Genomic DNA, 55,669 nt, shown 5'->3' with positions numbered 1-55,669 from the left:
TCCTCATCGACCCTGCCCGGCACCACGTGCTCGCCGTAGGTCAGGTGGCCGTCGGCGAGCGTGGAGTCGATCATGACCTCGTACCGCCCGCCGGCCAGGCCCGCAAGGGTGTCGTGGGCCAGGCAGAAGCCCCACGTCTGTGCGTAGTAGCCGGTCCGGTACGGGATCAGCCCCGGCTGCTCGGGCAGCGTGTGCAGGTGGGGCCGGAGCTCGTCCAGGGTCATGGTGGCCGACACCGGGACGCTGTAGCCGACCACGTGCAGGTTCGACGCGGCGAAGTCGACGACCCTGGCACCGGAGGCGTCCTTGACGTAGGCGTCGCGGATGTTCCACTCCCTGGGCACCGTCCAGTCCAGGACCTGGGTCCCCGTCGGCACCTCGTGGACCTGCAGGCTGACGGACTCCGCGACGATCTCCAGGGTGCGGCGCACGCCGTCGCCGGTGATGCTCCGGCAGAGCGGATAGAGCCGCTCCACCAGGGCGTGCATCCCGCGCCCCTCGCCGTCATCGGTCATCGTTCACCGCCCCCGCCACTTGGCGCGGGCGCAGCGCGCCGTCGACGGTGCCCGCCTCGCGCCGGGCGGACAGCCAGGCCAGCCTGGTGAAGCGGCGCTGGAAGTCGTCCGCCGTCAGGCCGAGCCACCGGTACGCCTCGACCAGCTGGAGCGCGCCCGCCTTGATCGTCCACAGCGCCTGGTAGCCGGGGAGCGCGTCGCGGATGCGGGAGAAGTCGACCCGGTAGGAGCGCGGGTCGGCCCCGGTCTCCCCGGTGATCACGACCCGGGCCTCCGGCACCGCCTCGGCGACCTCGGCGGCGATCTGGGCCACCGTCAGGTTGTTCTCCTCTGAGCCGACGTTGAACGCCCTGGCGTGGACGGCGTCGCGCGGGGCGGCCAGCGCCATGGCGAAGGCGTTCGCGATGTCGGCGGCGTGCACCAGCGGGCGCCACGGGGTGCCGTCGGACAGCACCCTGACCTCCCCGGACAGCAGCGCGTGCCCGGCGAGGTTGTTCAGCACGATGTCCGCGCGCAACCTGGGCGAGAACCCGAAGGCGGTGGCGTTGCGCAGGAACACCGGGCTGAAGTCCCCGTCGGCCAGCTTGAACAGGTCGCTCTCGACCCTGACCTTGGAGTCGGCGTAGGGGGTCACCGGGCGCAGCGGCGCGTCCTCGTCGACCAGGTCATCGCCTGAGGCGCCGTAGACCGAGCAGGTGGAGGCGTACAGGAACCGGCGCACGCCCGCGTCCCGGGCCAGCCTCGCCAGACGCACCGCGGCGCGGTGGTTGATGTCATAGGTCAGCTCGGGCGCCAGCGCGCCCAGCGGGTCGTTGGAGAGCGCGGCGAGGTGCACCACCGCGTCCACCCCCGCCAGGAGCTCGGGGGTGACGTCCCGTAGGTCGACCGCGTGTCCTGGCGGGTCGCCGGGCGCGGGGCCCAGCAGGCATCCGGCGAAGAGCCCGGAGTCGAGCCCGATCACCTCGTGGCCCGCGGCGACGAGCACCGGGGCCATCACACTCCCCAGGTAGCCCTGGTGCCCGGTCAGCAGCACACGCATCCGGTTCAACCTCCAGACAGGTCAAGGGTCAGCTTGTTGACGTGGAACGCCTCGGCGTAGCGGGCGTGGCATTCGATCCCGCGGATGCGGGCCAGCCCGAGGAACGCCTCGCGGTCGTACCAGGGGCGGTGGCGCTGCGAGGGGTAGTGGCGCTGGAGCAGGCTCACCTTCGCCTCGGCCACCTCGGGCGCGAGCGGCTGGTAGACCGAGGGGCGCCCGAGGTCGCCGTCCCATTTGGCGATCTCGTAGCCGAGCACCTGGTGGTCGCGGAAGGCCGTGGGCACCAGCTCGGCCAGCGTCCGGTGGTCCTGGTGGGCGTCGGCGGGGTGCGGCGCGAACAGCAGGCCGGGGTCGGTGCGCGCGCGCAGCTCCTCCACCGCCTCCTTGGCCTCCTCCCAGCGCGCGGGCAGCCGCCCGTCGGGCAGCTTGAGCACGGTGAGCCGCAGGTCCGCGCCCGGACAGAAGGCGGTCAGCGCCGCGTGCTCCTCGTCCTGGCGCTCGGTCCCGCCGCCGGAGAGCACCAGGGCGTCCACCCGGATGCCGGGGCGCGCGGCGCAGAGGGTCAGCAGGCTGCCGCCCGCCCCGATGGCGAGGTCGTCGCAGTGCGCGGCGAGCAGCGCGATCCGGCCCGCCTGGGCCGGTCTGAAGCGGATCACGTGGCCGGCACCGCCAGGTGCTCGCGCTCCCAGAGCGCCCAGGGGCGGTCGCCGCGCGAGTACGCCTCGTCGAGGGCGACCCGCTCCTTGACCGTGTCCGTCGGCCGCCAGTAGCCGCGGTGCGGGTAGGCCAGCAGCCTGCCGCGCTTGGCCAGCTCGGCGCAGCCGTCCGCGACCAGGTCACCGCCTGCCGGGATGTGGTCGAAGATCTCCTGGCGGAGCACGAAGTATCCGCCGTTGACCCAGAGCGGCATCTCGCTGACCGGGGTGATCCCGCCGACCGTGCCGCGCTCGCCCAGCTCGATGCAGTGGAAGGTGTCCGAGGGCGGCACCACCATCATCGACGCGCCCGCGCCCGAGAGGGTGAAGCGGTCGACGATCTCCGGCAGTGGCGCGTCGGTGAGCACGTCCGCGTAGTTGGCCAGGAACATCTCCTCGCCGTCCAGATGGTCGCGGACCCGGCGCAGCCGCTCGCCGATCGGGGAGGCGATCCCGGTCTGCACGAACGAGATCGACCAGTCGGAGATGTCGGTGGACAGCAGTTCGACCCTGCCGCCGCGCAGCACGAAGTCGTTGGAGGTCGTCTCCTGGTAGTTCAGGAAGAAGTCCTTGATGTGGTGCGCACCGTAGCCGAGGCAGAGGATGAACTCGGTGTGCCCGAAGTGCGCGTAGTAGCGCATCACATGCCAGATGAGCGGCCGAGGCCCCACGAGCTGCATGGGCTTGGGCGCGTCACCGGGGGTGCCGGTGCGCATCCTGGTGCCGTATCCGCCGCAGAAGAGGACGACCTTCACGGGTTCACCTCGACGATCTCCAGGTTGGGGATGGGGAAGACCAGCCGGCCTCCCCAGGCGTGTACGAAGGACAGCTGCTCGACGAGTTCCTCGCGGAGGTTCCACGGCAGGACCAGCACGTAATCGGGCCGCTCCTCGGCGAGCCGCTCGGGCGGCAGGATCGGTACGCGGGTGCCGGGGGTGAACCTGCCGTGCTTGTACGGATTGCGGTCGACGGTGAAGGGGAGCAGGTCGGGCCGGATCCCACAGTGGTTGAGCAGGGTGTTGCCCTTGCCGGGCGCCCCGTAGCCGGCGACGGTCCGGCCCTGGCGGGCGGCGTCGAGGAGGAAGGTCAGCAGGTCCCTTCGCACCCGCGCCACCCGCGCGCCGAACTCGGTGTACCCCGACAGCTCGTGCAGGCCCGCGGCCTTCTCCGTGGCGAGCAGCGCGGCCACCCGCTCGCCCGGCTCGCCCGCGATCTCCGCCGGCCGGGCCCACAGGCGGATCGAGCCGCCGTGCGTGGGCAGCGACTCGACGTCCACGAGACGAAGGCCGCCGCTCGCCAGGGCGCTCCGCGCGGAGGCGACCGTGTAGTACTGGAAGTGCTCGTGATAGATCGTGTCGTACTGGTTGTGCTCCATCAGGGTGAGCAGGTGCTGGACCTCGATGGAGACCCAGCCGTCGTCGGCCACCAGGGCGCGCAGTCCCCGGGTGAACCCGATGACGTCCGGGATGTGGGCGTAGACGTTGTTGGCCACCACCAGGTCGGCCGGCCCGTGCTCCGCGCGCACCGAGGCGCCGGTCCGCTCGTCGAGGAAGGCGGTGTGAGTCGGCACCCCGGCGTCCCTGGCCGCCTGGCCGACGTTCTCGGAAGGCTCGACGCCCAGGCAGCGGATGCCCCGCTCGACGACGTGCCGCAGCAGGTACCCGTCGTTGCTGGCCACCTCGACCACGAACGAGTCACCGCCCAGCCCGAGCCGGTCGGCCGCCCCGCTCACGAACTCCCGCGCGTGCTCCACCCACGACGTCGAGTACGAGGAGAAGTAGGCGTACTCGGTGAAGGTCTCCTCGGGCGTGATCATCGGCGGGATCTGCGCCAGCCAGCAGCCGGTGCAGACCCGCAGGTGCAGCGGGTAGGTGACCTCCGGCTCCGCCAGCTGCCGTTCGGTGAGGAATCGTTCGCAGGGCGGTGTCGCCCCGAGGTCGACGACGCTGGCGAGGCTCGTCGAGCCGCACAGCCTGCAGGTTGTCATGAGCTGATCTGCACCTTGCTGTGATCGCCCAGCACGAGGCGGTGGGCTCTGGGGGTGTTGGGGGCGGGGGTGACCTCGACGTCGTGGCCGATGAGGGACGCCTCGATCCGCGAGACTCCGGCGATCGAGGACCTGGGCAGGACGATCGAGTACTCGATCTCGCTGCCGCTGATCGCGCAGCCTGTCGCGATCGAGGTGAAGGGGCCGATGTAACTGTCGCGGACCCGGGCTCCGGAGCCGATGATCGCCGGCCCGACGATGCGGGACCTCTCGATCTCGGCACCGGCCTCGACGACCACCCGGCCGATCAGCTGGCTGGCGCCGTCGACCAGGCCGTCCACCCGGGGCTCCAGGGACTCCAGCACCAGCCGGTTGACCTCCAGCATGTCCGTGACGTTCCCGGTGTCCTTCCAGTAGCCGGAGATGACCGTGGAGGCGACCGGCCGCCCGTCGGCGATCAGCCAGTGGATGGCGTCGGTGATCTCCAGCTCGCCCCGCCAGGAGGGCTTGAGCTCGGCCACCGCCTCGTGGATCGCGGCGCTGAACAGGTAGACGCCGACCAGCGCGAGATCGCTCTTGGGGACCGGCGGCTTCTCCTCAAGCCCGATCACCCGGCCCGCCTCGTCGAGCTCGGCGACCCCGAACTGCCGGGGATCGCCGACCCTGGTGAGCATGATGTGGGCGGCGGGCCGCTCGCGGGCGAAACTCTCGACGACCCCGTTGATGCCGCCGACGATGAAGTTGTCGCCGAGATACATGACGAAGTCGTCGGCACCGAGGTAGTCGCGGGCGACGAGCACCGCGTGGGCCAGGCCCAGCGGCGCCCGCTGGCGGATGTAGGTCACCTCCAGGCCGAACGCGCGGCCGTCGCCGACGGCCGCCTCGATCTCGGCGTGCGTGTCGCCCACCACGATCCCGATCTCACGGATGCCCGCGGCGGCGATGGCCTCAAGACCGTAGAAGAGCACGGGCTTGTTGGCCACCGGTACGAGCTGCTTGGCCGAGGTGTGGGTGATCGGCCGCAACCGGGTGCCCGCCCCTCCGGCGAGCACGAGTGCTTTCACTAGTAGGCCCCTTCTCCGCCGATCACGGCGCTCCAGGTCTTCCAGAGGATCTGCAGGTCCAGGAAGAGCGACCAGTTCTCCACGTAGCGGAGGTCCAGCCGGACCGACTCCTCCCAGGTCAGGTCCGAACGTCCGCTGACCTGCCACAGGCCGGTCATGCCGGGGTGGACGACCAGGCGGCGGCGCACGTCGGCGCCGTACTGCCTGACCTCGTCGGGCAGCGGCGGCCGCGGGCCGACGAGGGACATCTCACCGCGCAGCACGTTGAGCAGCTGTGGCAGCTCGTCGATGGAGTATCGGCGCAGGAAGGCGCCCACCCGGGTGATCCTTGGATCGTTCCTAATCTTGAACAGGACGCCGTCGAACTCGTTGTCACGTTCCAGGTCGATCTTGAGCCGTTCCGCGTCGACGACCATCGTGCGGAACTTCACCACCTGGAACTCCACCCCGCCCTTGCCCACCCTGACCTGACGGAAGAGCGCGGGTCCCGGACTCGTCGCGCGGATCAGCGCGGCGATCACCAGCATGGGCACGCCCAGCACCAGGAGGGCCAGGCCCGCCCCCATCCGGTCGAACAGGCTCTTCGCCAGCCGCCTGGCACCGCGGAAGTCGGGGTGTTCGACGTGCAGGAGCGGCATGCCCGCGACCGGGCTGATGCTGATGCGCGGGCCGGCCACGTCCATCAGCGCGGGTGCCACGAACAGGTCGGTACGGGCGTCCTCCAGGCCCCAGGCGAGCCTGCGCAGCGCAGCGCCGTCCAACTCCGGGCAGGCCAGCACGGCGACGGCGTCGGCGTTGACCTTGGCCACCACCGCGGCGACGTCGGAGAAGCCCCCGAGGACCGGGATCCCGTCGACATCGACCATGTCGGGGCCGGCGGGCAGGCACACGGCGACGACGAGCATGCCGTGGTGCGGCTGCCCGCGCAGCTGTATCACCAGGTCGAGCACCGACTCCCGGTGGCCGACGGCGACCACCTGGCGCATGTGGTCACCGCGGATGCGCCTGCGGTGGAGCCGCTTGCGCATCCGGTGGCGGAAGACGGCGTTGAGGATGAAGGCCAGCGGGAACATCGCCATGACGAAGCTGCGGGCAATGGGTGTCTGCGTGACGTAGGCCCCGATCGCGACGGTGGCCGTCAGGCCCGCGGCGCCGTTGAAGACCGTCCGGAACTCATCCGTTCCCTCACCGTAGGTGCGCTTGCGATAGGCGCCCCCCGCGGCCAGGGCCAGTGGCCACACCAGGGCGAGCCCCAGTCCGAGCAGCGCCTCCGTCTCGGGAATGAAAGCACCGAACCAGATTCGAATTCCGAGAACGACTCCGCAGGCGACCACCGAACACGCGACATCTCCGACCAGGAGAATACGCACATAAGGGCGTGTCCAAATACTCGGAGAAGTGCGCACTGGACTCTTAAGGAGCCCGATGACGAGCTCCTCAGTTCCCACTCTCATACCACCCCACCCAAGATGCCCCGACTCGTCCGGATAAGGTGCCACGCATCTCATTTCAATAGTTGACAGTATTCCCTAATGCATCAGGAGCGTGGATACCCATGGAAATCCTAGTGATCACCATTGGGCAGGGGAATACCGGCCACTGTCCACTATTGGCCGAAGTGCAACGGAGATGACATCTTGACGGAGCGGTTCAAACGTGTACGTTTGACCGCTTATTATTTGTCAATAATGTGAAATTAGTCGTATTCAAAATCCGGAAGAGCGGAAGGTGGTTCTGGACTGCGCCATACGACGACGTAGTCGTCGCGCGCGGCCTCCACCGCCGCACCGAGCCGATCGAGATCGAAATCCGGGAGATACCGGAGACGGGCGAGGAAGGTCGCGTCGGTCGCCGAGCTGGGCACCACGCACCCCTGGCCCCCTCGATCAAGAAGGATGTACAGGATGTCCGAGTCCGTATCGCCCACTACCCGCACCTCGACGACGTCCTCCCACGCGAGGGCGTCAACGCTGCCGTCCTCGTAGTGACGGGTCACGCCTTCTTCGGTGACATACACGTAGGAGTCCGGCACTGAGTTGCCGTGCATGGGCGCGATTGTGACCACTCCGGGGCTCCGCGTGCAATAGAACCGTGCAAGTCAGTGCCTAATGATCGCCCCAGCCGTGATCGAGATGCGCGGCGACCGCCTCCCTGGCGGCCTCCGCGGGGCCGCTGCCGATCGCGTCGAGCAGGTTCCGGTGCTCGGCGACCAGCACGTGCCGGTCGGAGTAGACGGCGCGCAGCCTCACCAGGCCGAGCCTGGTCTCCACGGCCAGCATGCCGTAGAGCCGCTCCAGCCGGGGACTGCCCACCGCGACGACCAGCGCCTGGTGCAGCGCCATGTGCTCGGCCACCATGTCCGACCAGGGGGCGTCCGCGGGCAGCGCGGCCATCCGCGCCAGTGCCGCGTCCGCCTCCCCGACCCGCCGGCCGGCCAGCGCGGTGGCCGTCAGTTCCTCAAGCGGGCGCCGGACGAACATCAGGTCGTCCAGGTCGGCCACGGTCACCTCGGCCACCTGGGCGCTACGGTGCCGCTCGCGCCTGAGCAGCCCCTCGTGCACGAGCACGGCGAGCGCCTCGCGGACCGTCGGGCGAGCCACCCCGTACAGGGCCGAGAGCTCCTGTTCCGGCAGCGTGGTGCCCGGGTCGATCTCGCCGGACAGCACCCGCCGGCGCAGGGCGTCGGCGAGCGCGCCGACGGCGGAGACGGGATGGAGCGGGAGGGTCACGCCGACGACCCTATTGCCCTTCTGTCCCGGCCAGGAGGAGAGACGCGCTCGGGCAGGGAGACCGCGACCAGACTGGCGCCGAGCAGCAGCAGGCCGGTGACCGAGACGGGCCCGAGCCGCTCGCCGAGCACGACGACACCGAGCAGCGTCGCCACCGCGGGCTCGGCCAGCGCGAGGGTGGCGGCGGTCGCGACCGGGGTGGTGCGCAGGCCCCTTCCGTACAGCAGGTAGGCCAGCGCGGTGGTGGCACAGCCCAGGTAGAGGGCGGTGAGCAGGCCGCGCGGCTCGGCGAGCCAGCCGGTGCCGGTCCACAGCAGGACGGGCACCATGACGACCGCCGCCCCGCCGAACATCAGCCCCATCACCGCGTCGGAGGGCGCCCCCGCGCTGATCGTCCGCGCGGCGGTGACCGCGTAGAAGGCGTACAGCAGGCCGCCGAACAGCGCGAACAGGACCCCGTCGGCCCGCACCTCGCCTCCCCCTCCGGTGAGTACGGCACAGCCGGCGATCGCCACCGCGGTCGCCGTCGCCCAGCGGCGGCTGGGCCGCACGCGGTCGAGCAGCCAGGACAGCAGCCCGGTGAAAACCGGACCGCTGCCGATGGCGACCACCGTGCCGACGGCCACTCCGGTCCTGCTGACCGCGGCGAAGAAGCACAACTGGTACGCCGCCACCGCCACCGCGGCCGCCGCGAGCGGGCCGAGGCGCGCCGGAAGGCGGCGCCCACGCGCCGGGAGCGGGCCGCGGGGGAGACGCAGGAGCCGCGCGGGGCCGGTGACGGCGGCGAGGACCAGGCCACCGATCACCAGGCGTGCGGCGGCCATGGAGACGGGATCGACCCCGGTGACGAGCAGGCCCGCGGTTCCCGCGGTCCCCCAGAGCACGGCGGCTCCGATCACGGCGAGTTTCATGGGGCGATTGTAGGCATATTGTCTGACAATCAGACAATGTCATTCCAGCGGGCGGCGGGAAGACACGCCGCCGTCCCGTTTTCCAGCGGGCGCGCGCGGGTAGTTCGGCGAGGTGAGATGTCCGAGAAGCAGTGCGAACCAGCAGCTCAGGGCGTGTGGTCGACGGTGAGCCGGGACGACGGCCGCCGCGCGCCCCTCCGCTGCGACGGGCGGGGATGATCGTGTTGTCCAGGGGAACGTTCCGCCAGGGGTCGGCGGAGGAGGTCGAGTCCATGCTCGGCACCGCGACGCCGCACCCGCTGAACGGCGCGAAGATCACCACTTCGGCCGAGGCGATGGACGCGATCGCCGAGGCCCTCGACCTGCCCGATCGTTTCGGGCACACCCTCGACTCGCTTTATGACGTGCTGACCGACCTGTCGTGGCTGCCACCGGGCGAGCACCTGCTGCTCTGGTCGGAGCCGTCGACGCTTCGGAGCGAGGACCGCCAGACCTACGACGCCATCCGGACCGTCCTCACCGAGGCGGTCGCCGATGACACACCCGGAGAGTCCTTCCTGTCCGTTCTCGTGCTGACCGACTGAGCCGTCGCCACGCAGTGCGCACAGAAGGCACCGCCACGACCCTCGGGACAGCTGCAGCGCCAGTCCAGCGTCTCGTCGACGATCCGGAACTCGACGCACGCGGCACCCTCGTCGACCTCGGCCGTCACCAACCGCGGACTGAAACGGACCAACTGCACCGCCAGCGTGCCGCCCTGGGCCCGCGCCGACTGTCCCGCCCGCTCAGCCTCGGCTTTGACCAGCTCCGCAATCGTTTGCATTGAAGGCTCCCCTCCTACCTAAAGAGACGTATCTGAGGTATGGAAGGTTCCAAACCGATACAGCACGATAAATCATCCCAACGTGACTCACATGCACATCTAGCACCAAGTGACCCGCATTGCTATGTTTGGCGACTGTTGACCACGCATCTCAGTAGTGCGAGGTATTATGGCTGGCCGAAAATACTCAATCAGGGTGAAAATTTTTACCTTACTTCTGGTACCAATTATATCCCTTGTAGTCATTTGGGCGTTTGCTGCCAGCCTGACGGTCCAGAGCGGCCAGGAACTCCTCAAGATCCGCGACGGCTACGCGTACGCGGTCCTGCCCGCCAGAACGGTGACCACCGCGCTCCAGCACGAACGGCTGCTGTCGCTGTCCGTCCTGGGAGACATCGACGTCTCGCGTGCGGAACTGGACGCCCAGCGCGTCCGTACGAACGCCGCGCGAGCCGAGCTGGAGCGGCTGATCACCGAGGCCCGTTCCGACCTCGTCCCGGGCACCTGGGAGCGGCTGAACCGGCTCCTTCGCACCATGGACCGGCTCACCGAGATCCGCAGCGGCGTCGACACCCGCACCGACACCCGGCTGCAGACGCTCGACGCCTACACCGGGATCATCGAGGCCGCCTTCGACGTCTACGAGAAGGTGCGGATATCCACCGACATCGAGTTGACCGACCAGGCGCGGGCCGTCGTCATGGTCGGGCGGAGCCGCGAGATCCTCAGCCAGCAGGCCGCCCTGATTTCCGGAGCCGTGGTCGAGGGGGCCATGAGCCCCTCGGAACGTGCCAGGTTCAGCGAGCTGGTCACCGGCCGCAGGCTCCTCTACTCCCTGGGCTTCGACCAGTTCGACGCCGAGTTCCAGGCCCTCTACACCCCCCTGCACGACTCCCCCGACTACTCCTCGTTCGAGGGGATCGAGAACGCCATCGCCACGTCGGCGGTCCCGGCCCCAGCCTGGGCCGAGGTCGCCACCCGTCTCTCCGACGGCTTCGACAGCCGCGCCGGAAAGGTCAGCGAACGCATCAGCGAGCGGTCCACGCCGCTCGCCACCGGCATCCTGACCCAGATCGGCCTCGCCGGCGGGCTGGGCCTGGTCGCGGTCGGGCTGTCCGTCTTCGTCTCGGTACGGTTCGGCCGGCGGCTGGGCGGCGAGCTCGTCGACCTCCAGCAGGCGGCCCTCGACCTGGCCGACAGGCGGCTGCCCGACGTGGTCCGGCGGCTGCGCCGGGGCGAGGACGTCTGCTCGGAGGCACCCGAGATCAACGTCGGCAGCACCACCGAGGTCGCCAGGGTCGGCGAGGCGTTCTCCTCCGTGCAACGGACCGCCGTCGAGGCCGCCGTCGGTCAGGCCGAGATGCGCAAGGGCGTCAACAAGGTCTTCGTGAACCTGGCCAGGCGCAGCCAGTCCCTGCTGCACCGGCAGCTGGCCATGCTGGAGACCATGGAAGGGCGGGCCCGCGACCCGGAGACCCTTGAGGATCTGTTCGGCCTGGACCACCTGACCACCCGGATGCGCCGCCACTCCGAGGGCCTGATCATCCTGTCCGGCGCCGTCCCCGGACGGGGCTGGCGGACACCGGTCACGATCTACGACGTGGTCCGCGCCGCGGTCGAGGAGATCGAGGACTATCCGCGCGTGACGATCAGCGTTCCGCACGGCCCGTCCGTGATCGGCGCGGTCGTCACCGACGTGATCCACCTGGTCGCCGAGCTGGTCGAGAACGCCGCCATGTTCTCTCCCCCGCACACCTCGGTACGCGTGCACGGCGAGACGGTCGCCAAGGGCTACGCCATCGAGGTCGAGGATCGGGGGCTCGGCATCCCCCCCGAGGAGATGGCCCGGCTCAACGCGCGGCTGGCCGACCCGCCGGAGTTCGACCTGGCCGACAGCGACCGGCTCGGCCTGTTCGTCGTCGCGCAGCTCGCCATCCGGCACGGCATCCGCGTCTCCCTGCGCCCCTCCCCCTTCGGCGGTACCACGGCGATCGTGCTGCTCCCGGGCGAGCTGGTGGTCGAACCGCTCGATCCCCGGTTCACCTACTCGGTCGAGGTCGAAAGGCTGCCCTCCGGCAACGGCCTCCCCAAACGGGTGCGCCAGACCGTACCCGCCGAACGGGCCGCCTCCGGCGACCCCGTCGCGGAGACCACCCCGGAGAGCAGGGGAGCCGTCCCGAGCGGCGTGCTCGCGTCGTTCCGCGACGAACGGCGGCGCACCGGGCAGGAGGGTGGGCCCTGATGACCGAGCGCTGGCTCGACCGGGAGGCCGGTCCGATCGTCCGCCCCTACACGATGACCCGCGGCAGGACCAGGGCCGCGGGGGCTCATTTCGACCTGATGGCCATGGTGGTGGCGGTCAGGGCCCCGCGCCGGGACCTGCCGCCCGAGCACATGTCGATCCTGAACGCCTGCCGCGCGCCGATCTCCGTCGCCGAGCTGGCCGGGGAGACCGGCCTGGCCGTCGGAGTGCTCCGGGTGCTCCTCGGCGACCTGCGCGACCACGACCTGATCACCGTACGGCTCCCCGCGGCTCCCTCCGCGATCCCCCGCGAGAACCTGCTCCGCGACCTCCTCGCCGGGCTCAAAGCCCTCTGAGCCCGCGTTACGCCTGTGCGCCGAGCATCACCGCTCAGTCGGTGGCCAGGCGAGCATGCCGCTCCACGTCATAGCGGACGCCCTGGTGACTCAGCTTGGCCCGCTCAACCCCCTCGGACCGGAATCCGGCCCTGATGGCCACCGCACAGGAGGCCGCGTTGCTGACCCGGTGTCCCAGCTCCAGGCGGAACAGCCCCCGTTCCCTGAACGCCCACTCGGCCATCTTCCTGGCGGCGGCCACGGCCACGCCCCGTCCCCTGGCACGCGGGATCGTCCAGTAGGACACCCAGCCGGTCTCGTGCGCGTCGATGTTGCTCACGGCGACGTTCCCCACGACCTCGCCGTTGGACACCACGGCGAACGCCCGCGCGTCATCGCGGAAGCCCCAGACCCCCATCCACTCCAGCGCCGCCTGAGCCGTGTCGATGGGCCGGGCCGCCTGCTCGGCCATGTCCGGGGAGCTGAACGCGTCGAGCACGACCCACATGTCGTCGGGTCGCCATCCACGCAACTCCACTTCAATCATGCCGTGCAGGGTAGCCCGGCGACCGTCCCGCGAAATCCACCGACGCCGGATCCGACACCGGCGGGACGGAGCCCACCCCATCGGAAGATCTTGTGAGAGCGACTATGGGGTGCCGCCCGCCCGCCTCGGCGCCGATGTGAGGGCTCCGGCCGGAGGGATCAGCTTTCGCGGATCTCCCTGGCCAGCGCGGCGCTGCGGTGTTCCAGGTGCCGCAGCCCGAGGCGGCGGTGGATCTCCCGCGCTCGCTCGGCGTGCGCCAGGGCGTCCTCGGCGCGACCGGTCCTGTGGAGCAGCCGGGCGACCACATCGTGGATCGTCCCCCAGGAGATGCATCCCGTTCCCAACGTCACCAGCTGTCCGGCGATGGGTTCCAGCTCCTCCAGCAGCCCGTACGGATCGGGACGGCCGATCCTGGCCGCGACGAGACCCCACTGCCAGGTGACGAACTGCCACGCCCAGTCACGCTCGACGGCGACGCCCCACCGGTCGATCAGACGGTGGGCGAGCGCCTCGTCCCCCGCCTCGATCACCGCCAGTACGGCGGCGGGGCGCAGCAGGCTGTTGGAGTCGTCCTCGGCGGCCTCAAGCAGTTCCGGCAGCAGCACCCCGTGTCGGCCCTGTGCCCAGGACGAGAAGAAGGCGCAGAGGAGATGGATGTACTCCGGGCCCCAGAGGCTGATGCGCCGGTAGCTCTCGGCGCCGGTCGCGGCAAGCCTCTCCACCTCCTCCCAGCGGCCGTCGAGCATCGCCCGCCCGGTCGCGGCGTAGGTCACCTGCGTCTCGATCTCCGGCATCCGCACCTCGCCGGTCAGGCGCAGGCAGCGGGCCAGCTCGGCGTCGTAGTCGGCCAGCCTTCCCTCGCGCAGGAAGGTCGGCATCCGGTGCAGGCGGGCGATGATCTCGGCGGCCCGGGGCAGGTCGGGAAGGGACAGGATCTCCTCCGCCGCCCGGTAGCGCTCCTCCTCGTACTCCGGGGTCCATGAGGCGATGACGAAGTTGTTGAGCGTGCGTGCGAGCAGGCGGTGGTCACCGGCCCGCCGGGCGAGCGCGACCGCCTCGGCCGCGAGACGCGCTCCCTCCCACCGCCGTTCGCTGTAGTAGAGCTCCACCCCGAGGGTTCCCAGCAGCTCGGCTCTGACCGCCTCCCGCCCGGGTGGCAGCCGGTTCAGCTGGTCCTCCAGCACGTCGATCATGCGCGTGTCCACCACGCCGTAGGCGCGCCAGTTCCACAGCGTCACCCCGCCGAAGACCGTCGCCGCCTCGATCACCGCCGCGTCGTCGCCCTTACGGGTGGCGAGGGTCACGGCCTCGTCCAGGGCGGTGTGCGCCGCGATCACGTCGCCGGCCACCCTGCGCGCCCGTCCCAGCTCGATGAGCAGGGCACCGCGGCTGAACGCCGGATCTGCGGACTGCGGATCGAGCGCCGCGAGCGCCTGCTCCCAGAACATGACCGCCTCGTCGTAGGCGAGGCGGGCCGCCGCCTGTACCGCCGCCCTGACGGCGTACGACGTCGCCTTGGCCGAGTGGCCGATCCTGGCCGCCATACCGAAGTGGTGGGCGAGCACGGGCAACCGCGGCTCCAGGTTTCCCGGGTGAAGATTCTCGACCGCCTCGCCCACCCGCCCGTGGATCTGCGCCCGCTGCAGCCGGCTCAGCCCCGTGTAGAGAGCCTCGCGGACGAGCGCGTGCGAGAAGCGATAGTCCCAGCCTCCGGCCACCTCGGTGAGCAGGCCGGTCGCCACCGCGGGTTCGAGCAGCATCATCATCCGGGCGCCGCCGATCCCGGTGGCGGCTTCCAGCACGTCCGCGTCGACGTCCCTGCCGATCACCGCGGCTGCCCGCAGGAGCGTCTGGGAGTCCTCGGGCAGCCGCGAGACCCGCTGGGTGATGACGTCGCGCACCCCCTCGGGGACGGAGAGGGAGGTGACGTCCGCGGCGGCGACCTGGTCCAGGGGCGAGACGCTGTCCAGCAGGCGGAGCACCTCGCCGAGGAAGAAGGGGTTGCCACCGGTACGGTCGTGCAGCGCGCGGGCCAGGGCCGGGTCGGGGCCGATGTCCGCACGGCCGGCCCGGTCCGGATCGTCAGGGCCCGCGTCGTCCAGGTAGTCGGCGACCTGCTCCCGCGTGAACGCGGTGACGTTCATCCGCTCGGTACCGCGCTGTCGGACCAGATCGCCGAGCGCGTCCGTCAGCGCCGGCCGCGCCTCGGCGGCCTCGGGGCGCAGGGTCGCCAGCACGAGCAACGGCACCCGGTGCAGCTCGCCGCCGAGAAAGGTCAGCAGCTTCAGGGATGCGGCGTCCGCCCAGTGGACGTCCTCCATGAGGATGAGCACCGGTGCCGCGCCCGCCCGTCGTGACAGCGCCCTGGCCACCGCGTCGTACAGCAGGAAGCGCGCGGTGTCGGGATCGTCCGCGACCGAGGCCCCGTCCGCGCCCGTCAACCGGCGGATCACGTTCTCGACCCCCGCTGCCTCCCGGGTCACAGTCTCAAGCCCTCCGGCGCCGGCCTCCGCCTCTTCTTCGAGGGCGGTCAGCACCTGGATCCACGGCCAGAACGCGGGCGCGCCACGCCCTTCGACGCACCGGCTCCACACCGGGGTGACGCCCAGTTCCCCGGCGATCTCGGCCGCGGCCTCCGCCAGACGGGTCTTGCCGACGCCGGACTCACCGCTGACCAGCAGCACACCTCCCGCACCACGGGCCGTGTCCCGCACCCGCTCCCGGATCCGGTGCAGGTGGGGCTCCCTGCCCACGAGCCTGCGCCCGCGCGGAGCTGGGGCGCGCCACTCCCTTGCCGCCCGGGGAGCCACGACGTCTTCTCCGCGAGACGATCCGTCCCCGCGCGCGGGCGAGATCTCCTCCCCTCGCGCGATCGACGGCCAGGAGCCTTCGAGAGACTCGTCCTGGTCGAGGATGGCCTGTTCGAGACGGCGCAGCTCAAGGCTGGGATCGAGCCCGAGTTCGTCACCGAGGAGGGTGCGGCAGCGCTGGTAGGCGGCCAGCGCCTCGGCCTGCCTGCGGTCGCGGTACAGGGCACGCATGAGCAGCGCCCAGGACCCCTCCCGGTAGGGATCGAGATCGAGCAGATGCCCGGCCTCGACGGCGGCCTCGCTGAACCTGCCGAGCAGCAGCCACGCCTCGGCCCGCGTGGACAGCGCCGACAGGCGCACCTCGGTGAGGCGGGCCACGGTGGGCCCCACGAAGGAGCGGTCGGAGAAGTCGGCGAGCGGCTCACCTCGCCAGGCGCCGAGTGCCGCGTCCAGAGACCGCTCGGCCTCCCCCGCCCGCCCCTCGGCCAGGGCGGCCTGCGCCTCCTCGACGGCCCGGCTGAAGCGGTTGGCATCCACCTGATCGGGCGAGATGTCCAGCAGGTACCCAGGCTCCCGGGTCCGCAGGACGCGAGCGGGGGACCGAGGGCTGCGCAGCGGTTCGAGGATCCTACGGAGCTGGGAGATGTACGCCTGGAGCGTTCCTGTCGCGCTGGACGGCGGCTCGTCGGCCCAGAGCCGGTCGATCATCTGGTCGAGGGGTGCGACATGGGGCGCGTTGAGCACCAGGAGCGTCAGCACGGCCCGCTGCTTGCGGGATCCGAGGTCGAGGAGCGCACCGGTGCCGTCGGCCACCTCCACCGGTCCGAGGATGCGGAAATCCAGGCATGCCGCAGCCTGGACGGTATCCGGTGCTTCGCCACCGTTCGCGAGCATCACAACTCCCGCACGAGCCACGCGACCGCCAATGCCTCGATCGCGGGTTCATCGTATCGGCAGGCCGCGATGGGGGTTCTGTCCGCGGCGACGAAACCGGAGGAGCCAAGGAGTGAGAACGTTCCCGGATCCGCCGCCGCCACACGGTAGCGCACCCGTTGGACGCCGTCCGCGCGCATCTCCGTCAGCAGGTCACCCAGCAGCCTCCGGCCGAGCCCCCGTCCCCGGTGTGGCAGCGCGACGGCCAGGGCTCGCAGGCGGGCGTCCCGGGCGGGCTGCCCCACCTCGACGAGGGCACCGGCCACCGGTGGATCGTCCACCGGCCGTGCCAGATCGACCAGCACGTACACCCGGCAGCGAGCGACCGACACCTCGGACAGGGCCTCCGCCAGGGCCTCGTCGAGCAGATCGGGACCCGTCGCACCCACGTATGCCAGGACCTCCCGCAACAGCAGGGTGCTGGAGGGCTGGGACTCCAGTGGCGACGACATGCGCGCAGCGTCCCATGGCCGTCTAGGAAACGACTAGGAGACCTCTAGGCCCTCGGCCGGGACCGGCGGCACCACTCCGATCGCCGTGGCCGCCGGGCACCCAGTAACAACCCAGCCGTCTCCAAGTGCCGGCTGCGATAACTGGCGGACCGGGCCGACCGAGGCCCTGCGACCTCGCCCCACGCCGCGAGTCGTCTCACACCATCGGGAGAACCCTCATGAGTACCGCCTTTTCCACAGCCGAGCAGCTCGGCGGAGAGCTGGAAGTCCTGCGAGGCCAGGTCGCCGGCCCTGTCCTGTCTCCTGGTCAGGACGGCTACGACGAGGAGACCGCGGGTTTCAACACCGCGGTCCGGCACCGCCCGGCCGTCGTCGTGGGCGCCACCCGCACCGCGGACGTCATGGCGGCGGTCCGCTTCGCGGTCCACCACTCCCTTCCCGTCGCCGTGCAGGCCACCGGGCACGGCGCCGTCCAGGCCTCCGACGGGGCACTGCTGATCAACACCTCCAGGATGCGCGAGGTCACCGTCGACTCGTCCAGCCGCACCGCGCGGGTCGGCGCGGGCTGCCGCTGGGCGGACGTCATCGCGCAGACGACCCCGTACGGCCTGGCGCCCCTGAGCGGCTCGTCCTCGGGCGTGGGGGCGGTGGGCTACACGCTGGGCGGTGGCATCGGCCCGATCTCACGGACCTTCGGCTTCGCCGCCGACCACGTACGGGAGATCACCGTGGTGACCGCGGACGGCATGGTCCGGGTGACGGACCCGGACACCGAACCCGACCTGTTCTGGGGACTGCGCGGCGGCAAGGGCAGCTTCGGCGTGGTCACCTCCATGGTCATCGACCTGTTCCCGGTGTCGACCCTGTACGGGGGCGGCCTCTACTTCAGCGCCGAGGACACCCCCGCCGTCCTGCACGCCTACCGGACCTGGGCCGGCACGCTGCCGGAGGCCACGACCACCTCGGTGGCGATGCTGCGCCTGCCCCCGGTGCCCGAGCTCCCCCCGCAGCTGCGTGGCCGCTTCGTGACCCACCTGCGCTTCGCCCACCTCGGCGACGCCCACAAGGCGGAGGCCCTCCTCGCCCCGATGCGGGCCGTCGCCGAGCCGATCTTCGGCGAGATCGCGCAGATGCCGTTCAGCGCGATCGACTCCGTGCACCGGGACCCGGTGCACCCCATGCCGAGCTGGGATCGCGGTGCCCTGCTGCGCGAGCTCGGCGCGGAGACCGTGGAAGCGCTCCTGGCGGCGGCCGGCCCGACGGCCGACGTGCCGCTGGCCGTCGTGGAGGTGCGCCAGCTGGGCGGGGCACTGGGCCGCGAGCCGCGCCGGCCGAACGCCGTGGGCGGGCGGGACGCCGCCTTCGGCGTGATGGTGATCGGCGCCCCCGTTCCCGAGCTGCTCGACACGGTCATCCCGGCCGTGGGCGGTGCCGTGCTCGCCGCCCTGGCTCCCTGGCAGACCGGCGGGACGCAGCTCAACTTCCACGGGCCGATGCTCGCCCCCGAGGACCTGGCCCGTGCCTGGCCGGAGCCGACACTGCGCAGGCTCAACGCCCTCAAGGACCACTACGACCCGGCCCGGGTGTTCCGCTTCGGCCACGTCGTGCCCCGCGTCTGAACGCTCCGATTCACCGGTAGGCGAGGGGGCCTGCCGGCGTGACGATCGTGCGCGTGTCCACCTAAACGGTGTTGCGGTACACGTCCCGCTGCCACCCGCTGTGGGAGGAGCAGACCCCCTGGATCCCGCCCGACATGCTCACCATGCCGTCATTGCACATGACCAGATAGCCCGTCCCGTCGCGGAAGTTCTCGATGCACGGGAAAACCGCGCAGGCGTCGTCCGCGGGCTGGTGAACCTTGCTCCCCGTGTCACAGAAGGTGAACCCGTAGGCGTTGGCGGGTGCTCCGCAGAGCGGGCCGGTCGGCAGCGCGGGCAGCGTGGGGGTGGCGGTCACGGTGGCGGTCACGGTCGGGGTGGCGGTCACGGTCGCGGTGGCGGTCACCGTGGCGGTGGCCGTGGCTGTCACGGTGGCGGTGGTGGTCACCGTCGTGCTCACCGTGACCGTGGTGTGCACGGTCGGGGTCACCGAGGGCGTCGCGGTGACCGTCACCCTGGCCGCGGGGGTCGAGCGTGCCACCGGCGGCACCGTCACCGACGTGGAGAACGCACCGCTTCTCCGGTAGGTGCCGGTGCCGAGATACCTCTCCTGCCAGGCCGTCCGGCCTGCCTGCACCGACAGGGTGGTCGTGACCGTCCGGCACGCCCCCTTCCCGCAGACGCGCTGCTTCACGGCGAACCGCCTGGTGCCGCCGTACCCGCTGGTCACCCGCACCCTGAGGTAGGACTTCCCGCCGGCCCTCACCACCGAGGTCCTGACCACCCGCTTGGCCGCCGAGGTCCCGGCCGCCTGCCCGCTCGTCCCCACGGAGGTCCCGGTCGTCTGCCCGTCCACGCCGGCGGCGGAACTCGCGGCGGAGGCGGAGAAGGTGCTCCGGGCGTCGATGGCCCCCAGGCAGCCGATGACGGCGACAAGAACCGCGACAGCCGCGGTGGACAACGCGAAAGCTTTCATAGCACCACAAATATCCCGCATATCAGAATTCCTATAGATAAATAATTAATCCGCACTTATATCATTTAATCTCATTAATTGAGCCAGCATCCTCGGAGTCCGCCGCCGCGGGGTGCTCGGCGGGACACCCTCGACCGGCACCCAGTACGTGATCTTGTAGACCGGCCCGCGGGGATCGGACACGGCGGCGGGATCCGGCGGAGCCCAGGGGACCCGCGGGGACAGCGCACAGACCTCGGCGGCCCAAGGCGTCTCCCACGCGCGGGGACGGAGCCCCGATCCACCCCATCCGTGACGCGCGACCTATTGACCCCATGTTTCCGACGAGTTAAATTAAGTGTAGAAATAAGGCGTTGATTTACGGGTGCCGTAGTCGCGCCTCATCTGCTGTCGGACCTTCCACCCCCCGGATCCACTGTGGAGACAAGCATGAGAGGTCTGTTCCGTCCTGCCGCCTTATGGACTGCCACGGCAGTCGTGGCGGCTCTGCTCGCAGTACCGTCGAGCCCGGCCTTCGCCGACACGTTGTTGTCGCAGGGCAAGACCGCGACGGCCTCCTCGACCGAGAACGGCGGAACCCCGCCGGCCGCCGCGGTCGACGGCGACACCAGCACCCGCTGGTCCAGCGCGGTCGGCGACTCCCAGTGGCTCCAGGTGGACCTGGGCGCCTCGTCCAGCATCAGCAGGGTCGTGCTGAACTGGGAGGCCGCGTACGGCAGCGGATACAAGATCCAGGTGTCCGAGAACGGGACCACGTGGACGGACCTGAAGACCGTCACCGGAGGTGACGGCGGAATCGACACCTGGGACGTCACCGGCAGCGGCCGGTATGTCCGGATGCAGGGCGTCACGAGGGCCACCGGCTACGGATACTCACTGTGGGAGTTCCAGGTCTTCGGTGGCGGCTCGAACCCCGTGGGCCAGTGCGGGACCACCAACGCCGCGTTGAACAAGCCCTCAACCGCGTCGTCCACCGAGAACGGCGGAACCCCCGCGAGCGCCGCCTTCGACGGCAACAACGGGACCCGCTGGTCCAGCGCGGCCAGCGACCCGCAGTGGATCCAGGTGGACCTGGGCTCGCCCCAGACCATCTGCAAGATCGACCTGCGCTGGGAGGCCGCGTACGCGAGCGCGTTCAAGCTCCAGGGGTCGACCAACGGCACCACCTGGACCGACCTGAAGACCGTCACGGGCGCCACCGGCGGCGTTCAGTCGCACGAGGTGAGCGGCTCCGCCCGGTACGTCCGGATGCAGGGCACCACCCGAGCCACCGGCTACGGATACTCACTGTGGGAGTTCGCCGTTTACACCACGTCTGACGGTCCGGTGATCCCCGGCGGCGGCGATCTGGGACCGAACGTTCACGTCTTCGACCCGTCCATGTCCAGCGCCGGCATCCAGAGCCAGCTCGACGCCGTCTTCCAGCAGCAGGAGTCGGCCCAGTTCGGCACCGGGCGCCACGCCTTCCTGTTCAAGCCGGGCACCTACAACGTGAACGCCAAGGTCGGCTTCTACACCTCGATCATGGGTCTGGGGCAGTCCCCCGACGACGTCACCGTCAACGGCGTGACCGTCGACGCGGGCTGGTTCGGCGGCAACGCGACCCAGAACTTCTGGCGCTCGACGGAGAACCTGTCGGTCCAGCCGCCCGGCGGTACCAACCAGTGGGCCGTCTCCCAGGCCGCGCCGTTCCGTCGCATGCACATCAAGGGCGCGCTCAACCTGGCCCCCACCGGCTACGGCTGGGCCAGCGGCGGCTACATCGCCGACAGCAAGATCGACGGCGCCGTCGGCCCGTACTCGCAGCAGCAGTGGTACACCCGGGACAGCTCCGTCGGCGGCTGGGTCAACGGCGTGTGGAACATGGTGTTCTCCGGGGTGCAGGGCGCTCCCGCCACCGCCTTCGCCGACAAGTCCTACACCACGCTGGACAACACCCCGATCAGCCGCGAGAAGCCGTACCTCTACGTCTCCGGCAACGAGTACCGGGTGTTCGTCCCGGCCAAGCGGACCGACGCGCGCGGCGTGAGCTGGGCGAACGGCGCCACCCCCGGAACCTCGATCCCGCTCGGCCAGTTCTACGTCGCCAAGCCCGGTGACACGGCAGCGACCATCAACGCCGCGCTCAGCCAGGGCCTGCACCTGCTGCTCACCCCCGGCATCTACCACGTCAACCAGCCGATCAACGTGACCAGGGCGAACACCGTGGTCCTGGGTCTCGGCCTGGCCACGATCATCCCCGACGGCGGCGTCAGCGCGGTCAAGGTCGCCGACGTGGACGGCGTGCGGCTCGCCGGCTTCCTGGTCGACGCGGGCCCGCAGAAGTCCGACGTGCTCATCGAGGTCGGCCCGCCGGGGTCGAGCGCCGACCACGCCGCCAACCCGACCACGCTGCAGGACGTGTTCGTCCGGATCGGCGGCGCCTTCGCCGGCAACGCCACCACCAGCGTGGTCGTCAACAGCGACGACGTGATCATCGACCACACCTGGCTGTGGCGCGGTGACCACGGCGACGGCATCGGCTGGAACGTCAACACCGCCGAGACCGGCCTGATCGTCAACGGCGACGACGTCCTGGCGACCGGCCTGTTCGTCGAGCACTACCGCAAGTACGACGTCGAGTGGTACGGCGAGCGCGGCCGGACGATCTTCTTCCAGAACGAGAAGGCGTACGACCCGCCGAACCAGGCGGCCTACATGAACGGCAGCACCAAGGGCTGGGCCGCCTACAAGGTCGGCCCCGCGGTCAACACCCATGAGGGCTGGGGTCTCGGCAGCTACGTCTACTTCAACGTCGACCCGACGATCGAGGTGGAGAACGCGTTCGAGACCCCGGTGAAGCCCGGCGTCAAGTTCCACAGCCTGCTCACCGTCTCCCTCGGCGGCAACGGGCGGATCAACCACGTGATCAACGGCACCGGCGGCCCCGCCTTCGGCACGGCCACGATCCCGTCCAAGCTCGTCTCCTACCCCTGAGGCACTCTGAGCCCGCCTGATCAGCGGTGGTCAACGCGCTCTCCTCGCTGATCAGGCGCTTCACCCCCACGCCGTGGGTCTCCGCTGTCGCAGGGAGGCCCACGGCTTCGGCGTGGCGACGGAGCGCCGAACCGTCGGGACCGGGGAGAGTCCCGGGCCACACAACCCAACGGCTCACAATAAGCAAAATGTACGATATAGAAATGATTGTCCTTTTTTCAGGCGGATACTCGGACCCGGATGAGCGACGAGGAAAAGCGCGGCGAACCGGCGGCCCGTTCCCGACGCGAGAGCAGGACAGCCCCCACCCCCGTCTCCATCGAGGCGGCAAGGCCGCACACCTCGAACCCCCACGGAAAATCATCACCACATATCCATAAATGTCCGAATGGCGAGCATTGGTCAATGGAAGCATTGACTCGTGGTTGATTAAAACTGAAACACATGGTTCGAGAGTGACTGTCTGTTCTTAGTCGTAGGCATGGTGCTACGGTATGTGCCTGTTCACGCTCTGCTGTGAAACGGCACCGCATGGCCGTCCTGTCTCGCAGGGGGAACAGCAGGTTCGACGCGGCCTTGTCATGCTCTGCCGCCACCCCCGAGGACGCCGATGTCAGTAGATGTACCCCGCCGGGCGCAGAGAAGGTTTTCACCGGGGGAACTGGCGGTCCTCGCCTCTCTCGGCACCATGATCATTACGGTCTGCGCGTGGTTGTGGGCGATGTCCGCCGCCCCTTACGAGGCCAGAGAGCTGATGGCGCTCGTCGGCGGGGTCTCGGCCGTACTGCTGTCCGGCGCCGCCGCGGCCATCGTCCACTATTCCGGCACCGGTCGCCGGCTGCGTGAGCAGGCCGAGTGGGCCGGCGCGCGGTTCACCTGGCTGGAGCGGGAAGCACTGCGAATGGCCGAGGAGTCGCTGCCCTCGCTGGGGCGTCAGGTGCGGGACGGCGCCTCGGTCGCCGACGCGCTCTCCCAGGTGCCGCAGCCTCCGGACGGCCCGCTGCGGCACCTGCTCAACGCGGCCGGGCACGAGCTCGAACTGCTCGAACGCGAGCGCGCCGTCGCCCAGGTGTCCCGTGAGGCGACCGAGCACGAGATCTCCCGGCTGATCGACGACACGCTGCCGGAGCTGGTCAGGCGGATCCAGACGAACCGGATGTCGGTGAGCGCCGCACTGGCCGAGATACACCAGCCGGGGCACGACCCGCTGCGCGACCTGCTGCGCGAGACGGCGCGGCAGCTCTCCGAGAGCGAGCGCAGGGGCACCGCCGTGATGGCGGCGTGCGCCGGGGCCGCGGCCCGGGTGCAGGCACAGGCCACCAGCCTGCTCGCCCGGCTGCGCGAACTGGAGGAGCAGTACGGCGAGCACGAGGAGATCTTCGCCGACCTGCTGGACCTGGACCACCGCATCTCCCAGATGAGCCGGCTGGCGGACAACGTCGCGCTGCTGAGCGGCGGCCGTTCCGGGCGGCGATGGACCCGGCCGATCGTCATGGAGAGCGTCCTGCGCGGCGCGATGGGCCGCATCGGCGCCTACCGGCGCATCCGGCTGCACTCCACCAGCACCGTCGCCGTCGCGGGGTACGCGGCCGAGGGCGTGATGCACGCGCTGGCCGAGGTGATGGACAACGCCGCCACGTTCTCGGCGCACGGCACCGAGGTCCACGTGTACGTGGACGAGGAGGACGCCGGCGTCGTGATCACGGTCGAGGACAGTGGTCTGGGGATGCGCCCGCGCGAGCGGCAGCACGCCACCAGGCTCGTATCCGAGCCGCTCGACCTGCGGACGCTGTCCGGTACCCGGCTGGGCCTGGCGGTCGTGGGGCGCCTGGTCGACAAGTACGGCCTGACGGTCAGCTTCCGGTCGTCCGCCCGTGGTGGCATGGGGGTCGTGATGCTGATCCCGCGCCTGCTGATCACGCAGCCCCTGTCGGCCACCGTGCCGCCCGTCGTCGAGTCGTCGGTCCGCCGCCCCGTGAAGGCCGCCGTACCGGCACCGGCCCTACCCGCGCAGGAGGGGCCGGCCGACGAGTCCGAGGATCTGCTGCCCAGGCGGCGCCGGGGGCAGACGCTGGCTGAGGCGACCAGGGCGCGGCAGACATCGCCGGCCAAGCCCGCGCGCGAGGGGCGTGACTCGGCGGCGAGGTTCGCCGCGTTCCGCCAAGCCGGCGGCCGTGGGCGTACTTCTTCTTCGGCCCCTTCCCCGGCCCCGGGCGACTCCTGACACGCGTCTGCCGACCACCGGACATCTTTGGATTCACAGATGAGGAGGCAGGGGCCGTCCCTCCCGCGCCCGCGCCGAAGGGGCACCCCGTCGTTTCTATGAGCACAACCGACGCTTCGCACACCACCGATCGTGACTTCGACTGGCTACTGGAGAACCTCAAGGAGAAGACCCCGGGGATCAGGCATGTGCTGGTGCTGACCAGAGACGGCCTGAAGATGTGCTTCACCGCCGGCCTCGGCCGGGACGGGGCCGACCAGCTCTCCGCCCTGGCCGCCGGGATCCAGAGCCTCTCGCTGAGCGCCTCCGCCGAGTTCGGGGACGGCATCGGAGCGGGGCAGGCGATGGTGGAGTTCGCCGGCGGGCTGCTGCTCATCGTGCCGGCCGGGGACGGCGCCCACCTGGCCGTGGTGGCCGAGGAGGACGGCGAGGTGGGGCTTATCGCGCACAACATGAACGAACTGGTGGAGCAGATCGGGGTGTACCTCACCGCGGCACCTCGGCAAACGGAGAACAGCGACGACCGCGGATGACACGGCGAGCCATCGACCGAGAAGACCCGGACCGGCTCTACACGGTCACCGGGGGGCGTACCAACGCCGATGAGAAATCCTTCGACTCCGTCTCCCTCATCGTCAGCGAGTGCGCCCCCACCCCCGGTATGCAGTCCGAGCACATCAAGATCCTGCGGATGGCCCAGCGGCCGACGGCGGTGGTGGAGATCTCGGCGGAGCTGCGACTGCCGGTCAGCGTGGTGAAGATCCTGCTGCGCGACCTGCTGGACACCGGTCGCATCACCGTCCGTCATCCGTCGATCGCCGCACATGCCGAACGACCGGATCCCGAAATCCTGAGGCAGGTGCTCGTTGCACTCCACAACCTCTGACCAGATGGCGGCCGCCGTGCGAACGCCGCTACGCACGACCGCCACGGACGCCCTGAAAATCGTGATCGTCGGCGGGTTCGGGGTGGGCAAGACGACCATGGTCGGCTCGGTGAGCGAGATCCGCCCGCTGAGCACCGAGGAGGTCATGACCCAGGCGAGCGTGGGCATCGACGACGCCAGCCGGGTACGGACCAAGACGACCACCACGGTGGCCTTCGACTTCGGCCGGATCACGCTGAACGCGAGCATGGTGCTTTACCTGTTCGGCGCACCCGGTCAGCAGCGGTTCTGGTTCGTGTGGGACCAGTTGTTCGCCGGCAGCCTGGGCGCGGTCGTGCTGGTGGACGCCCGCCGCCTGGAGGATTCCTGGTACTCCATCGACCGGCTGGAGCACCACCGGACCCCGTTCGTCGTCGCAGTCAACCGCTTCACCGACGGGCCCACCCTGGATTCGGTGCGCGAGGCGCTCGCGCTGTCGCCCGAGGTCCCGCTCATCGACTGCGACGCGAGAGAGCGGTCCTCGTGCAAGCACGTGCTGATCACGCTCATGGAGCACCTCACCCGCACCCACGACCAGTCGCCCGCCTGAGAGAGCATGCCGTGACGAACTCCCCTCCCCCGCCCGACTCCGCAGCCCCGTCCGCCGCCTCGCCCACATCTCAGAATCCCGAGCCGAGACGGGGGCCGCTGGAGGGATACACCGACCACGCCGATGCCGTACGGCTGCACGCGTCACTGATCGACGACGATCCGGCCGCGATATTCCAGGAGATGCGCCGCGAGCACGGGCCCCTCGTCCCCATTCTCCTCGACGACATGCCCGCCTGGTTCGTGATCGGTTACCGCGAGCTGCACCATGTCACCAGCCAGCCACAGTTGTTCGGCCGCGACCCCAGGCGCTGGAACATGCGGGATCACCTCCCCCCGGACTGGCCGTCGCTCCCGTACGTGACATGGCAGCCGTCCGTGATGTACTCCGAGGGGGTCGAGCACCAGCGGCGGAGTGGCGCCATCAGCGACGCGCTGGACACCGTCGACCGCACCGAGCTGACCCTGATCTGCGAGCAGGTCGCCGACCTCGCGATCGACGAGTTCTCAGGGGACGGCCAGACCGACCTGATCTCCCAGTACGCCTACCGGATTCCGGCTCAGGTCGTCACCCGGCTGTTCGGGCTGTCGGAGACCGACCTGCCGGACCTGGTCAAGGACGTCAACCACGTGCTGGGCGGGAGCGAGGAGGCCGCCTCGGCGCTTCCCCGAATTCTGAACAAAATAGGCCGGCTTATAGCCGACAAGCGCACCCTGCCGGGCCACGACATCACCTCGCATCTGCTGGCACACGCCGCACGGCTCACCGACGAGGAGATCGTCCAGGACCTGATCGTGTTGATGATCGCCTCCCACGACAGCAGCGCCAACTGGATCGGCAACACCCTGCGGCTGATGCTGGTGGACGACCACTTCTCGATGAGCCTGCAGGGTGGCCGCAGCAGCGTCGGCGAGGCGCTGAACGAGGTGCTGTGGAAGGATCCTCCCTCGCCGAACCTGCCCTCACGCTGGGCCGTGCAGGACTGCGAGCTGGCCGGGCGGCGCATCCGCCGGGGCGACATGCTGGTGCTCGGCGTCGCCGCGGCCAACGCCGATCCGCAGGTGCAACCGGCCGCCCATGCCGGCTCCGGCGCCAACCGGGCGCACATGTCCTTCAGCCACGGCGAGTACGGTTGCCCCTTCCCTGCGCCCGAGCTCGGCGAGATCATCGCCAAGACGGCCGTGGAGGTCCTCCTCGACCGGTTGCCCGACGTCTATCTCACCGTGAAACCGGACGCGCTACGATGGCGCCCTTCGCTGTGGGTTCGCAGCCTGGAGGCCCTGCCCGTACGGTTCAGCCCGACCGTGCCGACCGGCCAGAGCCCGTCGAACACCAGGGACGCCCCCGGGTGAGGTCAGGCCGGAGCGGAGTCCGGCGACCGGTCCACGGCGAAGCCCGTGGCGGACAGGGAGAGCAGACGCTCGATCAGGTCGTGGCCGGTCGACTGCTCACTCGCCCAGGCGATGCCCGCCACGAGGGCGAGGAGTTCGCCGATGCCGACGCCCGCCCGGCGTGCGACGTCCCGGAGCGAGGCGTCGGTCCCGTGTTCGGCGAAGGCCTCCCTGGCGACTGCCAGCAGCCGCTCGTAATTTTCGCCACCTGGCTGGAGCGGGAGGGCAGGAGCAGGTTCGAGGCCACGGACCGCCCCTGACATCGCCCGACGGGGGTTCCGCTTTCGCTCATCCGTGGGTGGCGGCCGCCCGGGCGAGGAAGAGGGTCCGCTCGCGCTCGTTGCGGGTGAGTTCGGCGGCCCGTTCGAACTCCTCGCGCGCCTCGTCGAGGCGGCCCAGTCTCACGAGCAGATCACCCCGTACGGCGGGCAGTTGCGGATAGCCCCTCAGCGCGCGCTCCGCCGCCAGCCCGTCCACGATCTCCAGGCCCCGCGCCGGGCCGTACGCCCTGCTCACCGCGACCGCGCGGTTCAACTCCACCACGGGTGAGGGGGCGAGGTGGGCGAGCACCCGGTAGAGGGCGGCCATCCGTTCCCAGTCGGTGTCGTCGGTGGACCGCGCGCGGGCGTGGCAGGCCGCGATCGCGGCCTGCAGGCCGTAGGGACCGAGCGTGCCGAGCGCCTCGGCACGTTCGAGCGCCTCCAGCCCCCGGCGGATCAGTAGCCGGTCCCACAGCCTCCGGTCCTGGTCGGGGAGCAGGACCGGCTCGCCGCCCGGCCCCGTCCTGGCCCGGAGGCGCGACGCCTGGATCTCCATCAGGGCGACGAGGCCGTGCGCCTCGGCCTCCCGCGGCATCAGGCCCGCCAGGATCCGGCCCAGGCGCAGCGCCTCCTCGCAGAGCGAGGGGCGCATCCAGTCGTCACCGGCGGTCGCCGAGTAGCCCTCGTTGAAGATGAGATAGACGACCTCCAGCACCGATGCGAGACGCTCGCCCAGCTCGGCCGGGGCGGGCAGCTCGATGCGCACCCGCTTCTCGGCGAGGGTGCGCTTGGCCCGGAAGATCCGCTGCCCGACCGTCGGTTCCGGCACCAGGAAGGCACGCGCGATCTCCTCGGTGGTCAGGCCGCCGAGCAGGCGCAGGGTGAGCGCCAGGCGCCCCTCGGTGGACAGCACCGGATGGCAGGCGGTGAAGAGCAGGCGCAGCACGTCGTCACCGATGTGGTCGTCGAGGGCGTCGTCCAGCTCGGCCTCGGCCGCTTCCTGACGGATCTCCATGTCCCGGCCGACCTCTTCGAGCTTGTGCTCGTAACGGGTCCTGCGGCGGAGCAGGTCGATCGCCCGGTGCTTGGCGGTCAGCATGAGCCAGGCTCCGGGATTATCCGGTACGCCGGATTTCGGCCACTGCTCAAGCGCCAGGACCAGGGCGTCCTGCGCGAGCTCCTCGGCCAGGCCGACATCGCGCACCATCCGGGCAAGCCCCGCGATCACCCGCGCGGACTCGATCCGCCAGACCGCCTCGACCACCCGATGAGGATCACCAACCGCCATGCCTCCCGATCCAACCATCCCGCCCGCACTCGCGGCACCTTTCGATCCCGTCGCCCGAGGCCCCCGGACACGACGCGGGCGCGCACGGGCCGCGTGCCGCTCACCGGCCGGCGAGCGGCACGCGAATCGGACGGGACAGCCGGCCTTACCGGGCCCGGCACGCTTGCCCGCATTACTCGTATGACGTATTTTTTACTCATGCAAGTAAGTCAGGGCAGGGAAACACCCGCCGAGCGCTCCTTCACCGGCGCGGCCAGGCGCGCCCAGATCATCGAGGCGACCATCGAGACGATCGCCGAGCTCGGCTACGGCCAGGCGTCCTTCGCCCGGATCGCCGAACGGGCGGGGCTGAGCAGCACCCGCCTGATCTCGTACCACTTCGCCGGCAAGGACGAGCTGATGAGCGCGGCCGTCGCCGAGTTCTACGATCACATCGGACGGTTCATGGCCGGGCGGATGGCCGGCGTGACCTGTGCCCGTGACGCGCTGCGCACCTACATCACCGCGCTGGTCGCGTATATCGCGGACAACCGCCCACGGATGCGGGCGATGATGGAGATCTTCCTCAACTTCCGCGACGAGGGCGGAGCGAGCCGCTCCTACGACGAGGGCGACGAGAACGAGGTCCTCGGCCACCTCCAGCGCATCCTGCGCGACGGGCAGCGCGGCGGCGAGTTCCGCGACTTCGACACCTTCGTCATGGCGGCGACCGTGCAGCGCGCCCTGGACGGCCTGCCGTTCCTGCTGGAGGCCAGACCCGATCTCGACCTCACCGCCTGCGCCGAGGAACTGGTGACGCTGTTCGACCTGGCGACCAGGAGCGAGCCGTGAGCGCCCCGAGCGGGCGGCGCACGCTGCTGCGCCTGCTGGTCGACCTGCTCGTACCGGCCGCCCTGTACTACGTGCTGCGCTCGGCCGGGATGAGCGTCTACCTGTCCCTGCTCGTCACGAGCGTGGTGCCCGCAGCCATGGGCACCTACACGCTGGTCAGGGAGCACAGGGTCGACGGGCTCTCCGTTTTCATGACGGCCATGATGGTGCTGGGCGTGGGGGCGTCGCTGATCAGCGGCAGCGAGCGGTTCCTGCTCGCCAGGGAAGGGTGGCTGACGGCCGCCGTCGGGCTCTGGTTCCTGGCCAGCCTGCGGGTCGGGATGCCGCTCACCTTCCTGTTCAGCCGGCCGCTGCTGGAGCACAGGTTCCCGGTCCGCGGCACCGGCGAGACGTGGGACGTGCTGTGGGAGCGGATCCCCCGCTTCCGCAGGGCCTGGCGGGTCACGACCGTCCTGTGGGGCGCCGGCACCCTCCTCGACTCCGCGGCGCGCGTGGTCATGGCCTACACGCTGCCGGTCGACGCCGTCCCCGCGCTCGGCACCGCTCTGTACGCCGGCACGTCGATCACGCTCATGGTGATCGCCAACGTCTACTTCGTCACGGTGGGACTCTTCGACAGGCGGAGCGCGATGTACGCGCCGCTCGACCGCGAGCGCGCCCCGACACCCTCCACCTGAAGGAGCCCGCCGATGACCGGCGTCCTGACCCGCGCCGGGTCAGCGGCGCACCATCGACGGGTAGTCCTTGAGGGTTATGTTGGTCGCGAACCTGTCGGTCAGCCTCAGCATCAGCTTCAGCAGGAATCCGTAGCGGAAAATCCAGTTGCGCATCCGGATCCGGCCCGGGGTGCCGGGGGCGAGGAAGGGACCGGCGTTGCCGTTCCTGGCGATCCTGGCGTAGCCGCGGAACCCCTCCTCGTAGCGCCGGAAGGCGACCTGATGGTCCCCGTCCGCCGCCGCGAGCTCTCCGGCCAGGACGTACGCGCCGACCATGGCCAGGCCGGTGCCGAAACCGCCCAGCGTGTTGCCGTAGGCGGCGTCACCGAGCAGCACGACGCGGCCCCTGGCGTAGTGCTCCATCCGGACCTGGCTGATCGAGTCGAGGTAGAAGTCGTCCGCCTGCCGTACCGCGTCGAGGACCGCGGGGGTCTGCCAGCCCATCCCGGCATAGGCGTCGATCACGATCCGCTTCATCGCCTCCACGTCGTAGCGGTCGTAGTCGAGCAGCGGCGAGGCGAAGGCGAAGAAGGCATCGGCTCCGGGCCCCCCGATGGCGACCAGCCTGCCGGGCTCGTTGTACATTTTCGCGATCTTCCCGAAGCACTGCGGAAGGTCGGCCAGGGCGTAGTAGTGGCCGAGGAAGCGGACATGGTCGGCCTCGGGGCCGAAGGCCAGCCGGCGAACGTTGGAGTGGATGCCGTCCGCGCCCACCACCAGGTCGAAGACCCGCGGAGCGCCGTGCTCGAACGTGACGTGGACGCCGCCCTCGGTCTCGGTGAGCGAGGTGATGGAGTCGCCGAAGACGTACCGGCACCCGGCGGCGAGCGTCCTGTCGTACAGCAGCCGGGACAACTCCCCGCGCGGGATCTCCAGCTCGCCACCGGTGAACTCGCCGGGCATCACCGCCAGCCTGCGGCCGTTCGCGTCAACGATCTCCTGGTCGGTCCCGCCGGTCTGCAACCGCCGTACGTCCTCCAGGATGCCCATCCGCTCCAGCACCGACAGGTGGGTCTCGCCTTTGAAGTCGACCGCCTGGCCTCCGAGGCGCAGGGCGGGGGCCTTCTCGACCACGGTCACGGTGTGGCCGTAGCGGTTGAGCCAGTAGGCGAGAGCGGGGCCGCCGACACTGGCGCCGGAGATCAGGACGTTGCTGTTCCTCATGTCCCCGAGCCTCACCGGGAGCGCTGACAGGCCGGTGACAGCCGGCTGACAGTCAGGAGATGGCTGTCAGCGCATCGTCCCGGCTCAGCGCGGCGCCCCTGGCGAACTCCGCGGCGAAGGCCTCCGCGCCGATGAGCTCCGTGGCGCCCGCGGCGACCCTCGCGACGTCAGGGTCGCCGGTGACGGCCGCACCGCGCAACGCCACCCCCACACCGAGCAGGAACGCGGCCCGCTCCGCCGCGCCTTCGAGCAGGGCAAGCCCCGCGTACCCCTCGGTGACCTGGGCGAGATCCATCGTCACCGCCGGTGACATGCGCGCCAGCGCGAGCGCCTCGCCGTGACGGCGCCCGGCCTCCGCGTGGTCGCCCTCTGCCTCGGCCAGCCGTCCCAGCGCGGTGAGCACGAGCGACGCGATGCTCTCGGTGACGTAACCGCCTGGGCCGACGGCGTCCAGCGCCGCCGCGTAGTGTTCGCGCGCCCGTGCGTGATCGCGGCACCGCCGGGCGAGTTCACCCCAGCCCAGCTCGATCGGCGACGACCGGTGTGACGCGCTCGTCCCGCGCGCCAGCTCGGTGGCGCGCCGCAGGTCGGCGCGGGCCGCGGGAACATCGCCCTCGCGCAGCAGCCCGTCGGCCCTCCGGCAGAGCACGTCCACCATCTCGTCCAGAGCGCCGAGCTGTTCGTGCAGATCCAGTGCCTCCCCCCACAGCCGCCTGGCCCGCGCCCAGTCCCCCCGCCAGCCGGCGATCACTCCCAGCCATTCGAGCCCCTGCGCCATCCCCCAGCGCTCGCCCACGGAGCGGAAGCTCGCCAGTGTCGACTCCAGCTCTCCCTCGGCATCGGCCACGTGGCCGTCAAGCAGGTGCATCAGGGACGCCCCGAGCATGGCCACGGCTCGGCTCCACGGGTCGGAGCCGAGCAGCCGCTCCCGCATCAGGCCGGCCCCGGGAGCCGGTGGCCCCGCGACCATGCCCCACAGAACGGACGTGAAGGGGTAGCGCAGCTCCCGGTCCAGCGACCGCATGATCTCCTCGGCCCGCGCCCACTGCGCCGGCAGGATATGCGGTACGGCCTGCAACACGCACAGGACGTACTCCTCCTCCAGCCCTTCGGGCGGCTCGGTGCCGAACCGTTCGAGCAGCCGGCGCGCCGACGAGACCGCCTGTTCCCGCCGCCCGCTCAGCCACTGGTACGCCGCCAGGGCCGCGATCAGCCGCAGCGCCGTCTCCGGGTCATCCGGTACGGCACGGCCCAGCGCGGCCCGCAGGTTGCTCTGCTCGGCGGAGAGCAGGGCCAGCCATTCGAGCTGCTCGGCCCGGCGCAACCACGGGTCGGCGCGCTGTGCCAGCTCCAGGAAGTAGGCGGCGTGCCCGGCACGCACCCGCTCCCGCTCCCCCACCTCGGCCAGCCGCTCCGCACAGAACAGGCGGATCGTGTCGAGCATCCGGTAGCGGCCGTCGCCTGCCTCGATGAGTGACTTGTCCACCAGGCCGGCCAGCACCTCGCCGGATCCGCAGATCCGTTCGACGGCCTCCAGGGACGAGCTGCCCGAGAACACCGAGAACCGCGCGGCCAGCGCCTGCTCCTCGGGGCTGAGCAGGCTCCAGCTCCAGTCCACCACCGCGTACAGCGTCCGATGCCGTGCCGCCGCGGTGCGATCACCGCGGGACAGCAGCGTGAACCGGCCGTACTCCTTCAGGCGCGCGACGATCTCCTCGACGGTGAACGACCTCAGCCTCGCCGCCGCCAGCTCGATGGCCAGCGGCAGCCCGTCCAGCATGCCGCAGATCTCGGCGACCTCGGCTCTCATGACGGAGCCGGGACGTACGGCGGCGGCTCGCTCCATGAACAGCCGCACCGAGGGATAGCCGAGTGCGTCGTCGAGATCCGTGCCGGGGGGCGGTACGGCCAGCGGCGAGAGCGGGACGAGCATCTCGCCGGTGAGCCCGAGCGGCTCGCGGCTGGTGGCCAGCACGGCCAGCTCCGGGCAGGCGTCGAGCAGCCGCCGGACGAGCGCCGCGGCCGGAGCGATCACGTGCTCGCAGTTGTCCAGGACGAGCAGGAGCTCCTGGTCTGCCAGGGCCGCCACGAGCCGGTCCGTGAGGTCGAGCCGGCCCGGCACCGGTGACCGCAGCCCCGCCTCGCGCAGACCGAGCGCGCCGAGCACCGCCAGGGGGATCTGACCTCCGTCGTCGAGCGGGGACAGATCGACGAAGCACACGTCCCGCGTCAGGCGGCGGGCCGCCTCGATCGCCAGCCTCGTCTTGCCGGTGCCGCCCGTACCGGTCAGGGTGATCAGACGGGAGTCCCGCAGCGAGTCGATCCGGTCCAGCTCGGCCTCGCGGCCCACGAAGCCGGTGAGCTGCGCGGGCAGCCGGTGCCGTACCGTCCCGGGCCTCTCCGCGCCGCGCAGGATCGCCAGGTGAAGCGCCGCCAGTTCCGGCGCCGGGCCGGCGCCGAGCTCGTCCGCCAGCAGCCGCCTGACCTCGTCGAAGACGGCCAGCGCCGCGGCCTGCTGCCCGGAGGCGTGCAGCGCCCGCATGAGCTGGCCCCACAGCCGCTCGCGCAACGGGTTCTCGGCCGCCAACTGCCGCAACTCGGCTATCGAGGTGCCCTCCGGGAGCGCGAGCTCGGCCTCGACCAGGTCCTCCCGCGCCGCCAGCCGTAGCTCTTCCAGCCGGCCCGCCTGCGGCATGCCGGTCGGCGCGGGCCCTCGCCACAGCGCCAGTCCTTCGCTGAGCACCCTCGCGGCATGCTCATGCCGGCCTGCGGTCAGCAGCCTGTGTCCCTCGCGCGCGAGCCGCTCGAACCGGTGCGCGTCGACGTCATCGGGGTCGACCGCGAGCCGGTATCCGGCCCGGTGAAACGTGATCAGGCCGGGCGGCAGGCCGCGGCGGAGCCGGGACACCTGGGCCTGGATCGCGTTGGCCGCACCGGCCGGAGGATCGTCACCGTACTGCCCGTCTATCAACCGGTCCACGCTGACCAGCCGGCCCGCGTCGAGCAGAAGCAGCACCAGCAGGGCACGCGACCGGGGGCCGCCGACGGAGACGGGTTCCCCCTCCTCCGTCCGCACCTCCAACGGCCCCAGGATCCCGAACTGCACGAGACCGATTGTGGCCTATGCGCCCTACTTCATGAGGATCAGCGCGAACCTCGCGGCCGGACCCGGCTCAGAACGCGTCGCGGTACCCGGTGGCCGCGGCCCTGATCCGGTCCACCTGCGCCTCCAGCTCCCGGACATCGAACGGCACGGCCGAGGCCTCGAACTCCCTGCCCAGCGCGTGCAGCATGTCCAGGCCGTCCCAGATCGCGGCGAACTCGTCGTCGATCGGCCGCACCAGATCACCGAGTGCGCCCTCGACCCGGTGACGCAGGACGAGCATCCGCCACTTCCCAAGGAACCAGCGGAACTCCGTGAGCCGCTCGCCCGCCTCGGCGATCTCGGAGACGACCTCGCGCAGTGTCTGGTTCACCTGCTGTGCCCTGGCCGACATCTCCAGCACGCTCTCCTGCACGGCATCGCAGAGCTGGGGCACCTCGCTCAGCGAGGTACGCGGCGCGATACCGTCCGCGACCTCGGCGGCGAACGCGGCGACCATGTCGTTGTGCAGGCTCGCCAGCACGATCCGGAAGCGCAGGTCCGTGACGTACGAGCGCAGCGCGGCGAGCCTGGGCACCAGCCGCTCCAGCGTGCCCATCGCGGTGCGCGTCGGCGTGGCCATCACCCGGGCGACGTTGCTCAGCACCGGTACGGTGTCGGCGACCGTCTCGGAGGCGACCTGGGCTCCGGCGACCACCTCGTCGAGCCGGCGGGCGACGTCGAGCACCTGGGTGGACGACCGCATGAGCCGGTCGCTGAACACCCGATAGCTCTCCAGCCGCTCCACCAGGCCGGTCAGCAGCGTTTCCAGCGCTCCGACCCCGGCCAGCACCTCCGCGATCGGTCCCCGCGCCCAGGACCGGGCATAGGTCGCGGACGCCAACCGGCCGCGCGCCGCGACCTCGGCGGTCAGCGCCTCGGTGAGGAAGTCGTCATGCGAGCCGAATCCGCGCTCTCCCAGCAGCTGTTCGATCTGTTCCCTACCGAACAGCGCCACGTCACGCCGGTTCATCCGACCGCGCTCGGCCGCCTCGAACTCGACGTCGGCGACATACTTGTATATGCGCTTGACCTCCTCGAACAGCTCGGACCGCGGCGCCATCCGAACCGACAGGAAACCCTCCGCCGAGGGCGTCATGGTGGCGAAAACCCAGTAGTGGCTGCCGTCCTTGGCCAGGTTCCGCACGTAGGCTCCCGCTGGACGCCCGGAGAGCAAGCGGTCCCACAGCAACCGGAAGACCCCGGCAGGCATGTCGGGGTGGCGCACGATGTTGTGCGATGCCCCGGTGAGCTCGTCCAGGGAGAACCGGGAGGTCCGGACGAAGACGGAGTTCCCGCTGCGGATCAACCCGTGCCGATCCGTCGTGGAGAAGAAGAGCTCCTCCGGACCGATGACCTGCTCCAGTCCGCTAGGCACGATCAACTCGCCAAAACCCATCGTCCGCCTTCCAATCTCGGGAGACGATATCAGCCGGACCCCATGGCCCCAGGTGGAGGTCACGGCCGCGCGCTCCCTTCCCCGGGACGCCCGACCTCGCCTGCCGGCGATCCCGCGAACGACTCCCGGTGTACGCGTCCAGCCCGTGAGTACGTCCGGCCGCGAAGGTGCCGGGAAACGCACGAACCCCCGGCCGGGGTTCCCGGCCGGGGGCTCGTGCACGGTGGTGGGATCAGGCGGGGGCGGCGAAGTCCTCGGGGCCGAAGACGCGCAGCACGTCGGCCTCGCCCTCCCAGCCCGCCCAGTGATCCCGGTGGATCTTCAGGAAGCGGGAGGTCCACTCGACGGCCTCCTCCTTCGAGCGGACCTGGTAGAGCGCGTAGCTGATCAGCTCCTTCGCCTCGGCGAACGGGCCGTCGGTGACGCTCAGCCTGCCCCCGGTGAGCTCGACCCGCGCGCCCTGCGCACTCGGGGCCAGCCCGGCGGTGTCGAGCAGCGCCCCGGCCCCGGTGGCCTCCTCGCCGAGCTTGGCGATGGCCTCCATCAGCTCCGCCGGCGGCGGGGTGGTGGGCTGGTTGGTGACCCTAAGAATGATCATGTATCGCATCGGATGTCTCCTTCGATCTTGTTTTCTTGACGGTGTGGTGCGGGGATCGGGTGCGCTCAGGCGTGCTGGGGGGCGGTGTGCCGGTACAGGTGCAGAGACAGGGCCGAGAGCCAGGCCCAGACGATCACTACCCCGGAGGTGAAGACAAGGTTGGCCCACGGGGCGCCCGCACCGGTCGCGATGGCGGCGAAGGCCGCGAGGAACAACCCGCCGGTGAGCCGGGAGTAAAGCACCCACCCGGTACGGCCCGCGGCGGCGAACCTGCGGCCGATGACGAAACAGGTCACGATCACGCACAGGAAACCCACCGCGCCGCAGGCGAAGTGGAGCGTCCCGGACAGGCTCACCGCCCCGGGCCCCTCCGGCGTCCCCACCGGGAAGCCCATCGCCGGATCCGCCCGGAAGATCCCCGCGCCGATCAGGCTCACCCCGTACATCCCGACGAGCCGGGGAGCCCAGGTCGCGCCCCGCCCGCCGGCCAGGGCCCGGCCCAGGCCGACCGCGCAGGCGATGACCATCAGCCCGGCGGCGACGAAGTTGGTGATCTGGATCCAGCCGAGGTCGCCGTTGGCCAGCATGCTCCATGCGTGGCGGGAGAGGTCGAATCCCTCCCGGGTCAGCGCCTGGACCAGGGACACCCCGACGTACACCGGCCCGGCGATGATCCCGTAGCCCAGCAGCGACCTGGTGACACTGGTACGCGGGTCGCAGGTCACCGGGGGCGCGGTCCTCGTCAGCTGCTGGGTCATGGCCGTTCTCCTTACGAGTCCTGGGCCGGCTCTCGGGTGTTCCTCTCGGCCCTCTGACCACGCTTCGAACGAGACCGCCCCGATTCGACAGCCCGCTCAAATCTTTTTCAAGATCTTTTAGCACCACTGTGCGGCGCTTCGTCATGGCCGGATCTGCAAGATATGTGTCCTTTCAGCCATCGCCACGGATGGCCAAGCATGGGCGGTATGCCGAAACGCGTCGTCATCGTGCTTTTTGACAGCTTCCAGTTGCTCGATCTCGCGGGGCCCGCCGATGTCTTCTCCGCGGCCGGTCTGCTGAGCCCCGGCGCCGACTACCGGGTGGAGGTCACGGCCGTCCACGCGGGAGCCGTGCGCTCCCTGTCCGGTGTCACGGTGACCGCCGAGACACCGCTGCGAAGCGTGCGAGGTCCGATCGACACGCTGCTGGTCGTCGGCGGTCTCCCGGCCCGCACGGCTGTCGCCGACACGGCGGCGTTGGTACCGGAGGTGCGCAGGCTCGCCGGGGAGTCAGGTCGTATCGGGTCCATCTGTTCGGGCACGTTGCTGCTGGCCGAGGCCGGCCTGCTGGAAGGGCGGCGGGCGACCACCCACTGGGCGGTGGGGGACCTGCTCGCCCGCGAGCATCCGAACGTACGGGTGGACGCCGACCGTATCCACGTACGCGACGGCAACGTGTGGACCTCGGCGGGGGTCACCTCGGGGATCGACCTCGCCCTTGCCCTCGTCGCCCACGACCACGGGCACGACCTGGCCAGGGAGATCTCCCGCTGGCTGGTCGTGTACCTGCAGCGCCCAGGCGGGCAGAGCCAGTTCAGCACGCCGCTGAGCGCGCGGACGCCGAAGCGCGAACCCCTGCGCGACCTGCAGGGATGGATCGAGGAGAACCTCAGTGCCGACCTGTCGGTGGAGGTTCTCGCGGGACGCGTGAACACGAGTGTCCGCCACTTCTCACGCGTGTTCAGGGCCGAGGTCGGCGTGCCACCCGCACGGTATGTCGAGCACGCACGGACGGCGGCGGCCAAGCGACTGCTGGAGAGCACCGATGAGCCGCTCGACCGGATCGCCACCCGGGTGGGGCTGGGGACGCCCGAGACCCTCTATCGCGTCTTCCGCCGGCATCTCAAGATCTCGCCGGGAGGTTACCGGCGCAGGTTCCGTGACAAGGAGAACTGACATGCACATCGCCATCCCCCTGTACCCGGGTTACGACGCCATGGACGCCCTGGGGCCGTACTTCGTGCTCCGGAACATTCCCGGCGCGACGGTCACCTTCGTGGCCGAACGGCCAGGCGTCATCGCCGACGAGGAAGTCACGCTGACCGCCACCGCCTCCTTCGCCGATCTGCCCAGACCCGATGTCCTGGTGGTGCCTGGCGCCAAGAACGTGCAGCGGAGCATGGCGGACCAGGAATTGATCCACTACCTGAAGGCCGTACACCCGACCACCACCTGGACCACCTCGGTATGCGTGGGCTCGCTCGCGCTCGGCGCGGCAGGCCTGTTGGAGGGAGTCAGGGCGGCCACTCACTGGGTGGCCTACGACCTGCTCGCACAGTTCGGGGCGCGGCCGGTCAACGAGCGCTTCGTCAGAGACGGCAAGATCATAACTTCGGGCGGCGTGCTGGCCGGCATCGACATGGCGCTCTACCTCACGTCCCTGCTGGCGGGGCCGGACATGGCCATGGCGATCCAACTCGGGTTGGAGTACGCCCCGCAGCCACCGTTCAGCGCCGGGACGCCGAAGACCGCCCCCGGAGAGATCACCGAACTGGTGCGCTCCCTGCTGAGAGATTGACGTCGGTACCGACGGTGTCGTGGCCGACGTCCGCCTCGCGGATCCGCACGGTCGGCGTCGCTCAGTGGGGTACCGGCGTGAGCACTGTCTCACCCGCGGGCACCCGATCGACCGTGAGACAGCGGCGCGGTACGGCCCCCCACATCTCGGGGCCGCGCGACGGTGAAATGTGCGTCTTGTACTTTGGGCCGCCCCGAGCAGCGTGGACTTTCGTACCATGTTCATGTGCTCGCCCTTCTTCGCTCCGTGTGGGACGAGCCCCGCCCTCCCAACCCGCCGTCGCGGGCTTGGCGGGACTGGGCACTCGTGGGAGTACTCGTGGCGGTCGCGGTGCTCGAAGGAGTTCTGCGGCCTGATCTTCCATGGCGGGCCGTCTCGGTGACCGTCACCGTCGGGCTGGTGCCCACGCTGTTGTGGCGCCGGACCAGGCCGCTGCTGATGGTCGTGATCGTCTTCGCCACCACGAGCCTGGCCCCGCTGCTGACGGACGGCGACGCCCTGGAGACGTACACGATGGTGTACGTGCTGGTCCTGCTGTACTCGTTGTTCCGGTGGGGATCGGGGCGCGAGGTCGCGATCGGTTTGACGATCATGCTCGTCACGGTCTCCCTCTCGCTGTTCTCCGGCCGCCTCACCCCCGGCGACACGGTCGGCGCGTTCGCCGTCACGTTCTCGGCCGTCGCCCTGGGCGGGGCGCTCCGCTACCGGGCCGGGGCGAGAATGCGCGAGCTCGACCAGATCAAGCTGCTCGAACGCGAACGGCTGGCCCGCGACCTGCACGACACCGTCGCCCATCACATCTCGGCGATGGCGATCCGAGCACAGGCGGGCATCGCCACCTCGGCGTCGCGGCCCAACTCCGCGACCGAGGCACTCCACGTGATCGAGGCCGAGGCGGCACGCGCCCTCGACGAGATGCGCGCCCTGGTCCGCCTCCTGCGCCGGGACCAACCCGCGGAGTCGGCGCCCGGCCGTCGCATCACCGACCTCGAACAGCTCGCGAGCCCGGGCCGCTCCGGCCCGTCCGTCGACGTGGAGATCTCCGACGACATCGGTGACCTTCCCCTGCCGGTCGAGGCTGCGATCTACCGCATCGCCCAGGAGTCGGTCACCAACGCTCGACGGCACGCCCGTCACGCCACCCGCATCGAGGTTCGCGTCGCCGCCGACGACACATCGGTGCGCCTGCGAGTGAGCGACGACGGCGACAGCGGCCTGGTACGCCCGGCCGGGTCACCGGGATACGGGCTCATCGGCATGATCGAACGTGCTGACCTGCTGGGCGGCACCTGCGAAGCCGGCCCCGCCCCGGATCGAGGCTGGACCGTGACCGCCGTACTGCCCCGAACCGGAGCGGTGACATGAGCATCCGGGTGCTCGTCGCCGACGACCAGGAGATCGTCCGCACCGGGCTCACCATGATTCTCGACGCCCAGCCGGACATCGAGGTCGTCGGTGAAGCCGCCGACGGGTGGCGGGCCGTCCAGCTCGCGCGGCGCCTACGCCCTGACGTGTGCCTGTTCGACATCCGCATGCCCGGCCTCGACGGCATCGGAGCCACCCGCTCCCTCGCCGGGCCGGGCATCGAGGACCCCCTCGCCGTCGTCGTCATCACCACCTTCGACCTCGACGAGTACGTCTACGCCGCGCTGCGAGCCGGTGCCCGGGGTTTTCTGCTCAAGAACGCCGGAGCCGACCTGCTCTCCCAGGCCGTCCACGCCGCCGCGAACGGCGACGCGCTCATCGCCCCGAGCGTCACCGCCCGACTGCTGGGAACCTTCGCCCGCACCGTGCCCGCCACACCGCCGGTGCGCCCCATCGAGGCGCTCACGGCCCGGGAGGAACAGATCCTGGCCACCGTGGCACGTGGACGGACCAACAGCGAGATCGCCGACGAGCTGCACATCTCTCTCAGCACGGTGAAGTCCCACATCGCCAGCCTGCTGGCCAAGCTGGGCGCCCGCAACCGCGTCGAGATCGCCATGTGGGCCTACGAGACCAACCGGGTCAGGAACTGAGCCGGGTACGGCGACGCCCCCTATACCGTGACCACCGGCCGGGTCGCCGGATCCCTCGCCGCGACGGCTCGGTGCGGCTCCGCTCCCGCCGTGGCGGGCCGCGGGCCGGGTTTCACCCACCGCCTCCACGACGCCCCCTTACCCCCGGTGACGGGTCCCCGTTCCTCCGCGGCCGGTGAGACCCGCCCGCGGAACATCGGCGGAGCCGGTGAAGGTACGGGGCGGACGCCTGCGGATGAACCACTCGGCCACCGCGAGGTTGATCACCCACCCGGCGCCCACGAGCAGGGCTCTGGGGAACTCCCCAGGTGTGCCGAGGAACAGGAACCAGAACAGATGGGTCAGCACCTGCGTGCCCGCGCCCAGACCGATCGCGTAACCGCGGATCATCCAGGCGCGGTGCCTGGCGACGTCCCGTCGCCGGATCGCGGCGAAGCCGAGAACAATGGCCAGGACCATGGCCGAGCCGAACACGAGCCGGAACCCGGCGAGGAGATCGCCGTCGCCGACGGGGCGGGGATAGAACAGGGTCATCCACAGCCCCGAAAGCGCTGCGACGAGTCCAGATGGGACCAGAACCCGCCCGGCGACGCGGTGCCAGGCGGGCCTCCGGCGGCGGAAGCCGGGAGCGAACTGAAAGGCCCCCAGAATGCTGTACAGGCCGACGCTGAGGATGTGCAGCACCACAGGCAGGGGCGCCGCGAAGAACCGTGCGTTCTCCGATGTGATTTCCGCGCCGCCCGTCAGCTCGGTCAGGCGGACGGCTCCGGCGGCCATCGGAACAGCGCTGAGCACGACCAGCGCAGCGGGCACGAGCCAGTTCGCCCTGGCGGAGAAGGCTACGGCGGAAGTCCCTGTTGTGTTCCGGTCATCCGCCGACCGGCCGTTTCGCGGCGACTGCGGAGACGGAAGGTGTCCTGTCAGGCTCTCGTCGGTCATGACCTGATCGTGACGACTGAGACAGCGGCGGCTCATCGGTAGAACGGCCTGATCTGAGCCAGCCGATCATCCGCCAATCAGGCGTACTTTCGGCCGATGAGCCCTCTGTAGCAGCCTTCTACGCTGATTCCCGGTGGCTCGAGACACGCTTGTCGCCATCCGGCCGGCGATGCCTCCGCCCCATCGATACGGGCCACAACGTCGACCACGAATCTGCGGCACGGCTGACACCCGCACCCGCGATGGATAAGGAGAATGTGATGAAAGCGTTCGTCCTACGTTCGTACGGCTCACCCGACGTACTGGATCTCACCGACATCGACAAGCCCGTGCCCGGCGACGACGAGGTGCTGGTCCGGGTGCGTGCCACCTCCGTCCAGCCCTATGACTGGCACTTCATGAGAGGGGAGCCGTACGTCTCGCGGCTGATGAGCGGCGGCCTCGGGCTGCGCAAGTCGAGGATCGACATCTTGGGCGCCGACATGGCGGGACAGGTCGAGGCGGTCGGCAAGGACGTGACGGAGTTCCGCCCCGGCGACGAGGTGTTCGCGATGCCCAAGCAGGGCGGCTTCGCCGAGTACGTGTGCGTCCGGGAAGGCGAACTGGCGCCGAAACCGAAGAACCTGTCGTTCGAGCAGGCGGCGGCGGTACCGCTGGCGGCCAACACCGCCCTGCTGGGCCTGCGCGACAAGGGACGAGTCCAGCCGGGACAGAAGGTCCTCGTCAACGGCGCTTCGGGAGGTGTGGGGACGTTCGCCGTGCAGATCGCCCGGGCGATCGGCGCGGAGGTCACCGGCGTCTGCAGCACGCGGAACGTGGGCCTGGTCCGATCGATCGGCGCGGATGAGGTCATCGACTACACCAAAGAGGACTTCACGCGGAATGGACAGCGCTACGATCTCCTGCTGGACATCGCGGGAGGCCTCTCGACGTCGGCATGCCGGCGGGTGTTGGCCCCCAGGGGGGCCCGCGTCATCATCGGCGGGCAGGCCGGCCGGTGGCTGCAACCCGTTGGCCACATGTTCTCGGCGCTCATCATGTCGCGGCTCATGTCCCAAAGGACGATCATGGCGGACGTGGTCGGATGCACGGAGAACAAACAGAACTTGATGACGCTGACCGAGCTCATCGAGGGCGGAAAAATCACTCCGGTCATCGACCGGTGTTACCCATTCGAAGAGATCCCGGCGGCCATCGGATATGTGGAAGAGGGACACGCTCCGGGAAAGGTCGTCGTCACGGTTTGAGGCACCACCGGATCCGCCACGCGCACGACGCTCGGCCGGGCCGATGCCCCGCCTGCGGAGGACCCCTTGATCGCCCAAGGGGCCTCCGCGTTCGGTCACTCCTCCGAAGAGCGTCAGCCCCACCGGGCAACAGACGCCGGTGCCGCCGATGCCGCAGTAGCCGCCGGGGTTCTTGTATCGGAGTCGGGGCGACGGTGAGCGCCGCGAGAGCCACCGCCTTGCCGAAATCTCGCCGTTTCGTCGGATCGTCATCTCCCCGATGGCCGAACCGGAGCAGATGGAGAGGCACTCCGAGTCGGCCTGATATCTCCCGGACTTGGTCAATGGTGAGCGGCTGTCGGTGCCGGAGCACCTTGGAGACCCAGCTCTGGGAGTAGCCCACCGCCTCGGCGAGCTGCTCCTGTGTCCATCCGTGCGCTCGCATGGCTTCGGCGAGGACGGTGGGGATGTCGCATTCCGCGAGCGCGGACGCCACACGAGGGGAAGACCGGAACTGGGGCGGCAAGCTGCCGCTCGCTCGATCCATGACGTTAGGTTAAGCCGGATCACCTCGGCGCGGCCGTATTCGTGACACGAATAGAGCCACTACTGGCAGTGCTGGGCTGTTCAGCGCGTGTGCCGTCCTTCGTGATGATCGCGTCATGCATCGCTTGCCACTCCGGGCAGCCAACCGATTACTGACGGCGCTGGAAGATCTCGGCATCGCGGCTGACGTTCACGAGGGCTACGGGATCGCGCTGGTATCGGTCTGGGTGGATCTTGTGGTCTGGACCGATGGCGCGTCCTTCTCCTGGTGGCTGTCGGAACTGATCCGCGAGGCACTTTCGGAGATTCCCTCAAGGCGAAACGCAAACTCGGCGCCCTAAAGGTCCGTACTCATTCCCATCCCTCGCTTTGATCAGACGCTGCGACCGGCTTCGCTCTCAGGCTTGGGCGGCTATCCGCCCACGTGGATGTGGCGAGATCTGGGGCGCCCAATCAATGGGCGCGATCTGACGACTGCTCGCGCGGTGCAGGCCCGGCCGCTGGAACCGTCAGAGTGACGCGCAGGCCGCCATCCGGGCGGGGAGCGGCGGTGATCGCACCGTCGTGCACGGCGGCGATCGACGAGACGATCGCCAGTCCCAGCCCGAACCCGTCCGACGTGGTGCGATCGTGCAGGCGCTGGAACGGCTCGAACAGGGCGTCGACGCGATCCGCGGGAACGTCCGGTCCTGTGTTGGTCACCGAAAGCGTGACCCGCTCGTCCATCGCGGAGGTGGTGAGCCAGATGTCGCCGCCGGGCACGTTGTAGCGGATCGCGTTGTCGACCAGGTTGGCGACGAGCCGTTCCAGCAGCACGGGGTCACCCCACGTCACCACCGGCTCCAGCATCGCGTGCAGGTTCCGGTCGCCGAGCCGGAGGTCGTCGAGGACGTCCTCGGCCACGGTGGCCAGGTCGACCTTCTCCCGGACGCTCAGCCCGCGCTCGTTCCGCGCCAGGGTGAGCAGGGCCCCCACGACCGCCTCGGCCTGGTCGACGGCGACCCGGACGTCCCGGCCCATGCTCAGCAGCTCCGCCTCCGTGGGTGCCCGCTTGCCGAGGACGACGTCGACGGTGGCGCGCATGACGGTCAGTGGCGTGCGCAGCTCGTGGCTGGCGTTGGCGATGAACCGCCGCTGGCTCTCGAACGCGGCCTGCAGGCGGCCGAGCATGTCGTCGAAGGTGTCGGCCAGCTCGTGCAGCTCGTCGCGCGGGCCGGTCAGCGACACCCGCGCCGACAGGTTGTGCTCGGACGCGGCGCGCGCCGCCGCGGTGATGCGGTGGACCGGGCGCAGCACCCGCCCGGCGACGATCCACCCGGCGAGCGCGGCGAGGAGGATGACCACCACGAGGGTGATCAGCGAGTACCGCAGCAGGTGCGACAGGGTCCCCTCGCGCTGGCCCGCCGCGCCGGCCACGACGCCTTCCAGGTAGGCCAGGTCGCACTTGGCCTGAAGCGCGGGGTCGGCGTCCACGCGGAGGGCCTGCCCGCAGTACGTAAGGAACTGCTCGGCATTGTCCGCCGGGCGCGTCCCCGTGCCTTGGATCTCGGGAAGCCCGGCCACGAGGAAGTAGGTGATGGCGACAACGATCGCCCCGCACGCCGCGAACAGGCCGGTGTAGAGCAGCGTGAGGCGGACCCGGATGGTGAGGCGCGGCCGGGTCACAGCCGGTAACCCCGTCCGACGACGGTCTCGATCACCGGCGGCGGACCGAGTTTGCGGCGTAACCGGGTCATCGTGACCGAGACGATGTTGCTGAACGGGTCGGCGTTGGCGTCCCAGACGTGCTCCAGCAGCTCCTCGGTGCTGACCACGCCGCCGTCGGCGGCCATGAGCATCTCCAGGATCCCGAACTCCTTACGGGTGAGCGACAACGCGCGGGTGCCACGGCTGGCCCGGTGGCGGGCCCGGTCCACGACCAGGTCGCCGCGGCGGACGATCGGCGGCGCGGACGGCGCGCGGCGGCCGAGCGCGCGCACCCGGGCGACCAGCTCGTGAAACGCGAACGGCTTGCCCAGGTAGTCATCGGCGCCCAGCTCCAGCCCGTCGACCCGATCGTCGACCCCGGCCGCCGCGGTGAGCATCAGGATGCAGGCCCTGCCACTGGCCAGCGACCGGCACACCTGATCGCCGTGGACCCCGGGCAGGTCCCGGTCGAGCACGATCACGTCGTACGCCGTGGCGGCCGCCTCGACCATGGCGGCCGCTCCGTCGGTGACCACGTCGACCGCCATCCCGGCGTCTCGGAGCCCTTCGGCGATCCGATGGGCCAGCGTGACGTGATCCTCGACCACCAGGATTCGCATGAGGTCATTCTGCGTCGCCGGGCATGACATCGGTCCGACATCGGACGTAGCGGTGCTGTCACCGGCCGCGGCGTAGACCTCGACAGCATGAGACCAATTCTCGTGATCCCCGTCCTGCTGTGCGGGCTGGCGGTCGCCGCCTGCACCAAAGCCCCCGAGGGCACCGGTATCGCCTCGGCGACCAGCGGCACCGCAAGCGCGCGCCCGTCCGCATCCCCGGCCGGCGATCCGGCCGCCTACGTGAAGTGCATGCGGGAGCACGGCCAGACCATGCCGGATCTCGGCCCGAACGAACCTCTCAGGCTCATCCCGCCGAGCGGCGAGCAAGCACGCGCGTGGCGAACCGCCCACCAGGCGTGCCTGCGCTTCCTCCCGGAGGAGATGCGGGAGAACGGCCCCCCGCCAGAGGAACTGGAGCAGCTCCGGGCCTTCGCCGTGTGCATGCGCGCCCACGACGTCGAGATGACCGATCCCGACCCAGCCGACGGAAACATGGTGATCAAGGGCCGATTCGCGAACGTCACCCGGGCCCAGCTCGACAGCGACCCGGTCTACAAGGCGGCCATCGAGACCTGCAAGGACAAGCTGCCCCAGGAACAGAAGGAGGGGAAGTGAACCGGCCGACCCGGACGGCGCTGGTGGGCGGGTCGGCTCTGCTGGCGATCGTGGTGGTGACGGCCGCCGCGATCGGCTTCGGCGGGAAGAGCCCGTCCACCTCGTCGAGCACCACCAGGGCACTACCCGCCACCGCTCCGGTCACCCGGACCACCTTGACCCGGAGCCAGCAGGTGAACGGGGTGCTGGGCTACGGGGCGTCGGTGACCGTCGCCGGACGCGGCTCCGGCACCCTCACCTGGCTACCGCGCCTCGGCGCCACGATCAAACGCGGCCGGTCGGTCTACCGGGCGGACGACGACCCGGTGCCGCTGTTCTACGGCAGGCTTCCGCTCTACCGGCAGCTGCGCATCGGGGACGCCGGCAGGGACGTCGAGGAGGTGGAGCGTAACCTGGCCGCCCTCGGCTACCCGGGTCTGACCGTGGACCGCCGGTACACCTGGGCCACGGCGGTCGCCGTACGCCGGTGGCAGAAGGATCTCGGGCTTACCCAGACAGGTGTCTTCGACCCGGCGTCCGTGGTGATCGCGCCCGGCGCGATACGGGTGGCGTCACTCACCGGGCGGCTCGGCACCCCCGGAAGCGGGCCGATCCTCGCCTACACCCGCACCACGAAGGTGGTCAGCATCGCCCTGGACGTGGCGCTGCAAACCCTGGTCAGGCGGGGGCTGCCCGCGACGGTCGAACTCCCGGACGGCAGGACCGCCAAGGGCAGGATCGCCGAGGTAGGCACCGTGGCCACCCCCGGGCCGGACGAGCAACGCCCCGCGACGATCGACGTGACCGTGACCCTCCGGGACCAGTCGAAGATCGGCCGGCTGGACCGGGCCCCGGTCGTCGTCAGCCTGGTGTCGGACAGCGTGCGCGACGTGCTCACGGTCCCCGTCGCGGCGCTGGCCGTGCTCGCCGAGGGCGGTTACGGCCTGCAGGTGGTGACCGGCTCCATCAGCCGGTACGTGCCCGTGCGTCTGGGCATGTTCGGCGACGGCCGGGTGGAGGTCAGCGGTGACGGCATCACCGAGGGCACCCGCGTGGGGGTGCCCGAATGATCGTCCTCAGCGGAGTGGGCAAGACCTACCCGGGCGGCTTCCAGGCGCTGCGCGACGTCTCGCTGACGATCGACGCCGGCGAGCTGGTCGGCGTCGTCGGCCCATCCGGATCGGGCAAGTCGACGATGCTCCATCTCATCGGGGCGCTGGACCTGCCGACCAACGGGACGGTGACGATCGCCGGAACCGACGTGTCCCGGCTGCCGGACCGGAAGCTCTCGGCGCTGCGGGGGCGCACCGTCGGCTTCGTGTTCCAGCAGTTCCACCTCGCGGCGGGCGTACCGGCGGTGGACAACGTGGCCGACGGCCTGCTCTACGCCGGCGTCCGGCTGCGCGAGCGACGCCGCCGAGCGACCGCCACCCTGGAGCGGCTGGGACTGGGCGACCGGCTGGACCACCGCCCGCACGAGCTCTCCGGCGGGGAGAAGCAACGGGTGGCCATCGCCCGCGCGGTGGTGGGCGATCCGCCCGTGCTGCTCGCCGACGAGCCGACCGGCAACCTCGACTCCGCCTCGGGCGCGGAGGTGATGCGGCTGCTGCGGGACCTTCACTCCACCGGCACCACCGTCGTGGTGATCACCCATGACCGGGACCTCGCCGCAGGGCTGCACCGCCTGGTGCACGTACGCGACGGGCAGGTGGTCGCATGACCGCGCCGTCGCATCTTTCGCCCGCGGACGCCTTCCGCGTCGGCGCCGCCGGTCTGCGCGCCCGGCCACTGCGGGTGTTCCTGTCCGCGCTCGGCATCGCGCTCGGCATCGCCGCGATGGTGTGCGTGGTCGGCATCGCGAGCTCCAGCCGAGAGAGCCTCAACCGGCAGCTCGCCGCACTCGGCACGAACCTGCTGCGAGTGTCCCCCGGGCACACCCTCCACGGCGACCAGTCGCACCTGCCGGAGGAGTCGGTGGCGATGATAGGCCGGATCGGCCCGGTGCTCTCGGTGACGGCCACGGGGACGCTGACCAGCGCCAACGTGTACCGGAGTGACCGTGTCCCGCCGGGCGAGACGGGCAACCTGACGGTGATGGCCGCTCGGACCGACCTGCTCGGCACAGTGGGCGCGAGCGTGGCCAACGGGATGTGGCTCAACGCGGCCACCGTGCGGTACCCCGCCGTGGTGCTCGGGGCCTCGGCGGCCAAGCGGCTCGGCGTCGTCAGGGCCACCCCGGACGTGAAGGTGTGGCTGGGCGGCCAGTGGTTCACCGTCGTCGGCGTCCTGCGCCCGGTCGTCCTCGCGCCGGAACTGGACTTCGCCGCCCTGGTCGGCTGGCATGCGGCGAAGTCCACCCTGCGCTTCGACGGGTATCCGACCACCGTCTACACCCGTACGCGGGACGACGCCGTACTGGCGGTGAAGGCTGTCTTGGGCGCCACCGCCAACCCGGAGAACCCGAACGAGGTGGACGTGTCGCGGCCGTCGGACGCGCTCGCGGCCAAGCAGGCCACGGACACGGCCTTGACCGGGCTGCTGCTCGGCCTCGGCGCGGTGGCCTTGCTGGTCGGCGGCGTGGGCGTAGCGAACACGATGGTCATCTCGGTGCTCGAACGGCGCGCGGAGATCGGCCTGCGCCGGTCGCTGGGCGCCACCCGGGGACATATCAGGATCCAGTTCCTCGCCGAATCCCTGCTGCTGTCGGCGCTCGGTGGCGTCGGCGGCGCACTGCTGGGGATCGCCGTGACGGGGGCGTACGCGACGTACCAGAACTGGCCCGCGGTGGTGCCCGCGTGGGCCGGCGTCGGCGGCGTGGTCGCCACGCTGGTGATCGGCGGTTTCGCCGGCATCTACCCGGCCTGGCGCGCCGCCCGCCTCTCCCCCACCGAGGCCCTTGCCGCCCCCTGACCACATCCTCTGAACAGCCCAAACGCCCCGAAGCTTGATCGCTCCGGGGCGCTTTGTGTTGGCCCTGACGGAGGGTCACGGGGCGGCAAGGGCCTCGGTGGGGAGAGGCGGGCGGCGCCCCTCATGACGATGGTGTACATGCCCCTTCTGGGATGGGCCAACGTCAACGGGGAGGCGGGTTGAGCCCAGCAACGGGCCATATGTTCGATGGGCGGCCGAAGTCGTCAAGCTCAGCTGCTGAGGCAGGCGAAGACGCTCGGGCAACCGCAGAACTGAGTGACGAACTGCGTGACAATCGCCGCGCACACCAACGGACGTCAGCGGATCTTCTCGAAGGCAGATGCCCTGCTTGGGGAGCTACACGGGAGGCTGTGAACGCCTGTTCCAGTTCCCTCGTAATGAAGGGGCGCAAGCAACCGGCGCTTGGCAGCAAAACGGCTCACGCTCACAGGGCCAGCGCGAGCCGTACAGCAGGATCCGAAGATCTACTCCTTGGTCGGGTCCAGGCCCGTCTGGCAGGAGCTCCACTCAGATGGGTCACCTAGCTTGACGTTGGTGCCCCCAATGCCGCAGTGGCCACCGGGGTTCGGGAGGCTGCCGCAGTCTGGACGAGAGATCACCTGGTTGGATTCCCGCCTCCTGTTTCAGCCGTCGGTGTCTTTCGGGTGACGAGGTGAGGCATAGACGATCCAGACAGTGCGAGTGGCGTCATCAATGGCATAGCGGACACGCCCGCCGCTGGTGACCTCGAATTCCCATTGCTCCAGGTCCTTGCCATTATGACGATGAGTCGCGAGGTCGCCGCGTAGGCGATGTTGACGCTCATGATCCGCCCGTGAGCGTGGATCAGCGCGTAGCGCCTCGAAACATCGGCGTGTGTTGCCCAGGGCGTGACGGCACAATTCCTCCCACCCCTTGACCGCATCACCGGTACCGAACCGGATATCCCACTCGTCGTCCGGAGGCGGGACCGTGACCCGGTCACCACGCTTCGGACTCACGCTGAAACCTCTACCGGCCCGAAGTCGCCACTTGTGGCCTTGCGAGCCTGGGCGTAGTGGGCGGGGTCGGCCTTGATCCGAGCGGTCGCCCGCCAGCCTGCGATGACTTCCTGTGTCGTGACATCGACATCCAGTTCCGCGGCATCAGAGAGCGCTTCCACCAGTTCGAGGGTGAAGGCACGCAGTTCGGCGGAGGTGAGGTGGCGAACCCAGGGGAAGACCTCGGGCATGGCGATGACCAGCGCGCGGGCGGTCGGATCGTGCTTGATGAGGGCGAGGAACAGACGAGATGCCGTAGCCAGCGTCTGCCCGCGCTGATCCTCACGATCGGCGGCGGTCAGGTAGAAGTCCGGGGCATCGCGGTGGGTGACACGTACTCGACCGAGGCGCGCGGCGCGTTCGGCGACGGCCCGGGGGTTTCTCGACAGGTCCGAGAAGGTGACGGCGTCGGCGTTGCTGGTGCTCACTCTGCCATCGTAAGTCAGAACACGTTCTGAACTTGGTGAACCGGGAAGGAACGTCACGCGATCGCCTGTCAGTAAGCAGGCCAAATCGAGCTGCCGAACGACTCTCACAGTCATGAATCGTGCAGCAGCCCTTAGAAGGTCGCCCCGAATCAGTTCCCAGCTCAATGAAGGAGCAACGGCGAAGCCGCGCAGACGAACACGGCTCACGACCAGAAAGGCAGAGGCGAACCCCCACAAGCGGGTGCGGCTCACCCCCAGAAGGCGGGCGAGAGCCGTACCGGTGAAGTCGGCGCTACTCCTCTGTCGGAACCGGGCCCGTCTGGCAGGCGCCCCACCCCGACGGGTCACCTGGCTTGACGTTGGTGCCGCCGATGGCGCGGTGACCTTCAGGGCTTGCGCGCGGCCGCGCACCTCAGAGGGCGGGACCCGGAGCCCCCGGAGCTCCAGAATCGCAGAGCCGGCACAGGCCGGGGTCTCCGGGAGTACGGGGCCCGTGCGGCGGATTTCACCTCCATCTGGCCGGCGCCGCAGATCCCACGGCTGGGCCGATCTGTCCGGCCTTCTCTCTCGCGTGAAGGTCAGGTTGAGGTGAGCGGGGCCAGCTGCCGGCTGAGCCGGAGGACGGCCTCGGCCATTCGGGAGTCGGTGACGGGACGGAAGGGCGCGACGGGACGAGCCTCGGGTCCGATGACCAGGCCGGTCCGCCCGTCCAGTGAGGCGTCGGCCGCCGCGAGGACCGACGACCGTGCGGCCAGTGACGCGGAGCCGGACGTGGCGCGTTCGAAGGTACGCCGGACCAGCGGCCAAAGCAGCCGCAGCCCCGGCGAGACGATCTTCGGCGACCGCATGGTGCCGTCGGTCATCGCGGTGGCCGCGCCACCGGGATCGGCCGCGAAAACCGAGATGCCCGTGCCTCGCAGCCGCTCCGCCAGATCCAGCGTGTAAGCGAGGTTGGCGAGCTTCGCTCGGCCGTACCAGTGAAAGCCGTAGTAGCCGCCCGGCGGCTCGGCGGCATCGAAGGAGCGTTTGGCCGTCCGGACCGCGCCCGAGGTGACATTCACGATCCGGCTCGGTCCTCCGGCCCGGAGCGGCTCCAGCAACAGTTCGGTCAGCAGGTACGGGGAAAGGTGGTTGACGGCGAACGACGCCTCGATCCCGTCCACCGTCTGCTGCCGATCTGCGAACATCGCCCCGACATTGTTGACCAGGACGTTCAGCGGGCCCTCTCCCGCGAGCCGGGCGGCCAGCCCTCGGACGGAGTCGAGCGATGCGAGGTCGGCGGCGACGAACCTCGCCCCCTGCCCTGTCGCCACCGCGTCGATTCTCTCGACCGCGCGAGCACCTCGCTCAGCGTTCCGGCCGATCACGGTCACCGCATGACCTGTCGCCGCCAGCCCCATCGCGGTCTCCAAGCCGATTCCTCCGGTCCCCGCCGTCACCACGGCCCGTTTGCCCATGGCCCCGCCCTCCATTGGTCGAACGCTACCGGATAGCCATCCGCTTTAAGGCTCACACCGTAGCATAAATGGATGACTATCCGCTTAGCGGAGACGGGCGTGCGGCAACGAACTCCCAAGCTGCGGGTTCCAGGCTGCCGTCAACGCGAGGGGCGCAGGCCCTCAAGGAGGACGTCGAGGTAGATCTCGGCATGCTCGGTGTCGTTGCCACCGGAGCGGACCGCGTGCTCGATGCCGCAGAGCAGACGGCGGACATCGTCCGCCTCGATGCCCCGCCGGATGGCGCCCGCGCGGCGGGCACGGTCGAGCAGCTCCGCGACGGCACGGTCCAGCTCGACCTTCATCGCCGAGGTCTGCGCATCGGCGTCGCTGGCGGATTCGAGCACCGCTGCGAACCCGGCGTCGTCCAGCATGCGTCCGAGAGTGAAACGCAGAAGACGATGCAGACCCGAAAGGGCGTCCTCGTCGGCCGCCGCAGCCTGCGCCTCGTCGACGAGCTGCTGGAAGCGTTCCGCCAGCAGCGCCTCCAGCAGCGCGTGCCGGTTGGGGAAATGCCGGTACACGGTCCCGACGCCCACTCCCGCGAGCCGGGCGATGGTGTTCAGCATGAGCGAGTCGTCACCCATGGCCAACTGCTCGCGGGCGACCTTCAACACCCGTGCGCGGTTGCGTGCGGCGTCCGCGCGCAACGCCGTCCCCCGCTCAGCACTGGGTGTCACGGGCACAGCCTAACGGCTTGCCGGTCAAGCCGATTCGAGCGCGGGCCGGCGGTCAGTGCTTCATGAGAAGTCGGCATCCTTTTTGTCCACCGAGGCCACCAGGCCGTCGATATCGCGATGACCCGCTGACAGACGTTCGACTTCAGCGTCGACGCGGGCGGCAGCGAAGTCATCGGCATCGAGGTACGCAAGCATCGCCGGGCCCAGGACGTCGTGGACCGGAAGCCGGGCGGGGAGCCGCGAAAGATCAATGCCGGTTCGGGACCAGGCCCGTCTGGCAGGCCCCACTCAGATGGGTCACCTGGCTTGACGTTGGTGCCGCCCATCGTCCATTGCCAGGTGGCCCGTGAGCTTCGAGCTTCGACGGCCTCGCGGTCTTCCCGCGCGTTCGTGCACACCGTCCTCGTCAATGGTCGTCATCGGAGGTCGGCGGTGACGAGCAGACGGATCTGGGCGTCCACCCACGCGTCAGCCATCCGGCCCGTGTCCTCGCCGTCGAGTACCGTTCCCCAAGACAAGCTTGCGCAAGCCAGTCGGTTCCTCAGCCTCGGGACTCTCCAACAGCTTCAGGACCTTGGGTACGGCGTCCGCGGTTACCGAGACCTGAGAGTGCCGCAGGATGCGCGTAGCGACCCGCGGATGAACGTCCAGGGCCGCCAGGAGCGAGGCGCAGCGATCGTTGTCGGCTCAGTTGAAGACGGAGACACGGATGCGGTGGCGCTGTGGTGTGTCGATTTCGTCGATCACCGCCACCGCGAGGTCCGCATAGGACAGCTGCGCGGTTGTCGACTGCGGCATGGTCTCTCCCCCGATCCGGTAGCGGCCGGTCCTGGGGCCTGCCGATTCCAGCAGCGCAGGCGGGGTCGGCATGAGCCAGTCGACGACTGTGTCCGCAACGGCCCGATCCCGGAATTCTGTTCTCATTGGTCGACGTAATCGAAGTAGACGCTGTCCGTCTCCGGATCGAGGTAGAACGCTCCGGAGTCTCCTTCGCTCGTCACCTCAAGGTCGAAGGATCCGCTCCGGACCCACCGGGCGCCCGCGGGCATGAACTCGGCGAGCGGCTCCGGAGGCGAACTCGGCGTCTCGGGCTCGAAATCCCACTGTGGCGTTCCCACGACGGCGGCGACGGTGCCTGCTCTCAACTGGGCGATTCCCACCAGTCGAACGTCACTGGGGCCCGGAGCGGACAACCTGGAATCGCCGCCCAAGACGATGCCGAGCCAGTGCGCGCCAGACAACCGGCCGAGCGCGGCGAACCGGCGTTCCAGCGGCTCCAGGTCCATGCGGACCCGGTCGTCATCCGCGCCTTGCGCAGTCGATGCACACGCCGCGAGCACCGCCACCGCACCGAGCAGGAGCACCCCCCGGCGTCCGAGATCCACCAGGCCGCCCATGACGCCGCGCTCCTCAGGATTTCCGCGCCCAAGGCGTGATCGCATCGGCCGGCTCATGGCCACCCCCTGTAAATGATCATCTAGTCGGCTCCACGCATGTTCTTCCTGGAGAGGAACAGCAGGATCGTCGCGGCGACGTAGAGGAGCCAGATCATGATCGCCAGCCAGGCGGCCAGGTGCGAGTACCAGTCCAGGACTTCATCGGCCCGGAAGGCCGACGTCAACCACAAGAAGGAACAGAGCAGCGTGTACGGTACGAGGCCCACCGCCATGGCGGCCCGCGTGCCCGGCGTCCCGCCTCGTCGCCATGCCAGAGCTGCCAGCGCCAGCGTGATCGCCCCGACCATGGCGTAGGAGTACAGAAGCGTCTGGGCCTTGTCCAGCGCGAACTCGGTGTAGAAGCTCACCCCGTC

The 55,669-nt window shown here is 70.1% G+C and carries 55 protein-coding genes (1 of these 55 cut by a window edge); 22 read left to right on the top strand and 33 right to left on the bottom strand.

The window, feature by feature from the left end; all coding sequences use genetic code 11:
• From ACWD3H_RS31690 to ACWD3H_RS31645, 10 genes are all read right to left on the bottom strand, one after another.
• A protein-coding gene (locus ACWD3H_RS31690) for a DUF4910 domain-containing protein (RefSeq protein ID WP_451957592.1) crosses the window boundary here: on the bottom strand, positions 1-515 show its 5' end (the start). Its footprint begins 775 nt before the window's first position; only the first 515 of its 1,290 coding nucleotides appear in the window; it begins with the start codon at positions 513-515; its stop codon lies beyond the left edge, outside the window.
• A complete protein-coding gene (locus tag ACWD3H_RS31685) occupies positions 505-1,554 on the bottom strand; it encodes an NAD-dependent epimerase/dehydratase family protein (protein WP_451957591.1) in 1,050 nt (349 codons plus the stop codon). The genes ACWD3H_RS31690 and ACWD3H_RS31685 overlap by 11 nt, the downstream gene beginning before the upstream one ends.
• Before the next feature lie 5 nt (positions 1,555-1,559).
• Positions 1,560-2,210 (bottom strand): PIG-L deacetylase family protein, encoded by a 651-nt coding sequence (locus ACWD3H_RS31680; protein ID WP_355550115.1) that lies wholly within the window; start codon positions 2,208-2,210, stop codon positions 1,560-1,562.
• Entirely contained in the window at positions 2,207-3,004 is a 798-nt protein-coding gene (locus ACWD3H_RS31675; protein WP_326634945.1) for a sugar phosphate nucleotidyltransferase, read from the bottom strand. The genes ACWD3H_RS31680 and ACWD3H_RS31675 overlap by 4 nt, the downstream gene beginning before the upstream one ends.
• The gene (locus ACWD3H_RS31670; RefSeq protein ID WP_451957590.1) at positions 3,001-4,236 is read right to left on the bottom strand and encodes a methyltransferase domain-containing protein; all 1,236 of its coding nucleotides are present in this window, start codon (positions 4,234-4,236) and stop codon (positions 3,001-3,003) included. Before ACWD3H_RS31670 ends, ACWD3H_RS31675 begins: the two co-directional genes overlap by 4 nt.
• On the bottom strand, positions 4,233-5,300 hold the full coding sequence (locus ACWD3H_RS31665) for a glucose-1-phosphate thymidylyltransferase (RefSeq protein WP_355550110.1): 1,068 nt from the start codon (positions 5,298-5,300) through the stop codon (positions 4,233-4,235). The genes ACWD3H_RS31670 and ACWD3H_RS31665 overlap by 4 nt, the downstream gene beginning before the upstream one ends.
• Positions 5,300-6,754: a sugar transferase gene (locus ACWD3H_RS31660; protein ID WP_355550108.1), complete on the bottom strand. Its 1,455-nt coding sequence runs from the start codon at positions 6,752-6,754 to the stop codon at positions 5,300-5,302. Before ACWD3H_RS31660 ends, ACWD3H_RS31665 begins: the two co-directional genes overlap by 1 nt.
• A 242-nt stretch (positions 6,755-6,996) precedes the next feature.
• A complete protein-coding gene (locus ACWD3H_RS31655; protein WP_350955425.1) occupies positions 6,997-7,347 on the bottom strand; it encodes a hypothetical protein in 351 nt (116 codons plus the stop codon).
• Between the two features lie 58 nt (positions 7,348-7,405).
• Complete coding sequence (locus ACWD3H_RS31650) at positions 7,406-8,029, bottom strand: GntR family transcriptional regulator (protein ID WP_350918318.1); 624 nt, start codon at positions 8,027-8,029, stop codon at positions 7,406-7,408.
• On the bottom strand, positions 8,026-8,940 hold the full coding sequence (locus ACWD3H_RS31645) for a DMT family transporter (RefSeq protein WP_451957589.1): 915 nt from the start codon (positions 8,938-8,940) through the stop codon (positions 8,026-8,028). The genes ACWD3H_RS31650 and ACWD3H_RS31645 overlap by 4 nt, the downstream gene beginning before the upstream one ends.
• A gap of 224 nt (positions 8,941-9,164) precedes the next feature.
• On the opposite strand from ACWD3H_RS31645, the gene ACWD3H_RS31640 reads away from it, so the two are divergent.
• The 3 genes from ACWD3H_RS31640 to ACWD3H_RS31630 all read left to right on the top strand — a co-directional run bounded on the left by ACWD3H_RS31640 (position 9,165) and on the right by ACWD3H_RS31630 (position 12,361).
• Positions 9,165-9,524 carry a barstar family protein gene (locus ACWD3H_RS31640; RefSeq protein ID WP_451957588.1) on the top strand — a complete coding sequence of 120 codons (360 nt, stop codon included), beginning with the start codon at positions 9,165-9,167 and terminating at the stop codon, positions 9,522-9,524.
• A 435-nt stretch (positions 9,525-9,959) separates the two neighbouring features.
• Entirely contained in the window at positions 9,960-12,005 is a 2,046-nt protein-coding gene (locus ACWD3H_RS31635; protein ID WP_451957587.1) for a sensor histidine kinase, read from the top strand.
• Complete coding sequence (locus ACWD3H_RS31630) at positions 12,005-12,361, top strand: DUF742 domain-containing protein (RefSeq protein ID WP_355550099.1); 357 nt, start codon at positions 12,005-12,007, stop codon at positions 12,359-12,361. Before ACWD3H_RS31635 ends, ACWD3H_RS31630 begins: the two co-directional genes overlap by 1 nt.
• A gap of 34 nt (positions 12,362-12,395) precedes the next feature.
• Here ACWD3H_RS31630 and ACWD3H_RS31625 read toward each other — a convergent pair whose 3' ends face one another.
• From ACWD3H_RS31625 to ACWD3H_RS31615, 3 genes are all read right to left on the bottom strand, one after another.
• Positions 12,396-12,887: a GNAT family N-acetyltransferase gene (locus ACWD3H_RS31625; RefSeq protein ID WP_451957586.1), complete on the bottom strand. Its 492-nt coding sequence runs from the start codon at positions 12,885-12,887 to the stop codon at positions 12,396-12,398.
• Positions 12,888-13,045: 158 nt separating this feature from the next.
• Positions 13,046-16,591 (bottom strand): BTAD domain-containing putative transcriptional regulator, encoded by a 3,546-nt coding sequence (locus ACWD3H_RS31620; protein WP_451957585.1) that lies wholly within the window; start codon positions 16,589-16,591, stop codon positions 13,046-13,048.
• Complete coding sequence (locus ACWD3H_RS31615; RefSeq protein ID WP_451957584.1) at positions 16,591-17,082, bottom strand: GNAT family N-acetyltransferase; 492 nt, start codon at positions 17,080-17,082, stop codon at positions 16,591-16,593. The genes ACWD3H_RS31620 and ACWD3H_RS31615 overlap by 1 nt, the downstream gene beginning before the upstream one ends.
• A gap of 218 nt (positions 17,083-17,300) precedes the next feature.
• Between ACWD3H_RS31615 and ACWD3H_RS31610 the strand changes: the two genes are divergently transcribed.
• Positions 17,301-18,701 carry an FAD-binding oxidoreductase gene (locus ACWD3H_RS31610; RefSeq protein WP_451957583.1) on the top strand — a complete coding sequence of 467 codons (1,401 nt, stop codon included), beginning with the start codon at positions 17,301-17,303 and terminating at the stop codon, positions 18,699-18,701.
• A 61-nt stretch (positions 18,702-18,762) separates the two neighbouring features.
• On the opposite strand, the gene ACWD3H_RS31605 is transcribed toward ACWD3H_RS31610, so the two are convergent.
• Positions 18,763-19,641, bottom strand: coding sequence for a hypothetical protein (locus tag ACWD3H_RS31605; protein ID WP_451957582.1), 879 nt, complete (start codon positions 19,639-19,641; stop codon positions 18,763-18,765).
• Between the two features lie 492 nt (positions 19,642-20,133).
• Between ACWD3H_RS31605 and ACWD3H_RS31600 the strand changes: the two genes are divergently transcribed.
• From ACWD3H_RS31600 to ACWD3H_RS31575, 6 genes are all read left to right on the top strand, one after another.
• The gene (locus ACWD3H_RS31600; RefSeq protein WP_355550086.1) at positions 20,134-22,632 is read left to right on the top strand and encodes a discoidin domain-containing protein; all 2,499 of its coding nucleotides are present in this window, start codon (positions 20,134-20,136) and stop codon (positions 22,630-22,632) included.
• Positions 22,633-23,353: 721 nt separating this feature from the next.
• The gene (locus ACWD3H_RS31595) at positions 23,354-24,856 is read left to right on the top strand and encodes a sensor histidine kinase (RefSeq protein WP_451957581.1); all 1,503 of its coding nucleotides are present in this window, start codon (positions 23,354-23,356) and stop codon (positions 24,854-24,856) included.
• A 98-nt stretch (positions 24,857-24,954) separates the two neighbouring features.
• Entirely contained in the window at positions 24,955-25,389 is a 435-nt protein-coding gene (locus tag ACWD3H_RS31590; protein ID WP_355550082.1) for a roadblock/LC7 domain-containing protein, read from the top strand.
• Complete coding sequence (locus tag ACWD3H_RS31585) at positions 25,386-25,742, top strand: DUF742 domain-containing protein (protein WP_451957580.1); 357 nt, start codon at positions 25,386-25,388, stop codon at positions 25,740-25,742. The genes ACWD3H_RS31590 and ACWD3H_RS31585 overlap by 4 nt, the downstream gene beginning before the upstream one ends.
• Before the next feature lie 4 nt (positions 25,743-25,746).
• On the top strand, positions 25,747-26,331 hold the full coding sequence (locus ACWD3H_RS31580; protein ID WP_355620514.1) for a GTP-binding protein: 585 nt from the start codon (positions 25,747-25,749) through the stop codon (positions 26,329-26,331).
• 11 nt (positions 26,332-26,342) lie between these two features.
• A complete protein-coding gene (locus ACWD3H_RS31575; protein ID WP_451957579.1) occupies positions 26,343-27,683 on the top strand; it encodes a cytochrome P450 in 1,341 nt (446 codons plus the stop codon).
• Positions 27,684-27,685: 2 nt separating this feature from the next.
• On the opposite strand, the gene ACWD3H_RS31570 is transcribed toward ACWD3H_RS31575, so the two are convergent.
• On the bottom strand, positions 27,686-27,985 hold the full coding sequence (locus ACWD3H_RS31570) for a TetR family transcriptional regulator (protein WP_451957578.1): 300 nt from the start codon (positions 27,983-27,985) through the stop codon (positions 27,686-27,688).
• Between the two features lie 25 nt (positions 27,986-28,010).
• Positions 28,011-29,270 carry an RNA polymerase sigma factor gene (locus ACWD3H_RS31565; RefSeq protein WP_355550072.1) on the bottom strand — a complete coding sequence of 420 codons (1,260 nt, stop codon included), beginning with the start codon at positions 29,268-29,270 and terminating at the stop codon, positions 28,011-28,013.
• Between the two features lie 198 nt (positions 29,271-29,468).
• Between ACWD3H_RS31565 and ACWD3H_RS31560 the strand changes: the two genes are divergently transcribed.
• Together ACWD3H_RS31560 and ACWD3H_RS31555 are read left to right on the top strand one after the other, a co-directional pair.
• Positions 29,469-30,101, top strand: a complete 633-nt coding sequence (locus tag ACWD3H_RS31560) for a TetR/AcrR family transcriptional regulator (protein WP_355620526.1) — start codon at positions 29,469-29,471, stop codon at positions 30,099-30,101.
• Positions 30,098-30,778: a VC0807 family protein gene (locus tag ACWD3H_RS31555; RefSeq protein WP_451957577.1), complete on the top strand. Its 681-nt coding sequence runs from the start codon at positions 30,098-30,100 to the stop codon at positions 30,776-30,778. Before ACWD3H_RS31560 ends, ACWD3H_RS31555 begins: the two co-directional genes overlap by 4 nt.
• Positions 30,779-30,817: 39 nt before the next feature.
• Here the strand turns inward: ACWD3H_RS31555 and ACWD3H_RS31550 are convergent, their stop codons facing one another.
• The 5 genes from ACWD3H_RS31550 to ACWD3H_RS31530 form a co-directional block, all read right to left on the bottom strand.
• Positions 30,818-31,981, bottom strand: coding sequence for an FAD-dependent monooxygenase (locus tag ACWD3H_RS31550; protein WP_451957576.1), 1,164 nt, complete (start codon positions 31,979-31,981; stop codon positions 30,818-30,820).
• A 52-nt stretch (positions 31,982-32,033) separates the two neighbouring features.
• Positions 32,034-35,087: a BTAD domain-containing putative transcriptional regulator gene (locus tag ACWD3H_RS31545; protein WP_451957575.1), complete on the bottom strand. Its 3,054-nt coding sequence runs from the start codon at positions 35,085-35,087 to the stop codon at positions 32,034-32,036.
• A gap of 67 nt (positions 35,088-35,154) precedes the next feature.
• Complete coding sequence (locus ACWD3H_RS31540; protein ID WP_451957574.1) at positions 35,155-36,501, bottom strand: PAS domain-containing protein; 1,347 nt, start codon at positions 36,499-36,501, stop codon at positions 35,155-35,157.
• 253 nt (positions 36,502-36,754) lie between these two features.
• On the bottom strand, positions 36,755-37,120 hold the full coding sequence (locus tag ACWD3H_RS31535; RefSeq protein ID WP_355550060.1) for a YciI family protein: 366 nt from the start codon (positions 37,118-37,120) through the stop codon (positions 36,755-36,757).
• Between the two features lie 65 nt (positions 37,121-37,185).
• Positions 37,186-37,878, bottom strand: a complete 693-nt coding sequence (locus ACWD3H_RS31530; protein WP_451957573.1) for a DUF998 domain-containing protein — start codon at positions 37,876-37,878, stop codon at positions 37,186-37,188.
• A gap of 207 nt (positions 37,879-38,085) precedes the next feature.
• Between ACWD3H_RS31530 and ACWD3H_RS31525 the strand changes: the two genes are divergently transcribed.
• From ACWD3H_RS31525 to ACWD3H_RS31510, 4 genes are all read left to right on the top strand, one after another.
• Positions 38,086-39,054 carry a GlxA family transcriptional regulator gene (locus ACWD3H_RS31525; protein WP_451957572.1) on the top strand — a complete coding sequence of 323 codons (969 nt, stop codon included), beginning with the start codon at positions 38,086-38,088 and terminating at the stop codon, positions 39,052-39,054.
• A gap of 1 nt (position 39,055) precedes the next feature.
• Entirely contained in the window at positions 39,056-39,676 is a 621-nt protein-coding gene (locus ACWD3H_RS31520; protein WP_451957571.1) for a DJ-1/PfpI family protein, read from the top strand.
• Positions 39,677-39,901: 225 nt separating this feature from the next.
• Positions 39,902-41,041, top strand: a complete 1,140-nt coding sequence (locus tag ACWD3H_RS31515) for a sensor histidine kinase (protein WP_451957570.1) — start codon at positions 39,902-39,904, stop codon at positions 41,039-41,041.
• A complete protein-coding gene (locus ACWD3H_RS31510) occupies positions 41,038-41,694 on the top strand; it encodes a response regulator transcription factor (protein WP_355550050.1) in 657 nt (218 codons plus the stop codon). Before ACWD3H_RS31515 ends, ACWD3H_RS31510 begins: the two co-directional genes overlap by 4 nt.
• 138 nt (positions 41,695-41,832) lie before the next feature.
• Here the strand turns inward: ACWD3H_RS31510 and ACWD3H_RS31505 are convergent, their stop codons facing one another.
• Positions 41,833-42,507, bottom strand: coding sequence for a DUF2306 domain-containing protein (locus tag ACWD3H_RS31505; protein ID WP_451957569.1), 675 nt, complete (start codon positions 42,505-42,507; stop codon positions 41,833-41,835).
• Positions 42,508-42,893: 386 nt separating this feature from the next.
• On the opposite strand from ACWD3H_RS31505, the gene ACWD3H_RS31500 reads away from it, so the two are divergent.
• The gene (locus ACWD3H_RS31500) at positions 42,894-43,880 is read left to right on the top strand and encodes an NAD(P)-dependent alcohol dehydrogenase (protein WP_355550046.1); all 987 of its coding nucleotides are present in this window, start codon (positions 42,894-42,896) and stop codon (positions 43,878-43,880) included.
• On the opposite strand, the gene ACWD3H_RS31495 is transcribed toward ACWD3H_RS31500, so the two are convergent.
• Positions 43,870-44,304, bottom strand: coding sequence for a helix-turn-helix domain-containing protein (locus tag ACWD3H_RS31495; RefSeq protein ID WP_451957629.1), 435 nt, complete (start codon positions 44,302-44,304; stop codon positions 43,870-43,872). The two genes, ACWD3H_RS31500 and ACWD3H_RS31495, sit on opposite strands and share 11 nt — an antisense overlap.
• Before the next feature lie 217 nt (positions 44,305-44,521).
• Between ACWD3H_RS31495 and ACWD3H_RS31490 the strand changes: the two genes are divergently transcribed.
• Complete coding sequence (locus tag ACWD3H_RS31490; protein ID WP_400700121.1) at positions 44,522-44,746, top strand: hypothetical protein; 225 nt, start codon at positions 44,522-44,524, stop codon at positions 44,744-44,746.
• Positions 44,747-44,858: 112 nt separating this feature from the next.
• Here the strand turns inward: ACWD3H_RS31490 and ACWD3H_RS31485 are convergent, their stop codons facing one another.
• Both ACWD3H_RS31485 and ACWD3H_RS31480 read right to left on the bottom strand, forming a co-directional pair.
• Positions 44,859-46,070, bottom strand: coding sequence for a sensor histidine kinase (locus tag ACWD3H_RS31485; RefSeq protein ID WP_451957568.1), 1,212 nt, complete (start codon positions 46,068-46,070; stop codon positions 44,859-44,861).
• Complete coding sequence (locus ACWD3H_RS31480) at positions 46,067-46,711, bottom strand: response regulator transcription factor (protein WP_451957567.1); 645 nt, start codon at positions 46,709-46,711, stop codon at positions 46,067-46,069. Before ACWD3H_RS31480 ends, ACWD3H_RS31485 begins: the two co-directional genes overlap by 4 nt.
• Before the next feature lie 87 nt (positions 46,712-46,798).
• Between ACWD3H_RS31480 and ACWD3H_RS31475 the strand changes: the two genes are divergently transcribed.
• From ACWD3H_RS31475 to ACWD3H_RS31460, 4 genes are read left to right on the top strand one after another with little or no spacing between them, the layout of a single operon-like run.
• Positions 46,799-47,326: a hypothetical protein gene (locus ACWD3H_RS31475; RefSeq protein ID WP_451957566.1), complete on the top strand. Its 528-nt coding sequence runs from the start codon at positions 46,799-46,801 to the stop codon at positions 47,324-47,326.
• Positions 47,323-48,375, top strand: a complete 1,053-nt coding sequence (locus ACWD3H_RS31470) for a peptidoglycan-binding domain-containing protein (RefSeq protein ID WP_451957565.1) — start codon at positions 47,323-47,325, stop codon at positions 48,373-48,375. Before ACWD3H_RS31475 ends, ACWD3H_RS31470 begins: the two co-directional genes overlap by 4 nt.
• Positions 48,372-49,025: an ABC transporter ATP-binding protein gene (locus ACWD3H_RS31465; protein WP_451957564.1), complete on the top strand. Its 654-nt coding sequence runs from the start codon at positions 48,372-48,374 to the stop codon at positions 49,023-49,025. Before ACWD3H_RS31470 ends, ACWD3H_RS31465 begins: the two co-directional genes overlap by 4 nt.
• Positions 49,022-50,215, top strand: a complete 1,194-nt coding sequence (locus ACWD3H_RS31460) for an ABC transporter permease (protein ID WP_451957563.1) — start codon at positions 49,022-49,024, stop codon at positions 50,213-50,215. The genes ACWD3H_RS31465 and ACWD3H_RS31460 overlap by 4 nt, the downstream gene beginning before the upstream one ends.
• Positions 50,216-50,859: 644 nt before the next feature.
• Here the strand turns inward: ACWD3H_RS31460 and ACWD3H_RS31455 are convergent.
• The 8 genes from ACWD3H_RS31455 to ACWD3H_RS31420 all read right to left on the bottom strand — a co-directional run.
• Positions 50,860-51,216: a hypothetical protein gene (locus tag ACWD3H_RS31455; protein ID WP_451957562.1), complete on the bottom strand. Its 357-nt coding sequence runs from the start codon at positions 51,214-51,216 to the stop codon at positions 50,860-50,862.
• Positions 51,213-51,683 (bottom strand): hypothetical protein, encoded by a 471-nt coding sequence (locus ACWD3H_RS31450; RefSeq protein ID WP_350955391.1) that lies wholly within the window; start codon positions 51,681-51,683, stop codon positions 51,213-51,215. The genes ACWD3H_RS31455 and ACWD3H_RS31450 overlap by 4 nt, the downstream gene beginning before the upstream one ends.
• A gap of 578 nt (positions 51,684-52,261) precedes the next feature.
• Positions 52,262-53,140: an SDR family NAD(P)-dependent oxidoreductase gene (locus ACWD3H_RS31445; protein ID WP_451957561.1), complete on the bottom strand. Its 879-nt coding sequence runs from the start codon at positions 53,138-53,140 to the stop codon at positions 52,262-52,264.
• Positions 53,141-53,280: 140 nt separating this feature from the next.
• Positions 53,281-53,859, bottom strand: coding sequence for a TetR/AcrR family transcriptional regulator (locus ACWD3H_RS31440; RefSeq protein ID WP_355550042.1), 579 nt, complete (start codon positions 53,857-53,859; stop codon positions 53,281-53,283).
• Between the two features lie 60 nt (positions 53,860-53,919).
• On the bottom strand, positions 53,920-54,054 hold the full coding sequence (locus tag ACWD3H_RS31435) for a hypothetical protein (RefSeq protein ID WP_451957560.1): 135 nt from the start codon (positions 54,052-54,054) through the stop codon (positions 53,920-53,922).
• 492 nt (positions 54,055-54,546) lie between these two features.
• A complete protein-coding gene (locus ACWD3H_RS31430; RefSeq protein WP_451957559.1) occupies positions 54,547-54,783 on the bottom strand; it encodes a hypothetical protein in 237 nt (78 codons plus the stop codon).
• Positions 54,780-55,256, bottom strand: coding sequence for a hypothetical protein (locus ACWD3H_RS31425; protein WP_451957558.1), 477 nt, complete (start codon positions 55,254-55,256; stop codon positions 54,780-54,782). The genes ACWD3H_RS31430 and ACWD3H_RS31425 overlap by 4 nt, the downstream gene beginning before the upstream one ends.
• An 80-nt stretch (positions 55,257-55,336) precedes the next feature.
• Positions 55,337-55,669: hypothetical protein (locus tag ACWD3H_RS31420; RefSeq protein WP_451957557.1), on the bottom strand; the 333-nt coding region annotated here is incomplete at its 5' end.

Source organism: Streptosporangium sp. NPDC002607, assembly GCF_053592655.1.
This window is presented reverse-complemented; position numbering and strand designations above follow the sequence as displayed.

Bases quoted from the DNA above. Each gene is read 5' to 3' on its own strand.
- ACWD3H_RS31685 (WP_451957591.1), bottom strand. From the start codon at position 1,554: ATGCGTGTGCTGCTGACCGGGCACCAGGGCTACCTGGGGAGTGTGATG.
- ACWD3H_RS31670 (WP_451957590.1), bottom strand. From the start codon at position 4,236: ATGACAACCTGCAGGCTGTGCGGCTCGACGAGCCTCGCCAGCGTCGTC.
- ACWD3H_RS31660 (WP_355550108.1), bottom strand. From the start codon at position 6,754: ATGAGAGTGGGAACTGAGGAGCTCGTCATCGGGCTCCTTAAGAGTCCA.
- ACWD3H_RS31655 (WP_350955425.1), bottom strand. From the start codon at position 7,347: ATGCACGGCAACTCAGTGCCGGACTCCTACGTGTATGTCACCGAAGAA.
- ACWD3H_RS31645 (WP_451957589.1), bottom strand. From the start codon at position 8,940: ATGAAACTCGCCGTGATCGGAGCCGCCGTGCTCTGGGGGACCGCGGGA.
- ACWD3H_RS31630 (WP_355550099.1), top strand. From the start codon at position 12,005: ATGACCGAGCGCTGGCTCGACCGGGAGGCCGGTCCGATCGTCCGCCCC.
- ACWD3H_RS31625 (WP_451957586.1), bottom strand. From the start codon at position 12,887: ATGATTGAAGTGGAGTTGCGTGGATGGCGACCCGACGACATGTGGGTC.
- ACWD3H_RS31620 (WP_451957585.1), bottom strand. From the start codon at position 16,591: ATGCTCGCGAACGGTGGCGAAGCACCGGATACCGTCCAGGCTGCGGCA.
- ACWD3H_RS31615 (WP_451957584.1), bottom strand. From the start codon at position 17,082: ATGTCGTCGCCACTGGAGTCCCAGCCCTCCAGCACCCTGCTGTTGCGG.
- ACWD3H_RS31610 (WP_451957583.1), top strand. From the start codon at position 17,301: ATGAGTACCGCCTTTTCCACAGCCGAGCAGCTCGGCGGAGAGCTGGAA.
- ACWD3H_RS31595 (WP_451957581.1), top strand. From the start codon at position 23,354: ATGTCCGCCGCCCCTTACGAGGCCAGAGAGCTGATGGCGCTCGTCGGC.
- ACWD3H_RS31590 (WP_355550082.1), top strand. From the start codon at position 24,955: ATGAGCACAACCGACGCTTCGCACACCACCGATCGTGACTTCGACTGG.
- ACWD3H_RS31585 (WP_451957580.1), top strand. From the start codon at position 25,386: ATGACACGGCGAGCCATCGACCGAGAAGACCCGGACCGGCTCTACACG.
- ACWD3H_RS31580 (WP_355620514.1), top strand. From the start codon at position 25,747: ATGGCGGCCGCCGTGCGAACGCCGCTACGCACGACCGCCACGGACGCC.
- ACWD3H_RS31570 (WP_451957578.1), bottom strand. From the start codon at position 27,985: ATGTCAGGGGCGGTCCGTGGCCTCGAACCTGCTCCTGCCCTCCCGCTC.
- ACWD3H_RS31565 (WP_355550072.1), bottom strand. From the start codon at position 29,270: ATGGCGGTTGGTGATCCTCATCGGGTGGTCGAGGCGGTCTGGCGGATC.
- ACWD3H_RS31560 (WP_355620526.1), top strand. From the start codon at position 29,469: ATGCAAGTAAGTCAGGGCAGGGAAACACCCGCCGAGCGCTCCTTCACC.
- ACWD3H_RS31550 (WP_451957576.1), bottom strand. From the start codon at position 31,981: ATGAGGAACAGCAACGTCCTGATCTCCGGCGCCAGTGTCGGCGGCCCC.
- ACWD3H_RS31535 (WP_355550060.1), bottom strand. From the start codon at position 37,120: ATGATCATTCTTAGGGTCACCAACCAGCCCACCACCCCGCCGCCGGCG.
- ACWD3H_RS31530 (WP_451957573.1), bottom strand. From the start codon at position 37,878: ATGACCCAGCAGCTGACGAGGACCGCGCCCCCGGTGACCTGCGACCCG.
- ACWD3H_RS31525 (WP_451957572.1), top strand. From the start codon at position 38,086: ATGCCGAAACGCGTCGTCATCGTGCTTTTTGACAGCTTCCAGTTGCTC.
- ACWD3H_RS31520 (WP_451957571.1), top strand. From the start codon at position 39,056: ATGCACATCGCCATCCCCCTGTACCCGGGTTACGACGCCATGGACGCC.
- ACWD3H_RS31510 (WP_355550050.1), top strand. From the start codon at position 41,038: ATGAGCATCCGGGTGCTCGTCGCCGACGACCAGGAGATCGTCCGCACC.
- ACWD3H_RS31500 (WP_355550046.1), top strand. From the start codon at position 42,894: ATGAAAGCGTTCGTCCTACGTTCGTACGGCTCACCCGACGTACTGGAT.
- ACWD3H_RS31495 (WP_451957629.1), bottom strand. From the start codon at position 44,304: ATGCGAGCGCACGGATGGACACAGGAGCAGCTCGCCGAGGCGGTGGGC.
- ACWD3H_RS31490 (WP_400700121.1), top strand. From the start codon at position 44,522: ATGCATCGCTTGCCACTCCGGGCAGCCAACCGATTACTGACGGCGCTG.
- ACWD3H_RS31480 (WP_451957567.1), bottom strand. From the start codon at position 46,711: ATGCGAATCCTGGTGGTCGAGGATCACGTCACGCTGGCCCATCGGATC.
- ACWD3H_RS31475 (WP_451957566.1), top strand. From the start codon at position 46,799: ATGAGACCAATTCTCGTGATCCCCGTCCTGCTGTGCGGGCTGGCGGTC.
- ACWD3H_RS31465 (WP_451957564.1), top strand. From the start codon at position 48,372: ATGATCGTCCTCAGCGGAGTGGGCAAGACCTACCCGGGCGGCTTCCAG.
- ACWD3H_RS31460 (WP_451957563.1), top strand. From the start codon at position 49,022: ATGACCGCGCCGTCGCATCTTTCGCCCGCGGACGCCTTCCGCGTCGGC.
- ACWD3H_RS31445 (WP_451957561.1), bottom strand. From the start codon at position 53,140: ATGGGCAAACGGGCCGTGGTGACGGCGGGGACCGGAGGAATCGGCTTG.
- ACWD3H_RS31435 (WP_451957560.1), bottom strand. From the start codon at position 54,054: ATGCTTGCGTACCTCGATGCCGATGACTTCGCTGCCGCCCGCGTCGAC.
- ACWD3H_RS31430 (WP_451957559.1), bottom strand. From the start codon at position 54,783: ATGAGAACAGAATTCCGGGATCGGGCCGTTGCGGACACAGTCGTCGAC.
- ACWD3H_RS31425 (WP_451957558.1), bottom strand. From the start codon at position 55,256: ATGGGCGGCCTGGTGGATCTCGGACGCCGGGGGGTGCTCCTGCTCGGT.